Origin of the sequence: Acinetobacter sp. YH12105, from assembly GCF_013419095.1 — a bacterium.
Taxonomy (GTDB): Bacteria; Pseudomonadota; Gammaproteobacteria; order Pseudomonadales; family Moraxellaceae; genus Acinetobacter; species Acinetobacter pseudolwoffii.
The window spans coordinates 1-57671 of record NZ_VPAU01000014.1 but is presented as its reverse complement, the minus strand read 5'-3'; the positions used below and the strand labels follow the sequence as shown (position 1 = coordinate 57671).

The following is a 57671-nucleotide window of genomic DNA, read 5'->3' as shown; positions in this document are numbered from 1 at the left end:
TGATGGTTTCAAAAGTCTTGGTAATTTCACGCGCGAAGCCAACAGGACGGTCTGCTCCAAATATGCTCGCCATATCTTTAACGCATTCCAGAATCCGGTGCGGTGCTTCATAGAAAATCAGGGTCTGGGTTTCATCTTTGAGTTTTTCCAGATTCAGCAGGCGCTGACTTTGTCTGGATGGCAGAAAGCCTTCAAAACTGAAACGGTCACTTGGCAAGCCGACCGCACTTAAGGCCGCAATCGCAGCACAAGCACCGGGCACAGGAATAACACGGATATTATGCGCTTGAGCAGCCCGAACAAATTTAAAACCAGGATCGCTAATCAGGGGCGTGCCAGCATCACTGATCAGGGCCATATCTTCGCCGTTCAGTAGACGCTGGATCAGCTGCTCAATTTTGTTGCTTTCATTATGTTCATGACATGCAGTCAAAGGTGTTTGAATATTAAAGTGTTTAAGCAACTGTGCCGAAGTTCGTGTATCCTCAGCAGCAATCAGACTCACCGACTTCAACACCTGAATTGCACGATAACTAATATCATCTAAGTGCCCGATTGGAGTCGCAACAACAAATAACTGAGCACTCATAGGTTTCTCCATGTGGAATAAATTGAATAATAAAAAATGGAAGATTAACAATAAAATATTAGGCTTGTGTTTAGTCAGCTGCATCAGCAGCGTTCAAGCAGAAGTGTTGATCATTCTACCCGAATCCGGGCCTTTGGCGCGAGCTGCATCGAGTATCAAACAGGGTTTTCTCAGTGCCTATACCGCTTCAGGACACAAGATTCCGCTGAAATGGGTCAATGCCAATCAGAAAAATATCTCCCAGCTACTTAAACAGCATGTCAATAAAAAGACCAGAATGGTGGTGGGGCCATTGGCACGTAGCGACGTGGAACAACTGCTGAACAGCAGACCCAAAGTACGTACCCTCAGCCTGAATGAAGTGGCTGATGTCTCTCCCAATGTCTGGCAGTTCAGTCTATCCAAGAAAGATGATGCCGCTGCCTTAAAAGCACTTTTATTCAAAGACGGGATTCGGCAACTGCTGATTTTACGCCAGCCGGGCAGTGAAGCGGAGCATGAACTGTTGTTGATGTCCTTGCTGAGCCAGAGTGATCTGAAATTTAAAATCGTAGATAAACCACCACGATTTTTAATGCCCAAGCAGGGATTATTGTTTCTGGGCAATGCAGAATGGATGGCTGTCATGCCTGAATTAAATCGTTCACGGATGTATACCGTAGCCAATGCCATGAGCGAACAGCACAAGCTGCCACAAGGGATCAAGTTTTGTGATGTTCCAGTGCTTTACTTAGCGGATTGGCCGGATGTGCTGCAAGCTTATGCCAAGGAACCGGTTAATCTGTCTTATCAGCGCCTGATTGCTTTTGGCGGCGATGCCTGGCACATCACCCAGCAGTATTTATCTCAGCCGCGGCTGCAAACGATTGAATTTCAGGGCAGAACCGGCCGGATTCAGATCACTGAACACGGTGTCCAGCGTACTCCGCAATGTTTTCAGTACAGTGGCACAGGTGTAAAGCTGCTCTAACAGGGAAAGAGAATAATGCGACAGCAATTAGGTACATGGGCAGAACAGCAAGCCGCCCAACTGATGCAGCAGCAGGGATTTCAATTGCTTACAGCCAATTATCACAGCCGTTATGGTGAACTGGATCTGATTCTGGTACGTGAACAGGAGCTGATCTTTGTTGAAGTCAAAGCTCGTGCACACACCGGATATGCGCAAGCGATCGAGTCGGTGTCGAAAGCAAAACAGGGCAAGATGCTCAAGACGGCAATGTGCTTTATTCAGAAAAATCCACAATTTGCACACTATTACTATCGTTTTGACGTGATTTGTTTTGATTTTAAACAGCAATTTGCAAAAACCCTACAGCATGACTTTTCGCAATACCCTTATGATCTGGAATGGATTGAAAATGCTTTTACTTTTGATCAAGAGTTTATTAATCTGTGAATAAAATAAGGTCTAAAGATGCTTATATTTGCCTCAAGATCATTGTAAAGTTCAAGCAGAGTTGCCATGATCTGAGCTTAAAGACAGATTATTAGATTGAAAAAGACGTAATAAAATGAAGGAGTCTTGCTGAGTGGTTAAGCGTATTGCAATAACAATGCTGTGTGTCGCAAGTTTATCAGGTTGTGCCAGTTTTATTTCTAGCGGCACAGGTACGGCTCCTGTAGGAACTGAGAGTGGGGCGCGTACCTTGGGGCAGGTGTTTATTGATTCCTCGATTGTCCGTACTGCAAAAATTAATCTTTATAAACTAGATTCGCGCTTCAAACAGGCCCGGGTCAATATTGAAAGTTTTCATGGCAATGTCTTGCTGACCGGTCAGGTGCCCGATGCACATCTCAAGCAGCTGGCAGAAGACAATGTCAAATCCATGAGCGATGTCAAAGCGGTACATAATTTTATTACTGTAGGCAACCAGATCAGCTATAGCACCATCATGCAGGATACTGCGGTCACAGCTAATACCCGTGGCCTGATCATGAAAGCCACTGTGGTTGCGGACAGTAAAGTACATGTGCATACTGAAGATGGCGTGCTGTATGTGATGGGACGTTTGAACAGCGCAGAAATTGCTGACCTGAATCAGGTATTGCAGCAAGTGGGCAATGTCACCAAAATTGTGACCCTGATTGATAATGTTGAACAGTCTTCAAATCTGAGCAGTCAGAACTTTGCAGCACCTGCTTATGCACAGCCCGGTATCGAACAGACGCCGGTTGCGATAGATCCTGATACGGTTGAACCAACCGATGCTCCATAAGGTCGGTCATTTTAAAAACCAATTGTCGAATCAGATTCTGGAAGTCCAGCAACGCTATAAAGCATTTAGACTCTATGATTTTGGCAGTTATGCGTTGAATCGTTTAACGCCTAAACAGGGTTACACGATCGAAACTCAGCTGGCTTATGGTCTAAAATCACGGCAACGCTTTGATCTGTTCCGTAGCCAGCAGCCTTTGCCCCATCGCCCCCTGATTGTTTTTGTACATGGCGGCGCGTGGTTGCATGGGGATAAAAAGGATTATCAGTTCATTGGTGAGGCCTTTGCCAAAGAAGGCTATGATGTGGTGGTGATGAATTATCATCTGGCACCACAACATATTTTCCCAGCCTATATTCATGATCTGCATTTATTATTGAACCACTTGCAGCAGTCTGCCGGCCGGTTAGATATCTGTGCTGAAAACCTGGTTTTGATGGGACATTCGGCTGGGGCATTCAATGTCATGTCTGCACTGTATCATCCGCAATCTGCCAGCATTGACCACAGTCTAATCCGTGCGATTATTGGTCTGGCGGGGCCTTATCATTTTGATTATAAAAATGATCCGATTTGTGCTGATGCTTTTGATCAGATGGTGCCATATCAGCAGGTCATGCCTTATTATTTTGTTAAAAATAGCCCAACCCGACATTATCTGTTTATTGCCGAAAAGGACAACATCGTTGGCCATTTTAATAGTCAGGATCTAGATCGGGTATTGCGAGAAAAGGGCAATCATAGCCATTTGATTCATATTCCGAAACTTGGCCATATTACAATCGTAGGTTCATTATCTAGTTTGTTCAGTCGCTATTTCCAGACCAAAGCGCAGGTGCTTTGGGCACTCGAGGATGCATTTAGATCTCGAGACTGATAGCGGGATTTAACCCAGTAGTAAGGCATAAAAAAGAATCCAGGAGATTATCTCCCTTGGATTCTTTTTTTATTGGTTCAGCCAAACTTGAGCTCAATAAGAGCTAGAGCCAGGTCTTGGTATCGTCTGCGACAGCCGTACCTTGAGTCACATGCATAATCATGGCATGGGCAATACTGCCCTTGAACGGAATTTCAGGCAGCTGATCGAATTTAAAGAATCGCGCATCGCTAATTTCTTCTTGCTGTAATTCGATTTCACCCGCGGCATATTCAGCCTTGAAGGCAATCATCAGATTGCTTGGAAACGGCCAGGGCTGGCTAGCCAGATACTGAATATTCTTGAGCTCTAAACCGACTTCTTCCAGCGTTTCACGACGTACTGCCTCTTCCAGCGTTTCGCCAACTTCAACAAAACCGGCAATCAGGCCATACATCTGGCTTTTGGTATTACGCGCGTTTTTGGCCAGCAAAATTTCGTCTTCACCCCGGGTAATGACAGTAATGACACAAGGCTGAACCCGTGGATACTGACGATAATTGCAGGATGGACAGAGCATCGCATGTTCAAGCGGATGTGCTTCGGTGGCCGTACCGCAATGACTACAAAATTTGTGATTCCGGCGCCATTCTAAAAGCTGTACCGCACGGCTGGCCTGTTCGAATTGCTGGGTATTCCAGAACTGTAATAACTGGCGGATGGGTACCAGTTGCAAACCTGTAGGAATCGGCTCATCGGGAAGCAGGTCACGGGCAATCACTTGATCACCCGTGTGGAGTAACAAATCACTTGCGAGGGCTTCAACCTGTGGAAGCTGAAAATGTTGATCGACCAGCAGTTGCTGCTGCTGAAAAATATAAGCAAGTGATAATTTGGACATTAGGCAACTATTTTGAGTTTTTCACTACTGTCCAATGCTACCTTAAACATAGCCTGTAAAACAGGCTGTTTGTTCTTTAAGTTATCAATCATCATGTCAGCACTCGCCAGCGTATCCAGAGCACGATGAATCTCTTCCGGCGTTAATGCCATTGATAGATCAATACGGTTCTTGATGAATGCTGCAGTGGTGGTGAATGCAGTACGAACATGTTCTGCATTCAGGAACAGCATCGCCCCGCCAATTTCACAGAATTGTACTGGCACAGGTTCGAGTGCAGCCAAGTCCTGATCTTGCAGATAGTTGCTCAGAATCTGGCTGGAAAGCTCGATCAGGGCCTTGGTTTCAGTGAGTAAAGCAGCATGTGCTTCATCCAGGCGGTCCAGAGAAATATTCATGTTGTTGACACGCAGCTGCAAACGGCTCGAGGTGTGATGACGTTCCAGTACCCCAATCGAGTTCATGGCAGACAGAATCACATTCATCAACTGCTGGGCAAAACCCGGATCTTTCAGGATTTCAGTCTGGCTCAGTGAAGTAGCTTGACGGTTCAGGTCATGATAGGCTTCATTCAGGTTCAATACCTTGAAGATGTTGGCCAGATTATTGAGCTGTGCCTGCAATTCCTGAGTTTTTTCAGGACTCATGTTCTGATAGTTAAACTCGATGTCATTACGAATCTGCGCCATTTCTGTGGTCACCAGTTCGCTAATGGTATGCATGGTTTCAAAGTCTGGACCATACAGGTGGCGACTAAAGACCTGTAACTGCATATCGGTCAGCAGGTCTTCACCAATATTGAGCTGACTGCGGATATGTTGTGCAGTATCATCTTCCTGGCTAATACACAGACTCAGGACATTGGCCAGGTCTGCAAGTGAAGCCTTGAAGCTGTCCGGCGAGCCAAAATATTGTGCCATGTTGCGCTCGATACTCACCAGAGTGCGCAGACGTGGCTCATTAATCAGCAAGTGATCAATATTGCTGAATGCAACGAAAACCAGATTCCAGTACTGTTTGCTGGTGTGCGATTGAGCGAGCCCAGCCAGATAAGCCCCCACCAGTTTAATCGCCTGCAGATCCAGTTCACTTTCTTCCTGCTTGAGCAGCTTGTTCAGGGACAGCTTGTACAGGCGCTGAACATATTTGGATTTTTCCAGACCGGGTGCTTGTGGTAACTGAAAGTCAGGCGTGATCAGATCGAGCAGGGATTCAATATGCTGACCTTCACTGGTGAGCGGTTTACCCAGCGCAATTTCCAGACGGTTCAGGGTGTCGAGCAGGAACTGTGGAATTTTTACTTCACGCAGGCAGATAAATTCGATATAGCGTTTCAGCATGGTGGTGCCTTCACTCAGGGCAATGACGTCCTGCGTATTGACCTGTGCCGGGTTCCCCATAATCTTGCGCATCAGTTCTGCTGAATAATGAGCGACTTTTGCCAGGCTGGACATGTCGATGAGTGCCAGAACTTGGGCACATTGTTCGAACTGATTTAATGCATCATCAATGCCAAAAGGTAAAGTCTGATCTTCTACCAAGGTGCTTACTGCTGATTCGACTAACTTGATCGAGTTATCAACCTCATTTTTTATTATCAGTAAGGCTGTTGGATCAAAATGTATAGAGGTTTGGTAAGACATGGATCTGCACCTTTCCTGAAGTATTATCTATATATGAGCCCCGCTTAAAGCTGCGGAACCTCTTTGTATTTACTATAACTGAAGAACTGTAGTTTTTAACCTAAAGCATGCTCGGAAATGTAGATTTTATTTCGAGAAAAGGCAAGCAGTTCCATGTTTTTCTTCGAATTGTTTGATCCATTTCTCATGTTCCTGCAATTCTTGTTCTGAGGGGAGAATCACCGGCAGTTCAATTTCAACTCTGGCCATGCCTGAACGGTTGTTCTGATCGTCAGAATGAGACAAAGCATCGATATCAAAAGACACCTGTCCACCGGTCATCGCCAGATAAACATCAGACAGGATTTCCGCATCGAGCAAGGCACCGTGGAACGTACGGTCACGCTTTGGAATCTCGTAGCGGCGTACTAAGGCATCCAGCGAGTTTTTCTGCCCCGGATGCTTGGACTTGGCCATTGCCAGGGTATCGGTTACTTCACAAACTTCGGACAGGGCTTTAAAACCTGCCCGTTTGAATTCCATATCCAGGAAGTTCATATCAAAGCTGGCGTTATGCGCGATAATTTCTGCACCGTGCAAATAGTCAAACAATACTTGAGAGATTTCCTCAAATAACGGTTTGTCTTGCAGGAACTCATCGGTAATGCCGTGGACATTGACCGAGTCGCCGACCGGTGTTTTCGGATTGATATAGATATGAATCGAGCTGCCGGTCAGTTTGCGGTTGATCATTTCCAGCGCGCCAACTTCGATAATCCGGTCACCATCCTGATAATAAAAACCGGTGGTTTCGGTATCCAGAATCAATTGTCGCGGGCCATGCAATTGTAAGGTTGCGGGGGTAATCACAATCTGGGGATGTAGTTGCGAGCTATTGGCAACGGTTGCATCCACCTCTTGAAGCGCTGGATCACTTTGCTCGGGGTCGGCAACTTCATTCAATTCAATGATTTCTTCTTCCTGCATATCGTTCAGCTCTTCTTCGCTCTCGGCCAGATCCAGACCAAAAGGATCATCTAGCAGCCAGTCGGGTTCAGATTTTTTTTTATCTTCAGATATTGAAGGGCTTTGCTTGGATTTTTTCAGGGTTTCATCGGCGCCCTGATTGGCCAGCTGATCAGCCATTTCATTGCCGGCATGCCCGGCGTGACCCTTGATCCAGTGCCATTCAATCTCTCGTCCCTGACAGACTGCATCCAGTTTTTGCCACAGGTCAGGGTTTTTGACGTCTTTCCAGTTTTTCTTTTTCCAGCCGTGAATCCATTCGGTAATGCCTTGTTTGACATAATTGGAATCGGTATAGATCACCAGCTTATCCTGTTTGTCACAGAATAGAATGCCTTCGATGGCAGCTGTCAATTCCATGCGGTTATTGGTGGTATGGTCTTCACCGCCACAGATTTTGTGTTCTTGCTGGCCATTAATAATGTACGCACCCCAACCGCCTAAACCCGGGTTGCCGCGACAAGCGCCATCAACATAAAGTGTGATAGTGTGTGACATAAATTAAAATCCGATCAAAAGAGAACACGCTGGAAGGCTTATTGTATAGCGCAAATGCAGTCGATCAATCTCTATGTCCCGGATTTTTTAATTTCTTGTAACATTTAACGTGAAATCACGGTAAATTATTGCCTTGTGTCTGCAACATGCTTCACTACAATGGCAGATCTAAAAAATAAATTTATATACGAGTTGTTTGGATTTCTTTATGTATAAACCAACCGCAATCTTGTGGCAGCCGACATTACCAACATTTTTAAAATTTTCTGTACTGGGAACTGCACTTGCTTCTCTGGGATTGACGGGCTGTTCATCTACGCAAAGTACATCCCAAACAGCAGCAAGCAAGCAAGTTGGATCGCAATATCTGGATGCAAGCGGTCTGGATGGACTGGAAGATCTGCTTTCTGCAACCGATATGCGTGCAGTCGAAGGCGACCGTTTACTGGTTCTGAAACATGGTGATGTCTGGAAGCGCATGACTGTGGGCTTTAAGATGGATTTAAGTGTGTGGAATCCGCGGATTGATGCGCAGCGCGGCTGGTTTATTTCACGTCAGCCTTATCTGGACCGTTTAAGTGCGCGTGCCTCACGTTATTTATATTACACGGTAAAAGAAGCAGAACGCCGTGGTATGCCGACCGAGCTGGCGCTATTACCGATTATTGAAAGTTCCTATGACCCGGCAGCGACCAGTAGTGCAGCAGCGGCAGGTTTATGGCAGTTTATTCCAAGCACAGGCCGTATTTATGGTTTAAAACAGACCCCTTTATACGACGGTCGTCGTGATGTGGTGGAATCGACTCGTGCAGCCTATGAGTTTTTAGGCAGTTTATATAACCAGTTTGGTTCTTGGGAGCTGGCGCTGGCGTCTTATAATGCCGGCCCGGGACGTATTCAGCAGGCGATTAACCGCAATAAAGCAGCAGGTCTGCCGACCGACTATTGGTCACTCAAATTGCCACAAGAAACCATGAGCTATGTGCCACGTTTCCTGGCAGTTGCACAAATTATTAAAACTCCAGGTCAGTATGGGGTGAGCCTGCCACCAATTGCCAACCGTCCGCATTTCCGTGAAGTGCCTGTAGGCGTGGCCAATTTAAATGAAATTGCAGCCATCACCGGTTTGAGCCGTGCGGAGCTGTATCAATTGAACCCGGGGCATCGTGGTGATCATATTGACCCTACCAGTCCGCGTCGTATTTTGATTCCTGCTGACCTCAGTCCTTCAGTCGATGAAAAGCTGAAAAAACTATCTGGTTCCGGCGGATTATCTGCGAGTAGTGCCAGCAACCTGCCGAAAAGCACCACCACAGTGGTGCCGACCAAAGCTGCGCCTCCCGTATTAAATGCGAAAGCGACTACGCCGGCAAAACAGACTCCACCCGTTCTTGCCAGTACTCGACCTGCAACGACTGCACCTGTGGTGACAACGGCAAATACAGTGGCACAGACCACGAAAAAGATTTCAACGCCTAGAGGCTCATCTGCCTTGGCCAGTTTTGCTGCCCAAAGTGATTTGCCGATTCCAAGTGCGCCACGTATTCCGGTCGCAGTGACACCGGCAGCGCCAGCGAAACAGATTCAGGTCGAACCACCGATTTCTGCAGCCGAGCGTCAGCAAGTTCAGCAGGTCGTCACCGCGCAGGAAACTAACAAAACTGTGGATGAAGTTCTGCAGCCTGTTGCAACACCGGCAGAACAGGCTCAGGTAGTTGAAGAGCTGAAAGCATTGGCGCCGGCAGGCACAGAAATTGTCGATCCTTATGATGGTAAAATCAAGCTGACGGCTATTCAAACCAGCCTGTCTGTGGCTGAGCAGCAAGGCAAGGAACTTACCAAAGGCTTCTCTTATCCGAAAGAAGTTGCTGACAATACCACAGCGACTTCGGTTGAAGCCCAGTTGAACCAGGGTAAAAATTATGTCAAGACTGATTCTGAAGTGGTGGTGGTCGCGCCTAAGGGCAAGCGTAGTACCTATAAGGTTTTACCGGGGGATAATCTGGCACTGATTGCAGCAAAAAATGGGGTGAACTGGCGTGATGTAGCGAAATGGAACCAGATCGATCCAAACTCTACGCTATATGTAGGCACCACGATTTATTTGTATGATGCCAAGCCGGTGCAGGAACAAACCAAAGCCAAAGAAAAGCCGGAATCTTATGTGGTTCAGGCCAATGATTCTCTAACCAGTGTGGCAAGCCAGTTTGGTTTAAGTCTCAAACAGCTGGCTGATTTTAATGGTTTAAGTACCAACAGTGGTTTATTTGTCGGTCAGAAGCTGTCGCTGAAAGAAACGGCTGCATCTAAAGCCAAAGTAGAAGATGCTAAAAAAGCTGAAGCTGCCAAAGTTCAAACCAAATCCTATACAGTCAAGCGCGGTGAATATCTGAAACTGATTGCCGATCGTTATGGACTGTCAAATGCTGAACTGGCGTCATTCACCTCAGGTTTAACTGCGGGTAGCAGTTTGATGGTGGGACAGAAAATCAATGTGCCACTTCAGGAAGTTGAAGCACTGACCGCATCGACCCAAAAGACTGAACAGACATTTGAAAATGTTAAAGTTGATCAGACAGCAACTGAAAATTATCAGGTCAAACGCGGTGAAACCCTGTATAGCATTGCCAGTCAAAGCAAGCTCAGTGTGTCTGAGCTGGCAGCTTTAAATGGTTTTGCGGCCAATAGTGGTTTACGTATAGGCCAGACCATCAAGATTCCGGCCGGCAGTCAGGTGCCTGAAACTTATACAGTTCAATCGGGCGATACCTTGACCGGCATTGCAGCAAAATACAATCTGTCGATGGATCAGGTGGCGAGTCTGAATGCTATTTCTCGTCATGCCGGCCTGCGCGTCGGTCAGCGTTTAAAGCTGACGGGTGAGGCAGCTGAACCCGTGCGTGAGTCTGTGGCGGAAACGGTGTCGAAACATATGAAATCCGATTCGCATGTGGTGAAATCGGGTGAAACCTTAAGTTCTATTGCGCGTCAGTATCATCTTCAGGTCAAGTATCTGGCCGATTTAAATGGCCTGAATGCCAATGGCAACGTCCGTATTGGTCAGCGTTTAAAAATTGTGGGTGATGTTCCGACGGATAAAAAAGCAGAAGATGTGAAAGTGGCAGCTACGCCTGTGGCTTCTAGAGCAACTGAATCTTATACCGTCAAGTCAGGCGAATCCCTGAATGCGATTGCCAGCCGTTTAGGAATTACGGTCACCGAACTGGCCGAGTTAAATAATCTCAGTCCACGTGCCGGATTGCGTGTCAGTCAAACCATCCAGATTCCAAAACTGGTGACTGATTATAAAGTCAAACGCGGCGATACCTTGATCGGTCTGGCCTCACGTTACGGCATGAACAGCAATCAACTGGCGGAAATGAATGATCTCAAACCGAATACACAATTACGTATTGGTGATGTGATTAAAGTGCCAAACTAATTCATTCATCGTGAGATTTTTTAGTTTATTTGTTTTAAGCATGGTTGTCCCGCTGGTAATGAATACCAGTTGGGCAGCCCTGATCACCACGCCTTATATTGCGCTACATAGCCCACCGAAATATAGCCATCTGCAATCCTTACCTTATGCCAATCCGCAAGCCCCCAAAGGTGGTGCACTGATTCTGGCGGCCGATGGCAGCTTTGATAATTTAAATAGCATGAATGGCAAAGGCAATGTCACTGAAGGGATCAACTATATTTTTGACAGTTTGCTGTCGAAATCACTGGATGAGCCCGGGGTGTATTATCCCTTGCTGGCGGAAAAAGTCAGTTTTGACCCCAAGAAAACCGCCTTTATCATTTTCCATTTAAATCCGAAAGCGCGCTTTAGCAATGGTCAGCCCTTAACTGCGGAAGATGTCAAATATAGCTTTGAGCTTTATCAGACCCAGTCCAATTTTGGCTTGCAAATGTATCTGGCAGATATACATCAGCTGGAAGTGCTGTCACCTTTAAAAATCAAAATGCATTTTAAATCCGGGCATAATCCGGAAATGGCCATGATTGTCGCGCAGATGCCCATTTATTCTAAACGGCAATGGCAAGGGCGTGATTTTAAAGACCTGACGCTGAAACCGATTCTGGGTTCAGGGCCCTATGTGATTGAACGCATAGATCCCGGCCGCAGTATTTCGTATCAGCGCAATCCTCAATACTGGGGAAAAGATCTATTGGTGAATCGCGGTCGTTATAATTTTGACCGGATCCAGTATCGTTATTATCGTAGTCCGGAAATCAAGTTCGAAGCCTTTAAATCGGGCCAATTTACTTTGCATGAGGAAAAACAGGTCAATCGCTGGATCAGGGATTATCAATTTCCTGCGGTTCGGCAAGGACAAGTCAAACGTTATCGTTTTCGGCATCAAAATCCGGTCCCGACCCAGAGTCTGGTCTTTAATACCCGGCGTCAGCCCTTTGCCGATATTCGCTTCCGTCAGGCCTTAAGTTTCGCTTACGATTTTGAATGGCTGAATAAAGCCATGTTCTATGGTGAATATCAACGTCTGAACAGCTTTTTTTCCAATAGCGAGCTGGCTTCTCGTGGGCGGCCGAGTGCCCAAGAGCTGCAAATTTTAAAGCCTCATTTGCAGAAGCTTCATCCGGTTCAGCGTCAGGCTGTACTTCAGGACTGGCAATATCCTCAATCCGATGCATCAGGGTTTAACCGGCAGAATTTATTAAAAGCCCGTCAATTGCTGTTAAAGGCTGGTTATCGTTATCAACAGGGGCAGTTGGTCAATGCTTCCGGTCAAGCGGTCAAGATTGAATTTTTACTGCATCAGATGGAACAGCAGCGTCATCTGATGCCTTATTTGCGTCATTTAAAACGTTTGGGGATTCAGGCGAATATTCGTATGGTCGAAACCGCACAGTATTATGAACGGCTAAGAAATTACCAGTTTGATATGATTGTCGACAGCATGCCACAGTCCCTGACACCGGGGCAGGAACAAAAACAGTTCTGGAGCAGTCAGGCTGCCAAGCAGGTCGGTAACTATAATTATGCCGGTATTCAGAATCCTGCTATTGATGCGGTGATTAAGCAAGTAATTCAGGCGCAGAACCGGGAGCAGGTGATTGAGAGTACCCGAGCTTTAGACCGGTTGCTGCGGGCAGGTTATTATCATATTCCGACTTATGGTACGGGTGAATACTGGTATGCTTACTGGAACATGTATCAGCAGCCCAAGCTTAAACCTAAGCTCTCCGCGGGCATTGACTACTGGTGGGTCGATGCAGCAAAGGCTCAACATGTGGCCAATTATTTCAAACAGCATTAAGCTCCAAGCCTATCAGGGAGTGCCATGAGCACTTATATACTCAAGCGTCTGTTGCTGATGATTCCAACCTTGCTGATCATTTTGCTGATTAACTTTATGGTGATCCAGCTGGCACCGGGTGGGCCGGTGGAACAAGCGATTTATCAGGCACAACAGGTCAATGGCTTGACACATACCGGATTACAGTATCAGGGGCAGCAAGGCCTCACCCCTGAGATGATCGAGCAGATCAATATTCAATACGGTTTTGATCAGCCTGCCCATATCCGCTTTTGGGACATGCTAAGGCGCTATGCCCAGTTTGATCTGGGCACTAGTTTTTTTAAAGACAAGGCTGTGACTGAGCTGATCTGGGAAAAACTACCGGTATCGCTGTCTTTAGGTCTGTGGAGTACCTTAATCATCTATCTGGTGTCTATCCCTTTAGGCATCGGCAAAGCCAAAAAACATGGCAGTGTTTTTGATCAGATCACCTCTTTAATGCTGGCGGTGAGCTATGCCATTCCAGCCTTTATTTTTGCGATTTTACTGATTGTATTTTTTGCCGGTGGATCTTTTCTGCAATGGTTTCCCTTACAGGGACTCAGCTCTGAAAATTTTGCCGAACTCTCATTTTTCGGGAAAATTCAGGATTATTTCTGGCATATGGCATTGCCATTGTTGGCCATGGTGCTGGGTGGATTTGCCAGTTTGACTTATCTGGTGAAATTTTCTTTTGTGGAAGAGCTGAGTAAGCAATATGTTCTGGCTGCGCGGGCCAAAGGTTTAAATGAAAATGCAGTGCTATATCGGCATGTGTTTCGAAATGCGATGTTAGTGTTGATCGCAGGTTTGCCAGAAGTATTAATTGGGGTGTTTTTCGTCGGCAACCTGTTTATTGAGATTATATTTAATCTCGATGGTTTAGGTGTTTTGGGTTTTGAGGCGATCATCCAGCGCGACTATCCGGTGATTTTCGGTACTCTGTTTATCTTTACTTTGCTTGGTCTGATATTGCGATTATTAAGCGATTTGCTGTATCAACTGATCGACCCACGGATTCATTTCAGTTCACGTCGGGGATCCTCCTAATGTCGTCCTTGATACAATTAGGCTGGCAACGCTTTAAGCAGCACAAGCTGGGATTTGGCTGTTTTATTATGTTTGGCCTTATTTTTATCATGTCCTTGGGCGCAGAACTGATTGCCAATGATAAGCCCTTGCTGGTGAAATATGATCATGCAGTGTATTTGCCTATCTTAAAATCTTATCCGGAAACCGTTTTTGGTGGGGTATTTGAAACCGAAGCCGAGTATAAAGATCCTGCCGTTCAACAGTTGATTGCAGAAAAAGGCTGGGCGATCTGGCCAATTATTCCATTTTCATATCAAAGCCCGAATCTGGAACTGGCTGTTCCGGTGCCTTCGCCACCAAGTGCACAAAACTGGCTCGGAACAGATGATCAGGGTCGTGATGTGTTGGCGCGGATTCTGTATGGCTTGAGGGTTTCACTCTTATTTGGTTTTGCACTGACTTTATTGTCGGCGGCGATTGGAGTTTTGCTGGGGGCTGTGCAGGGCTATTATGGCGGCTGGATCGACCTGATCGGGCAACGCCTGCTTGAAGTCTGGAGCAGTTTGCCGATGCTATTTATGGTCATGGTGCTGGTCAGTCTGTTTAGTCCCAATATTTACTGGCTATTTCTGATCATGCTGTTGTTTGGCTGGACCACTCTGGTGGGCATGGTACGGGCTGAATTTCTGCGTGCACGCAATCTGGAATACGTCTGGGCGGCACGAAGTATGGGTGCAGTAGATGGGCGAATCATGTTCAGGCATATATTGCCGAATGTCATCGGTTCAAGTCTGTCACAACTTCCCTTTATGCTGACTGCCAATATTACCGCACTGACGGCTCTGGATTTTTTAGGCTATGGGCTACCACCGGAAACAGCCTCTTTAGGAGAGCTGTTGCTGCAAGCCAAAAATAATTTAAATGCGCCGTGGCTGGCTTTATCAGCTTTCTTTAGTCTGGCCATTGTGCTGAGTTTGCTGATGTATATTGGCGAAGCAGTGCGTGATGCTTTTGATCCAAGACAATAAATCACGAAACTTTTTAATCATCGTAAAAATAAGCAGATGAAAATTGTGTAAATTTGACAAGTTGAATTGTCAATTATCCTGACTTGCGTTATAAACGAGTACAAAATAAAAGTAATATCAGGACAGATCATGACCCAATTGGCCGATTCCATTCAAATTCGTCATACCAATTTCAAAAACCGTATTATTAAAGGCGCTATGAGTGAGGCGCTGGCCAATGATGCCGGCCAGCCCAATCAGGCACATTTCAAGTTGTATGAAGCCTGGGCCAAAGGTGGACTGGGCTGTGCCATTACTGGCAATGTCATGGTGGACTTTCGTGCCAAAAATGAGCCGGGCGTGGTGGTGGTAGAAACCGAGCGTGATCTGGAGCAGCTTAAAGTCTGGGCGGAAGTGGGCAAGCAGCAGGGTATGGTACAACTGGTGCAGTTATCACATCCGGGTCGTCAGTGTCCCAAAGGCTTAAATAAAGAAACAGTTGCGCCGTCGGCCGTACCTTTTAGTCCGGCATTGGCCGTCAGCTTCGGCACACCACGTGCGCTGACTGAAACTGAAATTCTGGAGATTATCCAGCGTTTTGCCACTTCAGCGCAAATTTGTGAAAAGGCCGGTTTTGAAGGCGTCCAGTTGCATGGTGCGCATGGTTATCTGATTAGCCAGTTTCTGTCACCGCTGACCAATAAGCGTCAGGATCAATGGGGTGGCAGTATTGAAAACCGTACCCGTTTTCTGCTGGAAACCTATCAGGCTGTCCGTGCTGCAAGCTCAGAAAATTTCATTATTTCAGTCAAATTGAATTCTGCTGACTTTCAGCGCGGTGGTATAAGTGAAGAAGATGTGATCTATGTCTTTAAGGCGATGGATGCAGCCGGGATTGATATCATTGAAGTATCCGGCGGTAGTTATGAAGCGCCTGCCATGGCTGGTGTAAAAGAAGACAAACGCAAAGCTTCAACCATTGCCCGTGAAGCCTATTTCCTCGATTTTGCCGAAAAGATCCGTCAGGAAGTCAATTGCCATATCATGGTGACTGGTGGCTTTAGAACCGTCGACGGCATGAATGCTGCACTCGACAGTGGTGCATGTGATTTTGTTGGCATCGCCCGACCTTTTGCGGTAGAGCCGGATCTGGGTGATCGTTTGATTGCAGGGCAAGATGTACGTTATGCGGTTGAGAAAATTAAAACCGGTATTCCGCTGGTTGACAAAATGGCGATTATGGAAATTATCTGGTATGCCGCGCAGTTTAAGGAAATTGCCAAAGGTAAACAGCCGAATCCAAAACTGTCACCGTTAAAAGTCTTTTTGAACTACCTTAAAGGCAATGTTAAAGCCGTAATTAAAGGGCAGTTGAATTCGCGTAAATCGGCTTAAATTTATCATCTAAGTATAAAAAACCGGGCAATTAGAATGCCCGGTTTTTTATTCATCACATAGTTAAGAATAATGCATCGCCTGGGTCTGGAAAGGAAATAATAACTGTCCCAGTTGAAGGGTTGCCCATAAACCCACTTCAGTATGATGCATATGCGGTGAAGTATAGGGAATCAGCAAGTCAATTTTCTGTTCCGCACCTTCACAGCGCATAAAGCGATTTTTTAACTGATTTAAACGCTGTTGATCCATACGGCTTAAAGCAGGTTCAACTTTCGCCTGAGACGGCGCTGCGCTACGTGAAGACAGCCGAGTTGCTAAAGTTGCCCCCTGAATCCAGTCTTTAATGATCTGTTTTTCAGTCGCATTAAACACACCAAACATTTTACCTTCAGGATGATCAATCATTTTCCAGAAACGGCTCTGTTCAACAGGAGCATCTTTAATAATCCAGCCTTTCTCAATCAGCACGTTCAGGAACTTGAAAATTTGTACCGGATCTGATAACCAGTCATTGATAGTCTTGCCACTAAACTGACATTTCTGATTATGAATATATTGGCCAATCAGTGCTTTATTCTGGAATACTTTTAAGGCCATGCGCTCAATATCTAGCTCTCTTACAATCTGGGAAGAACTTTTACCGATGTCATTGAGCAGATAGCCTTGCTTGATCAAATCAAGATAGGTCTCTGGATCTTCCGCATTCTCATAATGCTGGATAAAGGCTTGCAGGGATTTTTGTGCATGGCCATTGTGGGCATTATCAATCGTAATATGCACATTGAAATAATGGGGATCAATCCCGAGTTCAGCCAATTCGTAATTGGTAATGAGCAGATGCAGCGGCAACTGTTCATAGCCGAGATTAAAACCAATCACCAGAGGCAAGTATTTGGCCGGCGCATAAGCCAGTGCTAACTGTACCGCGGCCTGCTCATAATAACTGGCATCCAGTTGTTCGGCATAACTGTTCAGCTCATAGTGACTTAACAGGTGCTGATACATGGTGACATGATTGGCACGTGGATGTCCCAGACCCAGTTCTTCCAGATAGATATAGATCAAATCTTTCAGCTCGGGTTGATTGCAGTTATGTACGGTGGAATATAACCAGGAACCATCGACCAGTTTAACCGGTGCAACCTTGGATAGAAATTCGAAAGCATGTGAAACCGTTGGGAAATACTCCCGGGCCTGATGCTGTTTACGCCGTCCCAGATAAGCCTGAAACTTGGCACAAATTTGATGATGTTGTTCTAGAAGATGCTGTTCAACCTGTGCAGGCTGATCTAACCATCCGAGAGTATTAATCTTTAAATTTTTAATCAGATCACTCAAATAAGATTCGGCTTGTTCGGTTTTGGCATACATCGAAATTTCAGTATCTTGAAAAAAGTCGACCCAATCCTTAAAGCTTTTAAATTGATAATTATGATTATTATTTGGCGATAAAGGCAAACTTAACTCTGTGCTGACGAACATAATCTGATCCTTGCAGATATCTCTTCAGTTACCTTAACGTGCGACTTGACGTCTAGATGTTGAATTTTTGTTCTAATTTATTGGTGTATTGCTTTAAATGAAAATGAACGGATATTTATATGAATAGAAATGTTAAAAGAATGCAAATTGTAAAATATGAATTACATGGCAGCCTATGTAACGAAGAGCATATTTTAATGAGTGGTAAAAAATTATATTTAAATATTCAGAATGCAAAAAATCCCAAGTCGCAATGCCCGGGCTTTTTTGTTGAGATGTTGCCATCTCGAATATGGCGTCCCTACGGGGATTCGAACCCCGGTTACCGCCGTGAAAGGGCGATGTCCTAGGCCTCTAGACGATAGGGACAGTACAGAAGATAAATTTTAAAACCTTTACTTTTAGCTTGAAGTAATGGCGTCCCTACGGGGATTCGAACCCCGGTTACCGCCGTGAAAGGGCGATGTCCTAGGCCTCTAGACGATAGGGACTTAATAAAATGTACTTCTGAAAATTGGCGTCCCTACGGGGATTCGAACCCCGGTTACCGCCGTGAAAGGGCGATGTCCTAGGCCTCTAGACGATAGGGACGTTTCAGAGGTGGGCGTATAATAGGGTGAAAATAGGGGGGTGTCAAACGCATTTCTATAAAAATTTTTATTTTCTGAATTGAGTGCATAAATTTAAAACAATATTGTTGAAATAATGGAAAATGACTTAAATTAAGCTGAATTTTTAAGCAATTCCAGCATGGCAGCTAACACTTGGGGATGCTGTAAATAGCCCGCAATATCATGTGGACGTTGTACAAAGGTACGAATTTCCTGATTGATAATGGCAGGCTGAAAATTAAATGAAGCTGCTGAGAGTGGAAATGCGGTGAGAAAATCATCATGTGAATAGAAATTTATCCAATCGCCTGAAATTGCAGCAGGTCTTATCATTGGTTGCGGAAGATGCGCCTGAATGACACGAAATGCCAGTGGTGATCCGAGGGTAATAAAACGCTGGATATTCAGTTCTGGATGTTGAAGCAAATTATTATAGGCGATCACGCTGCCCAGCGAATGTGCCACCAGAATCTGTGGTTTGCTGCTATGCAGTTGATGATGAATGCGCCGATGAACTTCCTGCATAAAAGTCGGATTGGCCAAATAAAGATAGGTTTCCAGCAGGAACTTATGCAAAAAACTGGCGTGTAAACTGGGGAAATAATTAATGAGTACCGCAAAATCCCGCAAGGCAATATCTTTGCTTAATGCTGTAATAAAATTCAGCTTTTGATCAAAGTTGAGTGTCTTATCTGGATTTAACTGGGGCACATCACAAACTTGATATTTGCACTGATTGGTTGGTGGTACGGCTTGCCGCTGTGCCGGATGTAGAAAAGGGAAATGCGGCCATTGCTGCGGCATTAAGGTGCTGGCATTGAGTAGATTATGCAAATGATGTCGAGAGAGTAAATCACCATAAAAAGGGATACGGATATGCCGTTTTAAATAGCTAAAACGGGCTTGCTGTTGCGGGTTATTTCTGAGGCCTCTTTTGAGAAGATGCAGCCAATGTTGGCGTAATGAAGGCGCCGTATACTGTTGCTTGTTCATGCCGTGAATAAATACAATTTTCATCGACGCACCATTGAAGCTGCCCAATATACAATTAGTATAGACAAAAAAGAGCGACCGAAGTCGCTCTTTTAAAGCTGATGCTTAAGACTTGTTATGGTAGAACGTATAATAACTGGCATAGCAGGCTGCAATAAACAGCAGACAGCCAAAGAAGCTGATGCGCATTGATGGATCAAAGACCATACTGACACAGGTAATAAAACAGAACACGAAGCCTAAAATCGGCACAATCGGAAACAATGGTGCTGCAAAGCCCAGTTCTTTGACCGTGCGACCCTGTTTATACCACTGCCGGCGGAAGTTGAACTGACTTAAACAAATACTCATCCAGACCACCACCATGGTAAACGCCGCAATGCCCAGTAGGTTGGTAAAGATGGTTTCTGGCGCAAACTGTTCAGACAGCAGGCCTGGCAATGCACCGAGCATGGTCACCATGACTGCAATATACGGTACACCGCGAGCATTGAGTCTTGAGAATACGGCAGGTAACTGTTTGCTGTAGGACAATGACCACATCATACGAGAAGCGGCAAATAAGCCCGAGTTGGCAGCAGAAAGTAACGCAGTGATAATCACAAAGCGGATGATGTCTTCAGCATAAGGAATACCGATGTGCTGGAATACTGTTACGAATGGACTGCTACTGACACCTTCAGCTGCCAAGCCAGCTTCCTGATGCGGGAGTAAGGCCGTCACCACGATAATCGTCCCCACAAAGAAAATTAATAAGCGGAAAATTGCAGTATTAATGGCTTTAGGGACATTTTTCGCAGGATCTTCAGTTTCACCCGCCGCAACACCAATCAGCTCTGTACCCGAAAAGGCAAAGTTCACGATCAGCATGGTCGCAAAAATCGGGAATAGACCTTCAGGGAACCAGCCCTGGGCCGTCAGGTTGGTAAATAGAGGCGCAGCTTCGTAGCCCTGATAGCCCAAAACACCAAAGATGGCCAGTAAGCCCAAAACAATAAAGGCAACAACAGTGACTACTTTCACCAGTGCCAACCAGAATTCGGATTCGGCAAACCATTTGGTCGAAATCATATTTAAGCTAAATACAAAGACACCAAAAATAATGGTCCATAACCACATGGAAATATCCGGGAACCATTCCTGCATCAGCAAGGCGGCTGCAGTAAATTCGGTTCCCAGAGTGACAGACCAGGTCAGCCAGTATAACCAAGTGATGGTATAGCCTGTACCCGGTCCAATATAACGTTTGGCATAAGCACCAAATGAACCAGATTCTGGCATATGAACAGCAAGTTCGCCCAGACAGAGCATAACCATGTAAGCGATAATGCCGCCCAGGAGATAAGCAATAATGGCACCTACAGGCCCCGTTTGTGCAATGACTTCACCCGACCCTAAAAATAGGCCTGTTCCGATTGCGCCACCAAGCGAAATCATGACCAGATGTCGAGTACTCATAGCGCGTTTTAAAGGCGCAGAATTGCCCTGATGCGTAGCATCATTCGGAGATGAGTGCATAGGAGTTGAAAAAAATCAGAAGAATGAAGCGAGTTATTGTAGTGAAAAACTATAAATCTGCAATGTATTAATAATAATTTTGAATAAGGCTTGATCGTATGCGATCAATAGATGGCGTCCCTACGGGGATTCGAACCCCGGTTACCGCCGTGAAAGGGCGATGTCCTAGGCCTCTAGACGATAGGGACGTTGCGAGGTGATGCGTATATTAAGGACTCAATTGGTTTTTGTCAAAAGGCTTTTATATAAAAAAGCGCTAAAAGTTCAAACATTAAACAGGAGTAATGCATTAATTTTATTGAGGGCTTAAATAAATCGAATGATTGGGCTTATTTGCTCGTCATTTAGGCGGAAAATGAAACTCCCGCGGCTGGCAGGAGTTTAAAACAGCCAGATTTTAATGATCGGGTGTTTGGTATTCTGTCGGGTTATGCACAGGAGCAGTCTGCTCGGCAGGTGTTTCTACTTTCTCTTCACGGTTCACGATATAAAGATAAAGCAGTGAAGGAGCTAAAATCAGTAAAACCAGTAAGATCTTTTTTAACATGGCACATAGACAAAGTACGAAATTGCATTAATTATAGCCTAAGCAAATTAAAAAGAGCACCGGAGTGCTCTTTATAAAACTTAGAATTTGAAAGTGACATCGGCGATAAACTGGCGGCCGATTTCAGAGTACAGTTTGCTTCCATTCACATATAAATTATTGCGGTTAGTAATATTATTTACCGTTAAGCCAAAAATCGCTGAATAATCTTTTGAAACTTTCCAATCATAGGTGGTGCGCACATCCCATGTAAAACGAGGTTTTACATCTTGTAGCGTATAAGTATCGATTTTAACGCCATCATGCACCACTTTGTCAGCAGAGCTCGCTTCTAGCACTTGCTCATAGGTGTCTTTATAGCTAAAGAAGTTGGAAATTTTTAAAGGAAGAGAATCAAAGCCAATATTCCACATGACACGTGCAGTAATCGGTTGGTTATAGTTTGATGCAGGGCGGTCACCATAAGGCATAATTTTGCCATCAAAGGAAATCAGCTTCTGAAGATCTTCTTCGGTAAAGTTTTCCGTATAATCTGGTGCGCTACGGTACACATCCGAGTAATTGACTGCTAAGCCTAAATCATGTTGAGTGCCTTTAAATTTAAGTGGCTCAATCGTATTAAGTTCTAGCGTTACGGTATCATTTTCGCCATAACCGCTGTTATCAAACTCATAAGAATAAGTAAAATAGTCGTTTGGAATATCAGTTCTATTACGGGTGATTTCATCATCATACTGACGATTCACCCATTTTAAGCTGAGATTGGTGTTTTTAAATTGGCTATTAAACCCAAGGACAAATTCATCTGCAAATGGGGTTTTAAGATCCTTGCGGCGTGTATCATTGGCTGAAACTTTTACTTCTTCAACCCATTCAGAATTTTGATCAGCACGGCTGATGTCAAAATCTAATGAGGTCAGATGTTGACGCAAGTCCGTCATATATGTTGGGGCATTATAGTAGCGGTTCCAACCTGAAGTCAGGGTTAATAATTTATTGGAAAAAGGCTGATAACTAATGCTGCTACGTGGTGCAAAGTTAAGATTATTATTTGATTCATCATAATCAGCACGCACACCTAAACGGGCATTGAGGTTGTTCCAGCGAATATTATCTTCTAGATACAAGGCTGCTTGATGATATTGACCAGCAAAGCTGCCTGCTTTGTATATATTGCCCTTTTTAAAGTATTGACCATCAAAGACCGTAGGGACTTTATTGTTCAGGAATACAGCTGTGGTATTTTCATCGCAGAGAGGATCATTGATTTGACATTGTTGACCTTTAAGATCAAACAAGTTTTGGGTTTTCCCTGATGTTACGCCATAGAAAGTTGAAAAATCTTTGGTACGTTCCCATTGCACATCATCATAATGATAGGCAAAACCGGCGCTGATTTGATGGTCGGTGTCTGCAAATTTAAAGTTATTAAATAGCGCATCTAACCCATAACTCACAGAAGATTGTTTTAAATCAATATCTGCAGAGGTTGCACCTTCCCATACTTTTTCAGTATTTGCCCAGTCTTTGCTCCCTGCTGCATACATCCAGTTCACACCGCGATCAGATGATGATTCACGTGCATTGTCAATTTGCTGGTAATTGAGCTGGTGTATTAATTGTCCCCAATCTTGTTTTTGTTGCATCTCTGCGAAAATCAAAGCTGATTGATTATTGGTGCTGCTGTGAGAGTTACGACGTTTGTCTGCGTAAGTATTGTCTTCCAAATCACCTAAAGCGAAACCGAATTTCATACTGGTGTCTGCATTTGGATCGACATACAAGGTTCCACCGACATTGGTATTACGTTTTTCTTGATCAATTTGTTTTGGTGCAGGTAAGCCACTTTCAACAGGAATTGTTGATTTACGTTGTGAAGCATAGAGATCTAAGCCATAAACCTTTGAAAGTTTAGCAAAAATATTGGCACTAACACCTTGGCGAACATACTCTTTTTGGTTTGACTGGGTTGATGCACCTTCAAAGAGTCCTTTGTCTGCATCAGTTTTTAAGTGGTAGCGGTTCCAGTCACTTTCTGTATAGTCATAAGTGATGCTACCATGGACTTTGCCAATTTCAGATTTAGGCGCACAGGTTTCTGCCTGAACCACACCACCGGTGAAGCCACCGTGTTTTGCACTAATGTTGCTGTCTAATACTTCTAAATTACACAATAAATCGGTGTTGATTGCCACACCTTGTGAACCGCCAGACACTGCACCGTAGTTGGTTGTTCCTGAACCAGCAGGGTCGAGGTTATTGCTGTTGCTGACGCCATTAATCACAAATTTATTATTAAATGATTGTGCACCATGAATCGAAATTTCAGCCGGTTTTAAATCAGCTTGTGAGTTGGCTGCCATATGTTCATTGCTAAACTGCACATTCGGATTCACCTTTAAAAAATCAGTTATATTCTTTGAGCTATTCGGTATTTTTGCTAAATCTTCTTTGCTATAAACCGTTTTCCCAACTTCATTCGCTTGCTGAGCTTTGACAATAATCGTGTTGAACTTAAGCGTTGCCTCATTGGGGGCAGATTCTTGATAACTGGATTCTTCTGCGAAACTAGAGGTTGATAAAGCTGCCAATATAGCAAGTGAAAGTGAAGAGTAGGCAAAACGCATGGGAAGGTTAAATCTTTGAAAGATAATGAAAGCGATTATCATTAACTTGATTGCCATAATCAATAGTAATGAGAATTATTTGCATTAATTGGGCTTTAAATGTGTAAGATTTAAGCAGCTTAAGTCGCTGAAAAATAAAAATATGAAAAGAGAGGAAAATAGATGGCGTCCCTACGGGGATTCGAACCCCGGTTACCGCCGTGAAAGGGCGATGTCCTAGGCCTCTAGACGATAGGGACGTTTAGAAGATGGCGGTATCTTATTGATCCGCCACCAGAGTGTCAAGCAGGTGAGGCGCGAGTTTGTTTAAAATATAGCAAAACAGTTCAGCCGTCTTCTGTGTGTCATATAACGCAGAGTGAGCTTCTTTGCCATCAAAATCGATCCCGGCCTGAATACAGGATTTCGCCAGTACGGTTTGACCAAACATCACCGCACTCAAGGTCACCGTATCAAACACAGAAAAACTATGGAACGGGTTCTGGTTTTTGGTGCCGGTACGGGCAATTGCTGCCTGAACAAAACCTAAATCGAAATGTGCATTGTGACCCACCAAAACCGCATGGGTACAGTTTTGCTGACGGCGCACGTCATTGACCGATTTGAAAATACGCTTTAATGCGGTTTTTTCATCTTCAGCCATGGCAATTCGCATCGGATTTGACGGATCAATGCCGATGAATTCCAGTGACCTACGATCGAGGTTGGCCCCTTCAAAAGGATTGATATGTGCATGGTAAGCTTGACCCGGCACAAACTGGCCATCCTCATTATAAACAATCGGAATGGCCGCAATTTCCAGCAATGCATCAGTCTGTGCATTAAAACCTGCCGTCTCGACATCGACAACTACAGGTAAGAATCCACGAAAACGTTGACCAATGATTGGGAGGGTTTCATTTGTCACACTTTTCTCCATTGAATGGTTTTACCCGCATAGAGCGGAATAATCTGTTCACCATCCAAATAGTCTAAACTTTCAGGGATTACTTGATCTTCTTTAACCAGTGTAATGGTGCTGGTATTACGTGGCAGGCCATAGAAGTCTGCACCAAAGTGGCTGGCAAAACCTTCCAGACGTTCAATTTTACCCACTTGATCAAATGCCTGAGCATACAGCTCAATGGCAGTCGGCGCACTATAACATCCTGCACAGCCACACGCATTTTCTTTTGCATTTTTTGAATGTGGTGCGCTGTCGGTGCCTAGGAAAAATTTAGGATTGCCACTAGTCGCCACTTCCAGCAAGGTTTGCTGATGGGTTTGACGTTTTAATATTGGCAAGCAGTAGAAATGCGGCTTGATGCCACCCACCAGCATGTCATTGCGGTTGAACAATAAATGTTGCGGGGTAATGGTTGCAGCGACATTACGGTCTTGCTCAAGCACAAAGTTTGCTGCTTCGCTGGTAGTAATGTGCTCTAACACCAGTTTCAGCTTAGGGAACTGTCTGAGCAAGGGTGCGAGGACTTCATCCAGAAAGCGCTTTTCACGGTCAAAAATATCGATATGGTTATGCGTCACTTCACCGTGCAGCAATAAAGGCACCTGATGTTCTTCAAGCTGCTCAATTACGCCATACACTTTACTCATGTCGCTGACACCACTATCAGAATTGGTGGTTGCACCCGCAGGATAGAGCTTGATGGCATTGACATGCGCAGATTCTTTGATCTTTTTAACTTCACTTGCCGGGGTGTTGTCTGTGAAATACAGCACCATACGCGGGTCGAAATTTATCCCTTCAGGTACGTGCGCCATGATGCGTTCACGATAGGCATTGGCCTCTTCAACGGTTTTAACGGGTGGTACCAGATTCGGCATACAGATTGCGCGAGAAAACTGTCTGGCTAAATCGGGAACAGTACGTTGAAGTGCTAAACCATCACGCAGGTGAACGTGCCAATCATCTGGCTGGAGAATCGTAATCGTATTCAAGGCAAATTCAGTCGAACAAATAAAACAAATGATAATCCATCTATAGCAAAAATGGTAATGAGAAAGGGCTACAAAATAAGGGATATCTATAAATTAATTTGAAAAAGTATGTTATTTTAAAATTACTAAAAAAATTACATAAATACTTGCAATGGAATACAAGTACAGTTTAGCGAAATTACAAGATGACAAGGAAAACATAGAAGAATTAATTACACGCCAAAGTCAGCGTGTAGGCCCGGTCTTCCCTCAACATCTGGAACAGGAATTCTGGACAAAAAATCTGGAACGTGCCCGCAAACATGTCGAAAAATATGTTTGGGGTGGGGTATTGGCTTATTTTATTTTTCTGGTGGTGATGATCCCCACAGATTACTGGATTATCAGTAAAGAATATTTCGTGCATGATTTTGTGCTGTCTATGTTCGGGCTACTGAATGGCGGTATGTCATTAATTCTCTTTTATATGTTTTCCTGTTTACCCAAGATCAAGCGCTTTTTTCCGCAAGCTTCAATGCTGCTGGTATTCTGGATGCTGGTGTCGATTTCCTGTATCACGATGTTGGTTAAAACCCCAGCGTTACAACACCAGTCGATGGCAATCGTCACCATTATTTATATTCTGGGTTATATCCTGACCGGTATTAAGCCTGTACAGATGCTGGTCACCGGACTGGTCGCTGCAGCAACGACCATTATTGTATTATTAATCATGGCCATAGACTTTAATCCGCTGGTTTTTGGGCGAATTCTGATTGGGAGTTGCTTACTGGGTTATGTAATTAGTCATATGATTTTCGCGCGTGAGCGTGTGATTTTTTTATATAGTATCCGGGCCAGAATCAGTGAGCAGATCCAGCGTATTCATACCACTGAATTATTACATTTAAGCCAGTATGATGAACTGACCAAGATTTCCAATCGGAGAACCTTCGATGAAACGCTTGAAGTGTATTTTGAACGGGCCCGTCGTGAAGACACTGCCTTGGCGATTCTGTTTATCGATGTGGACTTTTTTAAAAACTATAATGATTTTTATGGGCATCAGAAAGGCGATGATGTTATTTCAACCATTGCCAGAACTATCAAGAATGCGATCCGTCATATGGACTTTGTGGCGCGTTATGGCGGGGAAGAGTTTGTTGTGTTATTGCCAGAAACAGATGCACATGGTGCTTATGCCGTAGCTTCAAATATTTTCAAGGCGATTGACCGTCTGGAAATTCCCCATGAAAAATCTTTGGTTGCGAAACATATTACCATCAGTTTAGGCATTACCGTCTATCGTGGTGAAACATATACTGATAAAGATATATTATTGGGAATTGCAGATCAGGCGTTGTATCGTGCCAAGCAGCTTGGGCGCAATCAGATTTATTATCAATCACTTCGTTCCGTCAACTCAGATACCGCCAATGGCTCGATGCTTTAAACATCAAGAACAACTATCCATAAAAAAACCGCTCATCAAGAGCGGTTTTTTAACAAAAACAAAACTTAGTTTTTGTCTTTCAGTTGTGGCACTGCAGATGCTGTACCCACTGCAAGCAAACCAGTTTCTGTATAGATGCCAAGTTTTGCGCGGGTATCGGTAATGTCCAGATTACGCATGGTCAACTGACCAATACGATCCATTGGAGAGAACATAGAATCACCTTTCTCCATGGTCAAGCGCTCAGCTTCATAGGTCAGGTTAGGCGACTCAGTGTTCATGATGGTGTAATCATTACCACGACGCAGTTCTAAAGTCACAGTACCGGTCACGGCTTTAGCCACCCAACGCTGTGAAGTTTCACGCAACATCAGCGCTTGAGAATCGAACCAACGGCCTTGGTACAACAAACGGCCTAAACGTAAACCGTTGATGCGGTATTGTTCGATGGTATCTTCGTTATGAATACCGGTCACAAGACGCTCGTAAGCAATATGAAGCAGCGCCATACCCGGAGCTTCATAAATACCGCGAGATTTTGCTTCGATAATACGGTTTTCGATTTGATCCGACATACCTAGACCATGACGGCCACCGATACGGTTTGCTTCAAGAATGAATTCAACTGGATCTTCGATACGTTGACCGTTGATCGCAACAGGGAAACCTTCTTCAAAAGTAATCGATACTTCTTCAGCTTTAACTTCTACGTCATCTTTCCAGAAGGCAACGCCCATGATTGGATCCACGATTTTGATGCCCGCATTCAGGTATTCAAGATCTTTGGCTTCATGGGTCGCACCCAACATGTTTGAATCTGTTGAGTAGGCTTTTTCTTTTGACATTTTATAGTCAAAACCGTTGTCGATCAGGAACTGCGACATTTCTGCACGGCCGCCAAGCTCATCGATAAAGGTTTGGTCTAGCCAAGGCTTGTAAATTTTAAGCGCAGGGTTGGTCAACAAACCATAACGGTAAAAACGTTCAATGTCGTTACCTTTGTAAGTAGAACCGTCACCCCAAATATTGACGTCATCTTCTTTCATGGCAGTGACAAGCATGGTACCTGTAACAGCACGACCAAGAGGAGTCGTATTAAAGTAAGGAACACCGCCAGTTGAAATGTGGAACGCGCCACATTGAATTGCAGCAATACCTTCTAATGCAAGCTGTAAACGGCAGTCGATTAAGCGTGCTTTTACTGCGCCATAAGCTTCAGCTTTTTTTGGAATCGCATCGTAATCGTCTTCGTCTGGCTGACCCAAGTTCGCTGTGTAAGCATAAGGTTCAGCGCCTTTTTGTTTCATCCACAAAAGAGCAGCAGAAGTATCTAGACCACCAGAGAAGGCAATACCAACTTTTTTACCTACTGGGACATTCTGCAAGATAGTTGCATTATCAGACATTGTTCATCCTAATGATATGAAATAGGCACGCCAGAATTGGTGGCCTGAAAAAATACATATTGTCTCAATTGTATCATTAATTTATTTAGGTTTGCTTTAGAAAAGAAAAACTCGTTTTAAAATCTATATTCAATAGGCTTAAATAATCATAAATTGCACGATTTTGAGCAGAATCCTGCTAAAAAATTAAAAATTCGCTATATTCAGCCGAATAAAGTTAAAAACTCAGATAAAACAGGAATAAATGCATGGCGACTCATATCCCACCCTTACCTAATTTAAATCCTAAAACCAAGAATGAAACGCTGGCACTGTTGCATGGGATTTATGCCGGTCTGATTGGTTTTAGTACACTGGTATTTTTATATCTGGAATATCAGCAAGCCAGTATTTCTACGCTGAGTTTAGGTATGGTGCTGCTGCTTTTAGGCGGCCTGGTATTTTTTAATATACAGGCCAGCATCAAAGTCAAACAGGGCAATGGTTCAGGACGGACTTTATCCAGAATTATGGCCATCCTGATGCTCCTGAGTTTTCCGATTGGTACAGTATTGGGCGTGATTGCATTATGGAAATCTAGCGCGCGACAATGGCAGGATTAATCCGCCAAATAGAAAGTGATCCTCTTCTAAAGATTGATATTTGTGCCTGAAAATGCTGAACTCCGGGTCATAAAAAGCCACTGAAAATCAGTTAAAGTAAGGGAATGACTTGCTCAGCCAAATATAATCAGGGATTTGTTATGACTACGACGCGCTATGCCAACATTTTAAAGCCACTGCATTTGGGTTTTACCACCATTAAGAACCGGGTGGTGATGGGGTCGATGCATACTGGCCTAGAAGATCGTTTTTATAATTATCCCAAACTGGCTGCGTATTTTGGTGAGCGTGCAAAGGGTGGCGCAGGTCTGCTGATTACGGGTGGAATATCGCCCAACCGTCAGGGCTGGTTGTTACCGGCGGGCGGTACCATGAATACTTTGGGGGACATTGCGCCGCATCGTTTGGTGACGCATGCAGTGCATAAGCATGGTGCCAAAATTCTGTTGCAGATTCTGCATGCCGGACGTTATGGCTATCAGCCTTTTGTGGTCTCGGCCAGCCCGATCAAGTCGCCGATTTCTCCCTTTAAACCACGTGAAATGTCAGATAAACAGATTCTGAATACCATTCAGGATTATGTCAGAACGGCCAGTATTGCCAAAAAAGCCGGCTATGATGGCGTAGAAATCATGGGTTCTGAAGGCTATTTGCTGAATCAGTTTTTAAGCCGGCATGTCAATCAGCGTGCTGACCGTTGGGGTGGCCTGATCGAAAACCGGATGCGTTTTGCCGTAGAAATTGTCAAAGCGATTCGTGAGGAAATTGGCGAAAAATTTATTATCTGTTTCCGTTTGTCGCTTCTGGATCTGGTACATGATGGCAATACCATGCAAGATGTGATTACCGTGGCTAAAGCTTTGGAAAAGGCGGGGATTACTTTACTCAATACCGGTATTGGCTGGCATGAAGCACGTATTCCCACCATTGTGACTTCTGTACCGCGTGCAGCTTTTGTCGATTATACCGCTGAAGTGAAAAAGCACGTGGCGGTGCCGGTCATTGCATCGAACCGGATCAATATGCCAGATACTGCTGAAGAAATTCTGGCTTCCGGCCAGGCAGACATGGTGCAGATGGCACGTCCATTCTTGGCAGATGCCTTCTGGGTCAATAAAACCGCGACCAATCGTGTTGATGAAATCAATACCTGTATTGCCTGTAATCAGGCCTGTCTGGATCATACCTTTAAAAACCAGCGCGCAACCTGTCTGGTCAATCCACGTGCCGGCTATGAAACCGAACTGGTCTATGTCAAAACCAAAAAAGCCAAAAGTATTGCAGTGGTCGGTGGTGGTGTTGCAGGGCTGTCTGCGGCCACAGTCGCAGCCAGTCGCGGGCATGATGTGACGCTGTTTGAGGCCAGTCATGAAGTGGGTGGACAGTTTAATCTGGCTAAAGTCATTCCGGGGAAAGAAGAGTTTCACGAAACGATTCGTTATTTTAAAGTCCAATTGGAAAAAACCGGCGTTGATGTGCGATTAAATACCCAAGTGAACCGTGAACAGCTGGAGCGTGAAGGTTTTGATGAAGTCATTGTCGCGACTGGTGTCGTGCCGCGAGCGCTTAAGATCGAAGGCAGTCAGGCACCGCAAGTCTTGTCTTATGCAGAAGTACTACGCGGTGCGCCAGTCGGAGATCGTGTTGCAGTCATTGGTGCAGGCGGTATTGGTTTTGATGTGTCCGAGTTTTTGTTAAAGCCGCCGCATCAGGTACAGCCGCAACCTGTGAATGAATGGAAACGTGAATGGGGTGTAGACCCGAATCCAAATTATGTCAGTGAAGGCGGCATGCAAGGTGCAGAAATTGAAGCACCTATTCGTGAAATTTATTTATTACAACGTAAAAAGACACCGCTTGGCGCTGGCCTAGGCAAGACTTCAGGCTGGGTACATCGTGCCCAATTAAAAAAACACGCGGTGCGCATGTTGCGCGGTGTGCAATATAAATCTGTTACCGATGAAGGCTTATGGATTGAGGTGGATGGCCACGCTCAATTATTGCGTGTGGATAGTATTGTGGTGTGTGCAGGACAGGAGTCGGTAAAAGATTTGATGCCACTTGCCGGGGAAAATACCTTGGCACAATATCATATTATTGGTGGGGCTAAACTGGCTGCCGAGCTGGATGCCAAGCGTGCCATTCGTGAAGGAGCCGAATTGGCCGCCAAATTGTAGGGATTTGATGAAACTATATGCAGTTAATCAGATTCACTGTAACTTTCACTTGTCAGTTACATAAAAGCGCCGTATTATTGCGCCCATGGAAGCGTGGCAGAGCGGTTTAATGCACCGGTCTTGAAAACCGACGAGGGTGTGAGTCCTCCGTGAGTTCGAATCTCACCGCTTCCGCCAAATTTTAAAAACCCCAATCGAAAGATTGGGGTTTTTTTATTGCTGATGAATTTTACAGAATGATTTAAAATAAACGGATCTTAAAGAGGTTCGATATTTAAAAAGTCGATAATTTATAAACAGATATTCTTCAATCGCATACTTCAATCTTAATCAGAGCCAGAGCAATTCTTTCCACATGCTGGTAAGCAGGTTGCTCTAATTCTTCACCAAAAATATCCGGATCAATTTCCTCATAAGACCAGTGAATATTTTGATGCTGCTGCATCAGGTCTTGCAGATACTGTAAAAATCGATTGCCATTTCGTGTGATGGTAGCGCCGGTATATAAAAATAAACGGCCGCCTGAATTTAGCCTTTGCAGGCCTTGTTTTATAATTTTAAAAGATAATTCATTGCCATCGAGCTCATTACCTCCGTGTCGATATTGCCGTTGCTCAGGATCAATTAAATAAGGTGGATTGGCAAAAATCAGGTCAAACTGACCTTCAAGATTGGAAAATAAATTGCTCTGTACAGGAGAGATTGAAGCAAAACCCGAAAAATCAATGTTGAGCTGACTATAGAGCAAAGCTTTGGGGTTTAGATCTGCTACAAAGATTTCCTCATGATCCGGAAAGTATTTGGCGATACTGATGGTAGCAGCAGAGGTGCCACAGCATATTTCAGTAGCCCGTTTGAAAGGGCGAGGTTCGGTGGCTAGATATTGCTTGAGATGATAGACAAAGCGATAAGTATCGGGACCAAAAAAAACAGCATCCTGTTGTGTGGTCGGAAAGGAAGAGTGAATAAAGAGTTCACCTTCCAGTGAGGCGACCCTGACCAGACTGGTGTATTGCTCATCCTGAACCTGTAGAAGTTGCTGTTTTGCCAGCAAGGAAAAAAGCACCGGATCAAGATCGGTTTTGCTAAATTCCAGATTCCAGCCAAATATATCCTGCAGGGTTATTTCCTGATTTTTCTCGTTTCTTTTACGATCCAAAATCCGTTGATGCGACAACGGAGTAATAGCTGTGAACTGATAGTTTTGTTGTTTTAAAAACGCTAGTAAAAAATGCAGAGCATGTTGCTGGTGACTCTGAATTTCTAAAATCTGGTTCATAAGCGTTGCTCTTTGGTTTACGTAAAATCAATACAAAGCTGGATAGACGTTGAATCCCATATAAGACCATGACCAGATCAGCCATTCGCGATGCGTTCATTCAATAGAAATGAATCAGCTTCATCTTCGCCTGAAATGCCAGAATTTTAAGTAAAAAACTGATGTGAATTGGTGTGATTTTTATAGCTGTTTTTAAAAAATTATCTTCTGATAAAGCTTCTGTCTGCTTTTATTCTCGATTCATAAAAAATGGCTATTCATCAAAGTGATTAATAGCCATGATGGGTGAGAGCCTTAAAACTTAGTGAGGCACTTCTGGTAAATCAAACCAGATCACTTGCGCATCATCGATGGCTTGAATCTCTGAGTCATCCAGAAAAGCAATTGCACCACCCGCCTCAACTCTATGTTCTGCAATCTGCACAGTGCCAGAAACTACATGAATATAATTGATCTGCTGGGTGGCCTGCACTTGCAAACTTTGACCTTGCTGAATTACCGCAGTTTTGACTTCAGCATTCTGACGAATATGCATCGGCGCATTGCCATTCGGTCCACAAATTAAATGCCAATGGTTAGGCTGCTCATGCGGATCCAGACGAATTTGCTGATAATTCGGTTTGGCATCCTGTTCATTGGGAATAATCCAGATTTGCAGTAAATGTACCCGCTCATTGCCCTGATTCATTTCACTATGACGAATACCTGTTCCGGCACTCATGAGCTGCCATTCACCGGCAGCAATGCCGCCATGATTGCCCATGCTGTCCTGATGAGTAATGGTGCCTTTCAGTACGCAGGTCAGGATTTCCATATTGTCATGGGGATGGGTTCCAAAACCCTGATGCCCAGCGATTAAATCGTCATTAATAACACGTAAGGCACTGATCCCCATATACTTGGGATCATACCAGTTACCAAATGAGAAGCTGTGCTTAGACTCCAGCCAGCCCATTTTTACATGACCACGATTTTCGCTAGGATGTAGAAAAGCCTTCATGATTTCATCTCGATCTTATTTTCAACTTGAGATCATCATACTGTTGTTTTAAGCTCAAAAAAATCTCAAATGGGCGACATATCATTGCATTTTTGCAACGATATGTCAGCTTAAAATCAAGTCATAAAAAAGCCCACTGAAAAGCGGGCCATTTTATTCAAAGCATTTTATGGATCATTATTCCAGGAAACGAACAGTTACGCCAGATTTGACTTTACGGCCAAGATCATTGGCATCCCAGTTGGTCAGACGGATACAACCGTGTGAATAGGATTTAGAAATCATGGACGGATTCGGTGTACCGTGAATACCAAATGATTTTTTGTTGAGGCCAATCCAGACATTACCGACCGGGCCGTTTGGACCTGGTGGTAGAGACAGTGGTTTGGTGTTTTTACCTTGAACAAAGTTACTTGGCGAGTAGCTATACCAAGGATTTGGTGCAACGCCGGTGATTTTATAAGTACCCGTTGGTGAAGGCGTACTGGTATTGCCGATACTTGCAGGGAATGAGCCGATCATTTGATTTTTACTGTTAAATAAGTACAGTTGTTTGGCACCTTTATGTGCAACAATCAAGTGAATCCCTTCTGGTAGCTCATTACGAACATTGGTCACCAGAATCTTTTGGCCGACTTTGTTAAAATTAGCACCTGGATTCAACTTCTTCAGGAAGTTTTCATCCATATGGAACTTTTCACTGAGCATTTCAGATGCGCTGGTGTAGTACAAACCTTTCATTTTAGCCTGTAGCGCATAATCTGAAGGAATCGATTTGGCAAATGGCCCTGCCAGATCTTTTTCAGTGATGGTGTATTCTACAAAGGTCGGCTTGGAACCCTGACGTGCCACCAGTTTGTCCCAGGTTTCCTGCGTCAGTACGCCATTTGGCTTGATGCCATTCATTTGCTGGAAAGAGGCAATTGCTTTCAGTGTGTTCTTGCCGCTGGTACCATCAATCGCACCCGGTGAAGCGTGGGCATTGTTGAGCATGACATGTGCACGTGCGTAGACCGGAAATTGACCTGCACCAATATTTTCATACCACTGGGCATTGTTTAAGCCGTCTAAAGTCCACGAAGCTTTGGTCGCAGCAGAGTTCGTCGGGGCCTTGGTATTTGGCGCTGCACCAATGTCGGCAGATTGGTCTTCGGTATCTTGTAGCTCATTCAGTGCTTCAGAGGCCTGATTTAAGTCTTGTTGTTCTTGCGCCGTAATTTTGGCTTCAGCCGGTGCTTGGGCGGCTGAAGCTTCAGTCGCGAGTGGATCAATTGGATCCTGGACTGAAACATCGGTAACAACTTGCGGGTTCAATGGTTGTTCAGCAGTAGACGCAGCAAAAACAGTACCTGCGAAAATGCAACCTAAACTCACAGCGAGCATTGTGCGAACGAACATGTAAATCAACCTTAAAATTATTTCTTTAAAAATGTGAAAAAACACTATAAGTATTACAGAAAAAATGTGGAGATGCAGTAGTTGTTTTGTGTAAAACATCACATTTGGCCACTTAAGCTGATCGGTTTTTAAAGTCAGCAGAAGTTATTAAAAATACAACCTTTTTGTTATGATATGGCGAATATCAAAGATAGATAGGAAAGTAAATGACGACCTTAAAAAATGATCGTTTTCTGCGCGCCTTGTTGCGTGAACCTGTAGATGCCACTCCGGTATGGATGATGCGTCAGGCGGGCCGTTATTTACCAGAATATCGCGCAACGCGTGCTCAGGCGGGAGATTTCCTTTCTCTTTGCAAAAATACTGAACTGGCCTGTGAAGTGACCTTACAGCCTTTACGCCGTTATGATCTGGACGCCGCGATTTTGTTCTCTGACATTTTGACAGTGCCTGATGCTTTAGGTTTAGGATTGTATTTTGAAGTGGGTGAAGGGCCTAAATTTCATAAAACCGTCCGTACCGAGCAGGATGTCGCAAATCTGCCAGCCTTTAATGCAAAATCGGATCTGGATTATGTGATGAATGCAGTGTCGACCATTCGTTCGGCCTTGGGTGGCCAGGTTCCTCTGATCGGTTTCTCTGGCAGTCCGTGGACCTTGGCGACTTATATGGTAGAAGGCGGTTCAAGCAAGGATTTCCGTTTCACCAAAAATATGATGTATGCACAGCCTGAAGTACTGCATGCTTTGCTGGAACGTCTAGCCGACGCCGTGATTGATTATCTGAATGCGCAGATTGATGCAGGTGCACAAGCGGTACAGATTTTTGATAGTTGGGGCGGCGCACTGGCGCATCGTGAATATATCGAATTCTCGCTCAACTATATGAAGAAGATTGTTGCTGGCTTGCACCGTGAAAAAGATGGCCGCAAGATTCCAGTAATTCTGTTTACCAAAGGTGGCGGTCAGTGGTTGGAACCGATGATCGCTACAGGCGCAGATGCCTTTGGTCTGGACTGGACCACACCACTGGATGTAGCACGTCAAACCGTTGCGGGTCGTGCTGCGCTTCAGGGTAACCTCGACCCTGCGACCTTATATGGTTCATCGGAAACTATTATTAAGGCGACCAAAGCCATGCTGGATGATGCTTATGCCAATGGTGAAAAAACCGGTTATGTAGCAAACCTCGGCCACGGCATTACCCAGTGGGTCGATCCAGCCAATCCAAAAGCCTTTATTGATACCGTACATGAGTATAGTGCTAAATATCTTTAGGATTTAAACCTTGATCGATCTATTCAAATCAGGGTTTGAATTTACCTATAAGGCAGCTTCGGCTGCCTTATTTGGGATTCTACTCCTGCTGGCGTTTGCACTCACTGCTGCCATGGGCAGTGATCTGTTTTACGGTTTTTACCGTTATGACTATCTGTTATTTTTTGCCCTGCTCATTCAGGTGCTGCTGCTTTATACCAAACTGGAATCCTGGGCCGAAGCCAAAGTGATTGCGCTGTTTCATCTCATGGCCATGGTGATGGAAATCTTTCTGACCCATCCTGCGATTGCCTCCTGGTATTATCCACAACCGGCAATCTTTAAAATTATGACCGTGCCTTTATTTGCCGGTTTTATGTATTCTGCGGTCGGCAGTTTTTTTGCGCGTTCCTTGCGTTTATATCAGGTCTCATTTGAAAAGTTGCCAGGCTTTCGCCATATGTTGCTGCTGGCGGTGTTGTCTTATATCAACTTTATGAGCAAGTTTTTTATTCCTGACTATCGCATGCTTTTATTTGTCTGGAGCGTGCTGATGTTCTGGAAAACTAAAATTCGTTTTCAGTTGAATCAGCACGCTTTTCAGTTGCCAATGTTACCGATCTTGCTGCTGCTGGCCTTTATCATCTGGATTGCCGAGAACATCAGTACCTTTTATCAGATCTGGCTCTATCCAAGTCAGATTGAACAATGGCATATGGTGGGCTGGGGCAAACTCGGGTCCTGGTATTTGTTGTTATTGCTGAGTCTGGTCTTGGTACTGAAGATTTTAGGGCAGCGCAATTTACATGGCGACTGGACGCTGAAAGAGTAATGGAATTATTCAGGTTATGTTTATGTAAAGCATGCATTTTTTCGATTGCGCCAAACCTGACTTATCGCTACTCTGCTGAGTGTGTAAGTCAAATTACATAATGAGAGTAATAACAAAGATTGCATGAGAATAACTGGAGAATAAGTATGTTGAAAAAAATTATGCTGGCGGCAGTATTAGCGACTGGTTCAAGTATGGCAATGGCTGACCGAGATGTCGGCTGTGGTATCGGAAGTCAGGTGTGGGCCGGTCAGACTGGTATTATTCCTAAACTTTTAGCAGGTACCACCAACGTTCTTTTCACGAATCAATGGCTCGGGATCACGTTTGGTACTTTAGGTTGTAGCCAGGGTGGCACAGTCACCGCTCAAGTGGTGACTTTTACCAATGAAAATGCTGAAGCACTGGCGCGTGATATGGCAGTGGGTGAAGGTGAAAGCCTGAATGTTCTGGCTGAACTTCTGAATATAAAATCTGAAGACAAAGGCCATTTTTTTAACATTTCCAAGCAGAATTTTTCTGAAATCTATTCCGAACAAAACCAGAATACCCTTCAAGTTCTAAGCTCATTACAAACAGTGATGGCCAAAGATGAAGTATTGAAATCTTATATCTGATCCGCACTTTGAAAACCCTGCTGCTCTGGCAGGGTTTTTCTTATGACTCAAAGAAATTGACGAGAATAAGTTAACTGAATGAAATATGCGTTCTTCATGTTGGGTCTGGCCTTCAGTCCCTTAAGTTTTGCAAACGAAATTAATCCGGATATCCAGCATTATCTCGATCAGGCCAAAAGCAAACGTCTGGATCAGAGCACCACCTGGCAGCGTCTGATGTATGCCAATTCTAAAGGCCACAGCGAGGTCGATTATTCAGGCTATTTTCTGGCAGAGCAGGGAAAGACTGATCTCAAAAAAGAAATACAGCATAATATTCAGGCCTTATTTGGCAGTGCAGAACCGAATCAGTCCATCCGTTGTAAGTTTCCGGCCCGAAGCAGCTGGTTAATGCAGCAGCTGGATATTTCCGAACAGCAATTGCCTGAAGTGAGTTGTCCGGATTTTGATCAGTGGATTGCTGAGGTCAAGCCCTATCAGGCCACGCTGATTTATGCCACAGATTTTATGGGCAATCCCAGTTCGATGTTCGGGCATACCTTGTTACGTCTAGATCCCAAAGATCAACAGCAGCTCAACCTGATTTCCTATGCCGTCAACTATGCCGCAACCGTCGATGGCAATGACAACTGGTCATTTGCCTGGAAAGGACTGACCGGACAATATCCGGGTGAATATTCCCTGATGCCATATTATCGCAAGGTCAAAGAATATGGTGACTTTGAAAGCCGGGATTTATGGGAATATGAATTAAATTTAACTCCACAAGAGACCCGGTTTCTGGTGCAGCATCTTTGGGAAATGCAAAAGGTGAGTTTCCCTTATTATTTTATCAATGATAATTGTGCTTATCGCTTGCTGGGGTTATTTGATCTGGTGCGTCCTGAGTTAAATTTACAAAAACAGTTTAATTCGACTGCCATTCCGATCGAAACCTTGAAAGTGGTAGAACAGCAGGGCTTGATCAAACAGAAAGTTTATCGTCCTGCCCTGGAAACACAGTTGCTGGCTCAATCTAGACAGCATGGCAAAGCTTTGGCAAAAAAGGCTCATCAGCTGGCTTATGCAGAAACAGGTACCATGCCTTCAATGTTGCAAACTTATCCGGCAGAGGATCAGGCCAAAGTGCTGGAAATGGCCTATGATCATCTATATCTGGATTTTCTCAGACAGAAAGTAGATGAGTCCTTTGCCCAGCCACGTTTTCGCAAGTTATTGGGCTTAAGAAGTCAGCTGGCTATCGAGAAACAGCGTCAAGCACCTGAGCGACCGAAAACAGATCCAGTACAAAGTCATCATGCACGAAATATCAGTTTTGAGGCCGGACAGGTTCAGGGCGAATCCTTTGTTCAGCTTGGGCATCGGCAGGCTTATCATGATTTAATCGATCCACAGGGTGGTTTGCGTACCGGCACACAACTGCTGTTTCTGGATGGGGCATTACAATATCGTAATAGTGAACTCAAACTGGAACATCTGGATTTACTGGCCGTCAATTCCTATAACCCGATTAATCCATTTAATACGCCCTTATCTTGGGGTTTTAATCTGGGCTGGACACAGGAAGCCTTAGACCGTCATGGCCAGTTTAGCGAAGAGCAACAGCATGGCGTCGCCGGTTTTAAGACCCAAGCGGGCTATAGCTGGGCAAATGCGAGCCGCGAACATTTGTGCTATGCACAAATGCAAACTCACGTTCAGGCGGGCAAGGCGCTCGATCAGGGTTGGCGCGTAGGAGCAGGGCCAACTTTGGGCTGCCAGAATATCTGGACTGATCAGATCAACAGTCTGGTGCAAGTGGAACTGCCTTATTGGGAAGATTCGCATCGCTGGCATCTGAAGCTAAATACCCAATTGCAATATGCCTTTACTGCACAGAATGCGGTTCGATTGTCTTGGGAATATCAGCAACAACAGGCGAAAGACTGGGATCAATGGAGTTTGGGCCTGATCCGTTATTTTTAAACGGCTTATATATTTTAAGGGCTAGTTTACGAAACTTTTCCTGTGAATCATCGATCAGTATAATTGGAATAATCTTGTCGATATTTTAGTTAATGCACCCGAATTTTGTTATATTTGTCACATAATGTTAGTGCAAATTGCAGTGTTTTGGGGAATGGGGCGTATGAATAATGAATGCATGGCAATGCTGGCCGAACAATGGAGGCAGATCTGTCAGAATTATTCAGCAGATGATCTATTGCATGCATTTCATTTTGTTCAGGAACATTCTGTTATTCTGGTCGAAGAATTCTATAAGAATATGCTCTTAGAAAAAGAATCGGCCCAGTTCCTGACCGACCAGATGGTTCAGCAGCGTTTGCGTAATACCCTGATTCAATGGCTGTCAGAAAGTTTTAGCGTACCGATCAACAAGAGTTATGTGCAAGCCGTACAAAAGCAGGCGATGGTTGGACATGTACATGCCCGGGTCGGTATACCTTCTTGGTTAATCATGCGTGGTGTTCGCGAAATTGAACGCAAGGTTTTTGAACTGTTGCAAGCATCTTCTCAAAACAGCATGTTGACCGCCTGCAGTTATATTGTGCAAATCATGGGCTTTGCCACAGAAATCATGTGCCGTTCTTATGAAGCCAAAACAGCCATGAATCAGGAAATCAAACACAGTTACCGTGTTTTTTCAGCCATGCAGGATGTAGCGGTACAAAAAGACAAACAGCGCAGCTCATTGCTGGACTGGGAAAATGAACTGATGTTTAAGGTCTTTTCGAGCCCTGACAGTTTAAAGCATCCGATGTTGTCCAAATCCGAGTTCGGTTTATGGTTTATCCATAAAGCCTCTTATGCTTTTACCGGTTCGGACCAGGTCGATTTAATCATTGAGCGGATTTATCAGATTGATGCAATTAATCAGACCATCATGGATTGTACGGATAAAAATAATGTCTTGGGGCTGATTCAACAAATCCGTGACTTAAACCGTGAAATTCAACTGCTGGTCGATCAGTTATTTCAGGTTGCGGAATATATTGAATCAGGCAATGATTCATTGACCCAGTTGTTAAATCGCCGTTATTTAAATACGGTGATTTCCCGTGAAATCACTTTTTCCCGTAAAAATCATACACCTTTGTCTTTACTTGCGATGGATGCCGATTTCTTTAAAAGTATCAATGATAAATTTGGACATGCCGCAGGTGATCTGGCACTTAAATTTATTGCCGAAGCGCTGCAAAAATACAGTCAGGGCAGTGATTATGCCTTCCGGGTCGGTGGGGAAGAATTCTTATTGTTGCTGGTCGATACAGATAAACAACGTGCCTTAAGTATTGCCGAAAGTATTCGTAAATATGTTGAAAATGGCATGATTAAAACCGCGCAAGGACAACAGTTTAAAATCACGATCAGTATTGGATGTACGCTCTATGACGGGCATCCGGATTATCAGCGATTTTTGGATGCTGCGGATGCCGCACTGTATATGGCGAAAAATACCGGTCGTAACCGGGTCTATATGGCACAGTCGCCCTCAAATCCGGTAGGGCAGCAATGATCCAGCTAGCTTAAAAGTTTTATTCCTCTGCCGTATGTTGCTGGATAAATTCCTGAAATTTTCGCTTTTGCTGAATATAGTCTGGATGGTTTTTCGCATCATTCCATTTTTGTTTAAAAATGTTGGCGGCCGCTGCTTTGACCGGATCTCCGTGGCTGCGTGGCAATTCTGAACGGCCATGTGCGCCGCTTAAGCCTTTCTTATCTTCCGGAACCGGCCCATCATATTTTTTACCACCTTTATGGTTGGCGTAACGGCGGGCACGGGTATAACCCATCTGTAAAAACTTGCGTGCCATGTCCGCACCGATAAAATCATCTTGTTTTAAATAAGCTAGGAATAGCTGATAAATTTTGTCACTGCTGGCTTGGGCTTTTTCTTCATCCGCAAAGCGCCAGTGCGGCAGAATTTCAGATTTATAAGGCTCCACCAATAATACGCCTTGTTCTCCTCGGCCAATTCGGTACAACTCGGGCCGTTTGCGAAAATTAATCTTTTCGAAGTCCAGAGAATAATCAAAACTATTCGACACCACCCGTGACTGACGTTTTGGCGGCGGATTTTTGGCTGCTGGACTCATATCTTTGCCTTATATTTAGAAGGGTCGGTATCACTCAATAAAGAACACACTAAAAAATATAAAATAATTCTACTGATCTACTCACCCGAGACCAGGATCAAGAAAAGCCCCAGTCATGGGGCTTGGATTTTACTTTGACTTTTTCGAACTGGTCTTCGAGGTTTTGGCTTTATCAGACTTGCTCTTGGACGAAGTGCTTGACTGCTTTTTGGCCGGTGCTGATTTTTTTGAAGAAGATTTTTTCGTCTTGCTGTCTTCATCTTTGCTCTTATTGCTGCTTTTCGCTTTAGCCGGTTTTTTCGCTGAAGATGTTTTCAGGTCTTTGGCTTTATCGCTGCCTTTAGAACTCGCACTTTTCTTCGCCTTTACTTTTTCATCTTTACTGGCATTCTCTTTTTTAGAAGATGCTGCTTTAGATTTAGCACTTTCAGCTTTTTTGCTGACTTTGCGATCGCTGTCCTTGTCACTGCTTTTGTTCGACTTCTTCAGTTTTTCATCTTGCGTCTTTTTAGCAGTTTTTGCAGATTTCTTGCTGTCTTTGTCCTGATTGTTTTTGCTATTCGCCATGGTCATTTTCCTTGTCATTAAAAATCAAGCAGAAAGATATAAAGCTGTTTGCTGTATATCAACGTCAATTTACTTTAAGCGAGGACTAACTGGATTAAAACTTTATCATGTATCTAAATGTAGGCTTGTTGCAAAGATAAGCAGCAATTGTTTAGCTGCAAGTATAACGAATGCAAATTTGGTCAACAGCAGCTGTGATATCGATATTCTCTGATCAGAGCAGTTTATAAGAAATTAAAAAAACCCCGAATGATCGAGGCTTTAAATAATTGGCTTTTAAGGCTTAGTAGCTTTCTGGCACTGCACTTAAAAACTCACGGCGGGTTTCTTTATCAGTTTTAAAATCACCAATAAAAGAGACTGTACGTGTGGTCGATTCCTGTTTGCCCACACCACGCATCATCATGCACATATGTGCAGAATCAATCATCACGGCGACACCACGTGCTTTGGTGATTTCCGCCACTGCTTCTGCAATTTGCTGGGTCAAGTTTTCCTGGATTTGCAAACGACGCGCAAACATTTCAGTAATACGGGCAAATTTGGACAGGCCCAAGACATGACCTTCCGGTAAATAGGCGATATGGACACGGCCATAAAATGGTAATAAATGATGTTCACATAAGGAATAGAATTCGATGTTTTTGACCAGCACCATTTCACGGTTGTCGGAAGGAAAGACCGCTTTGTTGGTAACTTCTTTAAGTGTCTGACTATAACCCGAGGTTAAATATGAAAATGCTTTGGCAGCACGCACAGGCGTATCTTTGAGACCAGGGCGATTGAGATCTTCGCCAACGGCAGTAAGAATGTTTGCGTAGGATTGCTGCATAGTCATATGACGTATTCACTTAAACTGAGAATGAACAAGGACGGCATTGTAGCAGAAAACTTTTACAATGCCTTGTTTTGAGGCGAAAACCGGTTACTGTTTAAACTTTGGATTCTTTTCTGCACGTTTTAGCAGAACCAGAACTGCACCAGTACCGCCTTGTTTTTCAGGCGCACTGATAAAAGCCAAAACATCGCGATGCTGACGCAGCCAACCATTCACATAGGTTTTTAAAATCGCTTCCGGGCCTTTACCGTGTACGATCTTAATCACGTTCTGGTTTTCATCTTTGGCGATCTGGATAATTTGTAGCACCGCCTGACGCGCTTCTTCCACGGTACAGCCATGCAGATCCACAGCTTCAAACCAGCGTAAATTGCCGGCTTTTAAGTCTTCAAACACTTTATGCTGCAAGGTGGCAATGCGATAGCTCAAGTTGGCCTGACTCCCGACAGGATTGAGCATGGCCTGCGTGTCCGATAATGCCATGGCATCTGTTTCCATCGGGCCAGTCGCCGCTGCACGCTTTGCCAGAACTTGTGCATCCGGTTTTTTCTTGCGTGGTTTGTCCAATTGAACGGTATTTCCCGATTCAATTTTTTGCACGCCCTGCATTTGCTTGCGGAATAATTCCAGTTCTTCTAAAGCTTCTTGCTCGACAGTCTTTTCAACGGGTGCAGCAACAACCGCAGGGGTATGTGGCTGTGTAATTTGCTTCTTAAAAGATTTCAGCAGGTTGTACTGATCTTTAGATAATGAAGAATCGTGTTTACTCATAATGTAAAAACAAGGGAGATGCGGAATTTAACAGAATTATAGTCTGAAAATAGATAAAGGAGAAATGAATTGCTTGCATGGCATGTCTCGGTATTTGTGAATTCACATGATGCTATTTCTTTTCTTATCAATCCTGAAAATAAAAAAGCCCAATCCTGAGATTGGGCTTGGTCTAAGTATTAAACTAGTCAATAGTTAAACCGATTCAGGCTCACCAAACAGGTTACGGAATGCATGATCAGGTCGAGGCTGTTTCATAAAACTTTCACCGACCAGAAAGGCATGAATATCATGCTGTTGCATCATCGCCACATCGGCAGGAGTAGCAATACCACTTTCAGTGACTAACAGGCGAGAGGGATCGAGTAAGTTCTTTAAACGAATCGAGGTATCTAAATCGACATCGAAGGTTTTTAAATTACGGTTATTCACACCCAGCAAGCAGCGATCTGAAAGTTTCAGCGCACGTTCCAGTTCAGCTTCATCATGTACTTCAACTAAAACATCTAAATTATGCTCAAAAGCAGTCTTCGACATTTCTTCCAGTTGCTGATCTGACAGACATGCCACAATCAGTAAAATACAATCTGCATCTAAGGCACGTGCTTCAATGACTCCATAAGGATCGATCAGGAAATCTTTGCGCAGCGCCGGCAGGTCACAATGCGAACGGGCAATCTGAATATTTTCATCTGCACCCTGAAAAAAGTCCACATCGGTCAGGACAGATAAACATGCGGCACCAGCATCTTGATACTGTGCTGCAATTTCCGCAGGATTAAAATTCTCACGAATAATCCCCTTAGATGGCGAGGCTTTCTTGATTTCAGCAATTACACCCGGACGTTTTGACATTAAAGACTGGGCAAAACCACGCACAGCTGATGCACCTTGAGCGAGCTCTTCCAGATCTTTATAACTTTTCTGCTTTAAACGTAGAGCAAATTCTTCCGTTTTACGGTCAACAATCTTGCCTAAAATTGTATTTGCGATATCCACCATGATCAAAATTCCTGACCGAATTAAGCTTCGTATTGTTTAATGGTTTTGGTAAATTCAGACAGCACACTCATTTTTTCCAGAGCCTGGCCGCCATAAATAATGTCATGTGCCAATGCAACACCATGTTTATAACTGCTGGTCAAACCGGAAACATAAATACCTGCACCGGCATTCAGGGCAATCATATTGGCCGCTTTATCACCGATCTCTGATTTTTTCTTGCCCAATGCATCCTTGATTAATGCCAGACTCTGTGCAGAATCTTCTACAATTAAACCAGTCAAGGTTTGAGATTCGATATTAACCAATTCAGGGGTAATTTCCCATTCAGTCACTTCGCCATTTTTTAGCTCAGCCACATACGTTGCAGAGGCAAGACTGATCTCATCCAGCCCGTCGCGAGAATGCACCACCATCACATGTTCAGCACCGAGCTGTTTCATCACTTCTGCAATCGGACGGCACAGTTCATTGGAAAACACGCCAATGACTAAGCGATTGACGCCGGCCGGATTGGTCAGCGGGCCAAGTAAATTGAAAATGCTGCGAATCCCCAATTCTTTACGCGGGCCGATTGCATATTTCATGGCTGTATGATGATTCGGTGCGAACAGAAACCCGACCCCCACATCACGAATACAACGCTCGGTTTGCTGCATATTCAGGTCAAGATTAATCCCAGCCTGTTCCAGTAAATCTGACGAGCCTGATTTGGTTGAAACGCCACGGTTGCCATGTTTAGCAATGGTTGCGCCTGCTGCTGCAATCACAAATGCAGACGCGGTAGAGACGTTAAACAGGTTTTGACCATCACCGCCTGTACCGACAATATCGACTAAATAGGGAATATCGCTGACATCAATTTTGGTAGCCAGTTCACGCATGACCCGTGCGGCTGCGGTAATTTCATCAATGCTTTCACCTTTAAGGCGTAAACCCATCAGCAGGGCACCAATCTGGGCATCAGTGGTTTCACCTGACATGATGGCACGCATCACGTCTTGCATTTGATCCTGAGTCAGGTGAATGTTTTTGGTAATATTGTTTAAAGCTTGTTGAATATTCATAAGATGTTCTTAGGCATAAATTTCGAGAAAGTTTTTAAAGATTTGATGGCCATGCTGGCTCAGGATCGATTCAGGATGGAACTGCACGCCTTCGACCGGCAATGTCTTATGTTTTACCCCCATAATTTCTTCCATAGAGCCATCGGCTTCATTGGTCCAGCAGGTCACTTCCAGACATTCAGGCAAGGTGGCTTGATCAATCACCAGGGAATGATAGCGCGTTGCAGGAAATGGCGACGGAAGATTGCTGAAAATCCCGGTATCGCTGTGGTACATATCCGACAGACGGCCGTGCATGACACGTTTGGCACGTATGATGTCACCGCCAAATGCCTGACCAATACTCTGATGGCCGAGACAAACGCCCAATAACGGAATTTTTCCAGCAAAATGCTGAATCGCAGGAATCGAAATGCCTGCTTCACTCGGCGAGCATGGGCCGGGGCCAATCACTAAATACTTGGGTTGCCATCGCTCTATATCTTCCAATGTCACGGCATCATTACGGACTACTTTTACTTCTTGATTCAATTCGCCAAAATATTGAACGATGTTGTAAGTAAAGGAGTCATAGTTGTCGACCATTAAAAGCATGAGCTTAACCTATTGAAATTAATGCACTTAACTGTGCTAAAGTTGTCCAGATCGTACTTTATTTGCGCTTATTGCAAGCACGGGTGTACCACGACTAAATCATTGATTTCATTGTGTGAAAATAAAGCACTATTCATCATAGCAAAAAATAGCCGTATTCGGCGCAACAATTTTGCTCAATTTATTTGCTTTAAAAGCATCTGTATCAACTGAAATAAAATTTTAATCATGATTTAAAGTAATAGACTTACTTAAAGAAACTTTAGGCTGTGTATTTTTTAGGGAAAAATTGATAAGTTAAAAATAATCAGCAATATTGATCTAAAGTTTGTTGAAAAAAGCATCACTTGAATAATAGAAATTTATATAGACTATGGTGTAGAAAGTATATTTAAAGAAAATGCCTCAAAATATTCACTGAGCAACTGCATGTTGCAGATCTCTGTTTGTCTCAGACCATAAGAAAACAGTCAATTTTTTAGCAACATATGGGTGTTTTTTAAACAAATACACGAAAAAGTAGCAAATTTTATATAAAAAACTATGTTTTTAATACACTTCTATAGGTGATTGCACTATTTAGGTGCGCTAAAAAATAAAGCAGAAATAAAATAAATGAAGAATGCCTGAATATAGTGCATTTAGTTTCTCAACTAGTATAATAGTCGCAAAGTATTTTTGTCACTTCATGATTTCTTATATAGATTTCAAGATTTTATCTATACTTTGAATAGTTGGTACGGTAATTGCTTAATGACTACCAACTACTAACACGCACGTAACGAGTGCAACAAAAATTCATCGGAGCAAAATGAGCATGGCGAACAAAGTCCTTCAACTCATCCAAGAAAGTGGCGCGAAATGGGTCGATTTCCGTTTTACGGATACTAAAGGTAAAGAGCAACATGTGACTTACCCAGCAGATACAATCGACGAAGATACTTTTGAAGACGGTAAAATGTTCGACGGTTCTTCAATTGCTGGTTGGAAGGGCATCGAAGCATCTGACATGATTTTACGCCCAGATGCAGAAACCGGTTTCATCGACCCGTTCTTTGCCGAGCCTACAGTTGTTGTGACTTGTGATGTGATTGAGCCTTCTACAGGTCAGGGTTATGACCGTGACCCACGTTCGATTGCTCGCCGTGCTGAAGAATACCTAAAATCGACAGGTATTGGTGATACAGCATTCTTTGGCCCAGAACCAGAATTCTTCGTATTTGACGAAGTGAAATGGGAAATCGATATGTCTGGCGCGCGCCATACATTGATCGCTGAAGAAGCGGCCTGGTCAACCAACAATGACTACGAAGGTGGTAACTCTGGTCACCGTCCACGCGTAAAAGGTGGTTACTTCCCGGTTCCTCCAGTTGATTCTTCACATGATATGCGTGCAGATATGTGTGCCAAAATTGAAGACATCATGGGCCCAGGTCGTGTAGAAGTACATCACCATGAAGTTGCATCTTGCCAGTTGGAAATTGGTGTAAGCTTCAACACCATGGTTCGTAAAGCGGACGAAGTTCAACAGTTTAAATATGCGGTTTGGAACGTTGCGCATCAATATGCGAAAACAGCAACCTTTATGCCTAAACCAATGGTTGGCGATAACGGTTCTGGTATGCACGTTCACATGTCGATCTCTAAAGATGGCAAGAACTTGTTTGCTGGTGATGAATATGCAGGCCTTTCAGAAATGGCATTGTACTTCATTGGCGGTATTATCAAACATGCGCGTTCATTGAATGCATTAACCAACCCTTCTACAAACTCGTACAAGCGTCTGGTTCCGCATTTCGAAGCACCGATTATGCTGGCTTACTCAGCGCGTAACCGTTCTGCATCTATCCGTATTCCTTACGTGTCAAGCCCGAAAGGCAAGCGTATTGAAGCTCGCTTCCCAGATCCAATGATGAACCCGTACCTCGGTTTCGCGGCATTGTTGATGGCAGGTATCGACGGTATCCAAAACAAGATTCATCCAGGTGAAGCGGCTGACAAAAACCTGTACGATCTTCCTCCTGAAGAAGAAGCGAAAATCCCGACTGTGGCGCATAGTCTGGATATGGCGCTTGAAGCACTTGAAGCAGATCATGATTACCTGCTGAAAGGTGGCGTGTTCACGAAAGACATGCTTGATGCCTATATCGAACTTAAAACTGAAGAAGTGCGTCGTTTAAACACGACCACTCACCCAGTTGAATTCGAGATGTACTACAGCCTGTAATTCTTTCAAGAATTTCACTGTAAAAAACCCGCGCATGTCGCGGGTTTTTTCTATACTGGGTTAATATAAAGCAAAGAATGTTGAATTAGATTGTTATGACTAAACCACGTAAAAAACATACCGGATTTTTTCCTTGGAATGATCCTAAAGACCATGCGCAAGGTTTTAAGTTAAATTTTTCTGAAGTTACGTATTTGGAAGTAGGGCGTACCATTGAAGGTTATAAACAAGCACAGTTTGTTGAACTGAAAAATCCTGAACTGGCACTTACATTTGACTATCCAAAAGAGTTTTATTTAAGCGCTGAAGGCTTAATTTTAATTAAAACACCCCAAGGCAAATTTGAAGTGATTGCTAAAGCAGATAACTGTTAAACATGACGTATTTTTCTAAAAATCAGCATGCCTTGATGCCCACTATGTCTGCTGAGCTAAAACCATGGCTGTATGCATCAGGTTCTCTGACACAGCAATTGACCGGCTTGGCGCAGGGACAATTTCATGTTGAGCCTATTCAAGAGCATTTTCAGCGTTTAAGCTTCGCCAATGCCAAATGGATGCAGATGTCACATCAGCATACTTCCTGGGTGCGGGAAAGCTATCTCTATGGTTCAGAACAGTCGCCCTGGGTGAAAGCAAAGAGTATTTTTCCAATTTTAAGCCTGCAAAAAAAAGCCCGAATCTTTCAGCATATTGGGACTAAGCCAATTGGCTGGTTCCTGTTTCAACGGACGAATCCACTCTGCCAGCGTCGGGTCATTCTTTTAGAAGAGGGTTGGACGCGTCAGAGCTGCTATACTTGGCACGGCTGTAAATTTATCGTACAAGAAACATTTTTACCGGCATTTGAACACTTTATACAAAATTCAAGGGCTTGACTTTATATGGCAACTGCACAAGCAATAACCTGGCGTGAGCGTCTTGGCGCCTATTATTATCTTTGTCGTTTTGATAAACCGATTGGTACTGAACTGGTCTTTTGGCCAACCTTGTGGGCGTTATGGATCGCGGCTCAGGGGATGCCACGCATTGAAATTTTAATTCCCATGATTTTGGGTGTGATTTTTATGCGGGCGGCGGGTTGTGCCATCAATGATTTTGCTGACCGTAAAGTCGATGCGCATGTGGAGCGTACTAAAAACCGACCACTAGCGACCGGAGTCATCAGCGCCAAAGAAGCGGTGATGGTATTTCTGGTTTTGGTGGCTGCCAGCGCCTGTCTGCTATTTTTCTTGCCGATCGAAACTTTTTACTGGTCATTTGGGGCTTTGCTGTTAGCGTTTATTTATCCTTTTATGAAACGTTATACCCATTTGCCTCAGGTATTTTTGGGTGCAGCATTTTCCTGGGCCATACCCATGGCCTATACCGCTGTTGGGCAAACACCTGATCTGACTTGCTGGTTATTGTATTTTGGTAATCTGGCCTGGACTGTGGCCTACGATACTCAATATGCGATTGCAGACCGTGAATATGATTTAAAGATAGGGGTGAAGTCGACTGCAATCTTGTTTGGCCAGCATGATATTTCAATTATTAGCACCCTGCAGGCGAGCAGTATTTTATTGATAGGTGCTGCACTTTGGCTGGAAAATTTATTGATTCCATTTGGCTTGTTAGCACTTTTGCTGGTTGCTGCTGATTTTATTTACCAATGGTTTAAAACTCGCGATAAAAATCCACAGCTATGTTTTTGGGCATTCCGTCATAACCGTTGGATTGGCCTCATTATTTTTGTGGGAATATTGTTTGCTCTAAGATAATTACCGTATGTCGGATAACAACAAAAGCATCCTATAAAGGATGCTTTTTTTATGATTAATTTTGAGTGATCTCGATTAAGAGATAGGGAATAACAATAAAAGGATAGAAATATGCAGAACAGTTATAAGAAATTGATGTTAGGTGTGCTGTGTTCCTCGGTACTATTTTTATCTGCGTGTAACGATGATGATAATGATTTCTTTGTCCCGCAGCCTCAGGTTTTTCTCGGTGAACAAACGTATACCCAAGATGTTATGTCTCAAGCATCAAGTATTCGGGTTATGCGCTATAACATGCCAAATGTACAGAATAGGACTGCAGAAGCTACTGCCTTGGTAATTTATCCGCGAACACAACAACCACGAGATGGTTGGCGTGTTGTTGTCTGGGAGCACGGTACAGTAGGGAGCGGTGATAGTTGTGCGCCAAGTCGAAATACTTTTAACCCACGCTTTAAAGCCATGGCTGAGAGTCTGCTTGCCAAAGGCTATGTGATTGTTGCTCCTGATTATGAAGGATTGGGTACACAGGGCATTCATCCTTATTTACATTTAGAGAGTGCGGCACAATCTGCAATTTATGCAGTGAAAGGATTTAAGCAACAGCAAGGGAATAGATTTAATGGAGCTTGGGTTTCTGTGGGTCAATCACAAGGGGGGCATGCTTCGCTTGCAACGGCAGAATTTGCAGGAAATGATCCAAACTATAAGGCAGCGGTTGCTGCGGCACCAGCCTCCAGCCTAGGTTATATTATTGGTACAGTTGCCCCACAAGCTTTAAATCGATTAGTTTTGGGCGAGGGTGCTGGTGTTGTTCCGGCAGGAACTGCCAAAGCTGTGTATTCAGAATTACTTGCTTATGCAGCATATGTGGCAGTTGGAATTAAAGCTTATGAGCCAAATTTTGTATATCAGAATATTTTTGAATCCAGTGCAAAACTGGTTGCTGAGCGTGCAGAAGGAACCACTGGTGAAAATGGCTTGTGTCTAGGCGATTTAATGACAGAGTTTAGTGCAGATATCGATCAATGGTTGCGGCAGAATCCTGGAAGAACAGTAGCTGAATATCCGGGGTTGATAGATGCTTTTGATCAAAACAGATCTGTGAAAGAATTTTTGGTGGAGAACCAACCCGCGACTAAAAAAATCAGTGTACCAGTCATGATTATTCAGGGTAAGGAAGATATGGCAGTACCTTATGATGTTACAGATGTTTTGCAAAAGAATTTGGCAGCTTTGGGTACAGACGTGACTTTCCTAGGGGTTGAGGGCGCAGGACATACTCAAGCAATTGTAGAAAAGAATGCTGAACTGGTTGCATTTATTGAAGAGCATATGCCAGCTAAGTAAAGAATAGAGTTATTAAGATCTACAAAGGAGCTTCGGCTCCTTTTTTACAGTAAAACTTTTCAAAGACTTGAGCTATGACTTTATTTTGTTATATTGAGCAGTGCAATTAAGTGAAGAAATTAAAGTAGGTTTGTTATGTCTGAGCAGCCGCAGCCCCGCAGTGTTAAAAAGCTGGTAATTTTAGGTGCGCTGGTATTATGTATACCGATATTTTTGGTGAGTATGGCTTTTCTTGCGGTAAATAGTGATGCTAAAAATCAGGAAAAATATAAACAGCAGCAGGCAGAAATGATTGCGCGCATCGAAGCGCGAGAAGCTGCGGAAAAGCTCAAAGCAGAGCAAGATACAAATTCAACCCAAGCTGCATCCGAAAGCGCAGTAACCTTACCTTAAATTATCTCAAATCTCTTTGCAGTTGTCTGATGCTTGGAATCTGAGTGTATCGAATCACGGTATAGCCTGCTGCAATCAGCATAGCATCCCGTTCAGCATCTTCCTGCTCTTTGCCAATGTGGCTGGGATCATCCAGTTCAATAATGGCCAGTACATTATAGTCACGATCAAGCACCACAAAATCTGTAACTTTACGATTGAACTGATTACGCATGTTCATCTGGTCATGCGTAATCAAGGCGCTAAAGGCAACCTGAGCCAGAATATGATGATGAGGAAAGGCTTCTTTTAGGCGTGTAAACATCCTGCTTTCAAAAGCAGTAATCACACGCTTCGGATAGAATTTTTTTTGACGGGTGAACAGATGTGGGAAGAGCAGGCAAACTAACGCAAAAGTTGCCAGGCAGCCAATCACAAAAAATATAAACTGACTCAAATTAAACACAGATCACAAATAGGGACGAATAAAAAAACCCACTTCGCAATGAGTGGGTTTTTTCAGAATCTTGGCTCTCCCACCTGGGCTCGAACCAGGGACCTGCGGATTAACAGTCCGTCGCTCTACCGACTGAGCTATGGGAGAATAGATTGGCTCTCCAACCTGGGCTCGAACCAGGGACCTGCGGATTAACAGTCCGTCGCTCTACCGACTGAGCTATTGGAGAATCTGACAGCGATTATAGAGAGATTTGAAAAGGGGTCAAGGCACTTTTAGAAAAAAGCCGAAGAAATTGAATCAAGTGTTTTAAAAATAGTCGAAAAGGCTTGGAGTTCAAACTGTTATGTTTATGTAAACAGTCTGAGCAGTCAGATTGTTATCAGCCTTAATTTTTGTAAGTGATCTGGATCAGAGAATATAAGGTAGCTGATTGTACATACAGATATCACTACCGATCTCAATTTAAAAAAAGCAGATATAAAAAAACCCACTTCGCAATGAGTGGGTTTTTTAGAATCTTGGCTCTTCCACCTGGGTTCGAACCAGGGACCTGCGGATTAACAGTCCGTCGCTCTACCGACTGAGCTATGGAAGAATAGATGGCTCTCCAACCTGGGCTCGAACCAGGGACCTGCGGATTAACAGTCCGTCGCTCTACCGACTGAGCTATTGGAGAATCTGATCGGCATTTTAGGCAGGAAACCCAAGGTCGTCAATCAATTAATGTAAAGAAATGAATTGTTTGCTTTATAAATATTCATTTGGGGCTTAAAAATAAAAAAATCACCCGAAATGGGTGATTTTTTAGCAAAGAAATAAAGAATTATTTCTCAACACCTGCAGGCTGACCTGCATATTTCGCATTTGCATAATCCCAGTTTACTAGGCTTTCCAGGAAAGTAGAGATGTATTTAGGACGTGCATTACGGAAGTCGATGTAATAAGCATGTTCCCAAACGTCAATCGTCAATACTGCAACTTTACCGTGCGCCATTGGCGTATCAGCATTTGAAGTTTTCATGATTGACAGTTGACCGTTTACTTGGTCAGCCACTAACCAAGCCCAACCTGAACCGAACTGAGTGGTTGCAGCAGCAGCAAATTCTTCAGCAAATTTTTCGTAAGAACCGAAAGCTTCATCAATTTTTGCAGCCAAAGTACCCGTTGCTTTACCGCCACCGTTTTTAGCCATACAGTTCCAGTAGAACGTGTGGTTCCAAACTTGGGCAGCGTTATTGAAAACACCTGCTTTAGACGCATCACCAGCAGTTGCTGTAATGATTTCTTCTAGAGTTTTGCCTTCAAGCTCAGTACCAGCGATCAGGTTGTTCAGGTTAACCACATAAGTATTGTGGTGTTTGTCGTGATGGTATTCTAAAGTTTCTTTGCTGATGTGTGGAGCAAGATCTTCGTAGCCATAAGGTAATGCTGGTAAAGTAATGGTTGTCATGTTCTCAATTCCTTGCATTTAGCTGGGTTTTAACAATAAGTGGCTTTATTGTAATAGATAATCGGACCAAATGGGCATTGCGTATAAATAACAATACACAATAAATCCTGAAAATATATAAATAAAGCTCGTGGAAAATGCTGTCAGCGAGAATTAAATCGGATTGTTTAATTCGTAATAAGCATACTCAATATTAAACTGTTCTGAAATCGCTTTGGCCAGGTGCTGTACACCATATTTTTCAGTGGCATGATGGCCACAGGCATAATAATGTACATTCAGTTCCTGAGCTTCATAGAAGGTGCGTTCGCTCACTTCACCAGAAATATAAGCATCACACTCTTGTAGCGCTGCTTTATGAATATAATCCTGCGCACCACCGGTACAGAAACCGACTTTATGGATTTGAGTTTTGTCCGCAGGAAGATGAATTGCATCAAAGCCAAGTTTTTCTGAAATATGGTTTTTAAAATATTCAGGACGCATCGGTTGTTTTAAATAGCCAATATTGCCAATCGGATGGCGTTCACTCGGATCCAACTGTTCAATATTTTCCAGTTCTAATAAATCTGCAATCGCCGCATTATTGCCTAAAGTTGGATGACTGTCTAAAGGCAGATGATAGCCAACCAGAGAGATATCATTTTGAATTAAGGCTCTAATCCGTTTACCGCGCATACCAGTGATCGGATAGGCTTCACCTTTCCAGAAATAGCCATGATGAACCAGCAGTAAATCTGCGCCTTGCTCAATTGCCGCTTCGATCGCACTTTGCGAAGCACTCACGGCACACAGGATTTTATTGACCTCAGATTTACCTTCAATCTGCAAGCCATTCGGTGCATAGTCCTTAAATTCACGTGCTGCCAAAGTCTGTTCACACCACTGAATAATATCGTTTAAATTCGCCATAAAATTCCTGTTCGTTTAAAAATTTGCTAATATTTATCTTTATATTTAATTGTAACTAAAGCTGCACAAAACTCTGTGGAATTTTTTGTGTTTAGTTATGTATTTCGCATTACAATAGAACACAAATTACTTAGTCATCAACGAATTAAAATATTTTAGAGGATAACAACGTGCGCCGCACCTTTACATGGTTACCCTGGGTGTTACTGATTTTGGTCATTATCGGTTTTTTGGGGTGGCAACAACTACAAAAACCAAAAGCACCGGTTGCACCAGATGGTGTCAAGATGCCTGCTGAAAAAGTAGAGCCGTTGATTGATACGTCGCGCTCAGGAGGCGTGGTCTCCTATAGTGCTGCGGTAAGAGTGGCAGCGCCGGCTGTAGTCAATATCTTTACCACTCAAAAAGTCAAACAGCAGGCTCATCCTTTGCTGACCGATCCGGTCTTTCGTGAGTTTTTTGGCGATCAGTTGCCTGACCAGTATGGACAAAGTCCGAATGAGAACAGTTTAGGTTCCGGGGTGATTGTACGTCCTGATGGTTATATCCTGACCAATAATCATGTGATTGCACAGGCAGACCAGATTGTGGTGGCATTGCAGGATGGACGACGTGCTGAAGCAAAAGTTGTGGGAATGGATCCAGATACCGATCTGGCAGTGATTAAAATTGAACTGGATCAATTACCCGTGTTGCCTTTTAAATTGAGTGGCAATGAAGTCGGTGACGTCGTTTTGGCCATTGGTAACCCATTTGGTGTGGGTCAAACCGTAACGCAAGGGATTATTTCAGCAACAGGGCGTTCAGATCTGGGCATTAATACCTATGAAGACTTTGTGCAAACCGACGCTGCAATTAACCCGGGAAATTCAGGCGGAGCCTTGATCGATGTCGCAGGTAACCTGATTGGGGTGAATACGGCAATTTTCTCGCAAACTGGTGGTTCACTGGGGATTGGTTTCGCCATTCCAGCCAAAATCTGCCAGCAGGTGATGAATGCTATTCTGAAAGATGGCCGTGTCGTTCGTGGCTGGTTAGGAATCAGTTTATTACCGACAGAACGTGATGATGTACTGCAACCTAAAGAGAAAGGGGTGACTGTCGCAGAAGTGCTGGCAGATGGACCGGCAGCGAAAGCGGGCATCCAGCGTGGCGACAAAATTATGAAAGTGAATGAGGAAGAGATTAGTTCGGCTTCGCATTTGATTAATTTTGTTGCCCTGCAAAAGCCGAATAGTACCATTCAGATTGAAGTAGAGCGTGCTGGAAAAACCATGATGCTGGATGTAGTAGTGACTGAGCGTAAAGCACAAAACAGTTCTTCCCAATATATTCCACTGCCCGGTCAGTAAGTTTCTATTTAAAAAATCCCTCTGCAGAGGGATTTTTTTTGCTTGTTATTTTTTAGTTACCTGATACAAAAATGAAATACGGCTTTTGGTTTAAATCATTTAACTTGATGAAATTACATCAAAAGAGAAAATAAAAAATGACTTTTATGACGGCGGATCAGGCCAAGGTTTTATCAGATGTGGCCAATTTAAATATTGAGGTCTATAAGCCGCGTCTAGCCAAGTTAATTGAAGAAAATGCGAAACAGGGCAATACCGCAGTCATTACTGTATTTCCCAAACATTTGCCTTTGGAAGATATTCGGGCTTTATCAGCCGAGTTGACTGAACTGGGCTATAACGTACGTTTTGAAGTGCTGGAGTTTTATTATAGCTTTAATGTGTACTGGCTCTAGTGTGAATCTTCATTGAACTAAGGCTTATTTTGAGCCACTATTTTACTGGATCGGTCTGATTTGATCTTATGAGTGATCGGGCTGTATGTGATCAAAGGCGCGAGTTTTTATAAGTAGGTGCTCAACTCTAAAAAATCCATCAGTTTTATTTTAGAATCATTAGGGTCTGTTGACATTTCAAGTATAGAATTTACCCGATAAAGGTAGCCAAATAAATATACAAGCTAATGCAACTGCCCCCTCATAGCTACACTTTAGCTTATCATATCGTGTTGCTATTCCTCTG

The 57671-nt window shown here is 43.8% G+C and carries 50 protein-coding genes, 10 tRNA genes and 1 pseudogene (1 of these 61 running past the window's edge); 26 read left to right on the top strand and 35 right to left on the bottom strand.

Translation table 11 applies throughout. The features are described 5' to 3' along the window. Positions 1–589, bottom strand: partial view of a 16S rRNA (cytidine(1402)-2'-O)-methyltransferase gene (gene rsmI, locus FTU44_RS10955; protein WP_180050702.1) — the 5' portion only. 254 nt of this gene lie to the left of the window's left edge; 589 of the gene's 843 nt are visible here — the first part of the coding sequence; it begins with the start codon at positions 587–589; its stop codon lies off the left edge, out of view. Between the two features lie 10 nt (positions 590–599). Between rsmI and FTU44_RS10950 the strand changes: the two genes are divergently transcribed. From FTU44_RS10950 to FTU44_RS10935, 4 genes are all read left to right on the top strand, one after another. Continuing rightward, entirely contained in the window at positions 600–1559 is a 960-nt protein-coding gene (locus tag FTU44_RS10950; RefSeq protein ID WP_180050700.1) for a penicillin-binding protein activator, read from the top strand. Between the two features lie 15 nt (positions 1560–1574). Next, positions 1575–1988 (top strand): YraN family protein, encoded by a 414-nt coding sequence (locus tag FTU44_RS10945; RefSeq protein WP_005096365.1) that lies wholly within the window; start codon positions 1575–1577, stop codon positions 1986–1988. A gap of 133 nt (positions 1989–2121) precedes the next feature. Next, a complete protein-coding gene (locus tag FTU44_RS10940; RefSeq protein WP_005096366.1) occupies positions 2122–2808 on the top strand; it encodes a BON domain-containing protein in 687 nt (228 codons plus the stop codon). Beyond that, positions 2798–3685, top strand: a complete 888-nt coding sequence (locus FTU44_RS10935; RefSeq protein WP_180050698.1) for an alpha/beta hydrolase — start codon at positions 2798–2800, stop codon at positions 3683–3685. The genes FTU44_RS10940 and FTU44_RS10935 overlap by 11 nt, the downstream gene beginning before the upstream one ends. 103 nt (positions 3686–3788) lie before the next feature. Here the strand turns inward: FTU44_RS10935 and nudC are convergent, their stop codons facing one another. The 3 genes from nudC to dnaQ all read right to left on the bottom strand — a co-directional run bounded on the left by nudC (position 3789) and on the right by dnaQ (position 7711). Continuing rightward, positions 3789–4565, bottom strand: a complete 777-nt coding sequence (gene nudC / locus FTU44_RS10930; RefSeq protein ID WP_100357231.1) for an NAD(+) diphosphatase — start codon at positions 4563–4565, stop codon at positions 3789–3791. After that, on the bottom strand, positions 4565–6208 hold the full coding sequence (locus FTU44_RS10925) for a hypothetical protein (RefSeq protein WP_005096371.1): 1644 nt from the start codon (positions 6206–6208) through the stop codon (positions 4565–4567). Before FTU44_RS10925 ends, nudC begins: the two co-directional genes overlap by 1 nt. 126 nt (positions 6209–6334) lie before the next feature. Further along, the gene (gene dnaQ / locus FTU44_RS10920; protein WP_180050696.1) at positions 6335–7711 is read right to left on the bottom strand and encodes a DNA polymerase III subunit epsilon; all 1377 of its coding nucleotides are present in this window, start codon (positions 7709–7711) and stop codon (positions 6335–6337) included. 208 nt (positions 7712–7919) lie between these two features. Between dnaQ and FTU44_RS10915 the strand changes: the two genes are divergently transcribed. From FTU44_RS10915 to FTU44_RS10895, 5 genes are all read left to right on the top strand, one after another. Further along, positions 7920–11153 (top strand): LysM peptidoglycan-binding domain-containing protein, encoded by a 3234-nt coding sequence (locus FTU44_RS10915; RefSeq protein ID WP_180050694.1) that lies wholly within the window; start codon positions 7920–7922, stop codon positions 11151–11153. Positions 11154–11193: 40 nt separating this feature from the next. Next, positions 11194–12996 (top strand): extracellular solute-binding protein, encoded by a 1803-nt coding sequence (locus FTU44_RS10910; protein ID WP_180050691.1) that lies wholly within the window; start codon positions 11194–11196, stop codon positions 12994–12996. 24 nt (positions 12997–13020) lie between these two features. Next, the gene (locus FTU44_RS10905; protein WP_180050688.1) at positions 13021–14067 is read left to right on the top strand and encodes an ABC transporter permease subunit; all 1047 of its coding nucleotides are present in this window, start codon (positions 13021–13023) and stop codon (positions 14065–14067) included. After that, the gene (locus FTU44_RS10900) at positions 14067–15077 is read left to right on the top strand and encodes an ABC transporter permease (protein WP_180050686.1); all 1011 of its coding nucleotides are present in this window, start codon (positions 14067–14069) and stop codon (positions 15075–15077) included. Before FTU44_RS10905 ends, FTU44_RS10900 begins: the two co-directional genes overlap by 1 nt. Positions 15078–15206: 129 nt before the next feature. Then, entirely contained in the window at positions 15207–16451 is a 1245-nt protein-coding gene (locus tag FTU44_RS10895; RefSeq protein ID WP_005171838.1) for an NADH:flavin oxidoreductase/NADH oxidase family protein, read from the top strand. A gap of 63 nt (positions 16452–16514) precedes the next feature. On the opposite strand, the gene FTU44_RS10890 is transcribed toward FTU44_RS10895, so the two are convergent. From FTU44_RS10890 to pyrC, 12 genes are all read right to left on the bottom strand, one after another. Beyond that, positions 16515–17936: an iron-containing redox enzyme family protein gene (locus FTU44_RS10890; RefSeq protein ID WP_180050683.1), complete on the bottom strand. Its 1422-nt coding sequence runs from the start codon at positions 17934–17936 to the stop codon at positions 16515–16517. Positions 17937–18229: 293 nt separating this feature from the next. After that, positions 18230–18305: transfer RNA gene (locus tag FTU44_RS10885), tRNA-Glu, on the bottom strand. Positions 18306–18351: 46 nt separating this feature from the next. After that, positions 18352–18427: transfer RNA gene (locus FTU44_RS10880), tRNA-Glu, on the bottom strand. Positions 18428–18451: 24 nt separating this feature from the next. Next, a tRNA-Glu gene (locus FTU44_RS10875) sits at positions 18452–18527 on the bottom strand. Positions 18528–18658: 131 nt separating this feature from the next. After that, positions 18659–19564 carry an alpha/beta hydrolase gene (locus tag FTU44_RS10870; RefSeq protein WP_180050681.1) on the bottom strand — a complete coding sequence of 302 codons (906 nt, stop codon included), beginning with the start codon at positions 19562–19564 and terminating at the stop codon, positions 18659–18661. Between the two features lie 81 nt (positions 19565–19645). Beyond that, positions 19646–21058, bottom strand: coding sequence for an amino acid permease (locus FTU44_RS10865; protein ID WP_005096383.1), 1413 nt, complete (start codon positions 21056–21058; stop codon positions 19646–19648). A 112-nt stretch (positions 21059–21170) separates the two neighbouring features. Continuing rightward, positions 21171–21246 (bottom strand) — tRNA-Glu (locus FTU44_RS10860). A 209-nt stretch (positions 21247–21455) separates the two neighbouring features. Further along, positions 21456–21605: a hypothetical protein gene (locus tag FTU44_RS10855; RefSeq protein ID WP_005096385.1), complete on the bottom strand. Its 150-nt coding sequence runs from the start codon at positions 21603–21605 to the stop codon at positions 21456–21458. An 80-nt stretch (positions 21606–21685) separates the two neighbouring features. Beyond that, positions 21686–24232, bottom strand: a complete 2547-nt coding sequence (locus FTU44_RS10850) for a TonB-dependent siderophore receptor (protein ID WP_180050678.1) — start codon at positions 24230–24232, stop codon at positions 21686–21688. A gap of 163 nt (positions 24233–24395) precedes the next feature. Continuing rightward, positions 24396–24471 (bottom strand) — tRNA-Glu (locus FTU44_RS10845). Between the two features lie 20 nt (positions 24472–24491). After that, positions 24492–25151, bottom strand: a complete 660-nt coding sequence (gene rnt / locus FTU44_RS10840; protein ID WP_034608604.1) for a ribonuclease T — start codon at positions 25149–25151, stop codon at positions 24492–24494. Then, complete coding sequence (gene pyrC / locus FTU44_RS10835) at positions 25136–26170, bottom strand: dihydroorotase (RefSeq protein WP_100534379.1); 1035 nt, start codon at positions 26168–26170, stop codon at positions 25136–25138. Before pyrC ends, rnt begins: the two co-directional genes overlap by 16 nt. 151 nt (positions 26171–26321) lie before the next feature. Between pyrC and FTU44_RS10830 the strand changes: the two genes are divergently transcribed. Continuing rightward, positions 26322–27602 carry a diguanylate cyclase gene (locus tag FTU44_RS10830; RefSeq protein WP_180050675.1) on the top strand — a complete coding sequence of 427 codons (1281 nt, stop codon included), beginning with the start codon at positions 26322–26324 and terminating at the stop codon, positions 27600–27602. A 65-nt stretch (positions 27603–27667) separates the two neighbouring features. On the opposite strand, the gene argG is transcribed toward FTU44_RS10830, so the two are convergent. After that, positions 27668–29008 carry an argininosuccinate synthase gene (argG, locus tag FTU44_RS10825; protein WP_100328771.1) on the bottom strand — a complete coding sequence of 447 codons (1341 nt, stop codon included), beginning with the start codon at positions 29006–29008 and terminating at the stop codon, positions 27668–27670. Positions 29009–29256: 248 nt separating this feature from the next. On the opposite strand from argG, the gene FTU44_RS10820 reads away from it, so the two are divergent. The 3 genes from FTU44_RS10820 (at position 29257) to FTU44_RS10810 (ending at position 31964) form a co-directional block, all read left to right on the top strand. Further along, on the top strand, positions 29257–29610 hold the full coding sequence (locus FTU44_RS10820) for a hypothetical protein (RefSeq protein ID WP_100534377.1): 354 nt from the start codon (positions 29257–29259) through the stop codon (positions 29608–29610). A 140-nt stretch (positions 29611–29750) separates the two neighbouring features. Further along, positions 29751–31787 carry an NADPH-dependent 2,4-dienoyl-CoA reductase gene (locus FTU44_RS10815; RefSeq protein ID WP_180050673.1) on the top strand — a complete coding sequence of 679 codons (2037 nt, stop codon included), beginning with the start codon at positions 29751–29753 and terminating at the stop codon, positions 31785–31787. Positions 31788–31874: 87 nt separating this feature from the next. Next, positions 31875–31964 (top strand) — tRNA-Ser (locus FTU44_RS10810). Between the two features lie 130 nt (positions 31965–32094). Here the strand turns inward: FTU44_RS10810 and FTU44_RS10805 are convergent. From FTU44_RS10805 to FTU44_RS10795, 3 genes are all read right to left on the bottom strand, one after another. After that, positions 32095–33066 carry a class I SAM-dependent methyltransferase gene (locus FTU44_RS10805; protein WP_180050671.1) on the bottom strand — a complete coding sequence of 324 codons (972 nt, stop codon included), beginning with the start codon at positions 33064–33066 and terminating at the stop codon, positions 32095–32097. Positions 33067–33367: 301 nt separating this feature from the next. After that, positions 33368–34066, bottom strand: a complete 699-nt coding sequence (locus FTU44_RS10800; RefSeq protein WP_005171818.1) for a pirin-like bicupin family protein — start codon at positions 34064–34066, stop codon at positions 33368–33370. Between the two features lie 177 nt (positions 34067–34243). After that, positions 34244–35464 (bottom strand): L,D-transpeptidase family protein, encoded by a 1221-nt coding sequence (locus FTU44_RS10795; RefSeq protein WP_005171817.1) that lies wholly within the window; start codon positions 35462–35464, stop codon positions 34244–34246. A gap of 206 nt (positions 35465–35670) precedes the next feature. Between FTU44_RS10795 and hemE the strand changes: the two genes are divergently transcribed. The 5 genes from hemE (at position 35671) to FTU44_RS10770 (ending at position 41686) form a co-directional block, all read left to right on the top strand. Further along, on the top strand, positions 35671–36741 hold the full coding sequence (gene hemE, locus FTU44_RS10790; protein ID WP_074383035.1) for a uroporphyrinogen decarboxylase: 1071 nt from the start codon (positions 35671–35673) through the stop codon (positions 36739–36741). 10 nt (positions 36742–36751) lie between these two features. Then, positions 36752–37552: a DUF817 family protein gene (locus FTU44_RS10785; protein WP_005096399.1), complete on the top strand. Its 801-nt coding sequence runs from the start codon at positions 36752–36754 to the stop codon at positions 37550–37552. Between the two features lie 146 nt (positions 37553–37698). Beyond that, on the top strand, positions 37699–38169 hold the full coding sequence (locus tag FTU44_RS10780) for a DUF3015 family protein (RefSeq protein ID WP_005096400.1): 471 nt from the start codon (positions 37699–37701) through the stop codon (positions 38167–38169). A gap of 78 nt (positions 38170–38247) precedes the next feature. Beyond that, positions 38248–40134, top strand: a complete 1887-nt coding sequence (locus FTU44_RS10775) for a DUF4105 domain-containing protein (protein WP_180050668.1) — start codon at positions 38248–38250, stop codon at positions 40132–40134. Between the two features lie 163 nt (positions 40135–40297). After that, a complete protein-coding gene (locus tag FTU44_RS10770; RefSeq protein WP_180050666.1) occupies positions 40298–41686 on the top strand; it encodes a diguanylate cyclase in 1389 nt (462 codons plus the stop codon). Between the two features lie 19 nt (positions 41687–41705). On the opposite strand, the gene FTU44_RS10765 is transcribed toward FTU44_RS10770, so the two are convergent. The 7 genes from FTU44_RS10765 to FTU44_RS10735 all read right to left on the bottom strand — a co-directional run bounded on the left by FTU44_RS10765 (position 41706) and on the right by FTU44_RS10735 (position 47105). Further along, positions 41706–42266, bottom strand: coding sequence for a DUF4385 domain-containing protein (locus tag FTU44_RS10765; protein ID WP_180050663.1), 561 nt, complete (start codon positions 42264–42266; stop codon positions 41706–41708). 129 nt (positions 42267–42395) lie between these two features. After that, positions 42396–42833 (bottom strand): hypothetical protein, encoded by a 438-nt coding sequence (locus FTU44_RS10760; protein WP_005096405.1) that lies wholly within the window; start codon positions 42831–42833, stop codon positions 42396–42398. Positions 42834–43116: 283 nt separating this feature from the next. After that, positions 43117–43665: a GTP cyclohydrolase I FolE gene (gene folE / locus FTU44_RS10755; RefSeq protein WP_180050722.1), complete on the bottom strand. Its 549-nt coding sequence runs from the start codon at positions 43663–43665 to the stop codon at positions 43117–43119. A 93-nt stretch (positions 43666–43758) separates the two neighbouring features. Continuing rightward, positions 43759–44442, bottom strand: coding sequence for a Smr/MutS family protein (locus FTU44_RS10750; RefSeq protein WP_180050660.1), 684 nt, complete (start codon positions 44440–44442; stop codon positions 43759–43761). 195 nt (positions 44443–44637) lie between these two features. Next, positions 44638–45444, bottom strand: a complete 807-nt coding sequence (trpC, locus tag FTU44_RS10745; protein ID WP_005096409.1) for an indole-3-glycerol phosphate synthase TrpC — start codon at positions 45442–45444, stop codon at positions 44638–44640. 20 nt (positions 45445–45464) lie between these two features. Then, positions 45465–46511 carry an anthranilate phosphoribosyltransferase gene (trpD, locus tag FTU44_RS10740; RefSeq protein ID WP_005096410.1) on the bottom strand — a complete coding sequence of 349 codons (1047 nt, stop codon included), beginning with the start codon at positions 46509–46511 and terminating at the stop codon, positions 45465–45467. A 9-nt stretch (positions 46512–46520) separates the two neighbouring features. Continuing rightward, a complete protein-coding gene (locus FTU44_RS10735) occupies positions 46521–47105 on the bottom strand; it encodes an aminodeoxychorismate/anthranilate synthase component II (protein ID WP_005096412.1) in 585 nt (194 codons plus the stop codon). A gap of 811 nt (positions 47106–47916) precedes the next feature. On the opposite strand from FTU44_RS10735, the gene glnA reads away from it, so the two are divergent. From glnA to FTU44_RS10705, 6 genes are all read left to right on the top strand, one after another. Continuing rightward, positions 47917–49332 carry a type I glutamate--ammonia ligase gene (gene glnA / locus FTU44_RS10730; protein ID WP_171063330.1) on the top strand — a complete coding sequence of 472 codons (1416 nt, stop codon included), beginning with the start codon at positions 47917–47919 and terminating at the stop codon, positions 49330–49332. Between the two features lie 95 nt (positions 49333–49427). Beyond that, on the top strand, positions 49428–49706 hold the full coding sequence (locus tag FTU44_RS10725; RefSeq protein WP_074383029.1) for a hypothetical protein: 279 nt from the start codon (positions 49428–49430) through the stop codon (positions 49704–49706). Between the two features lie 35 nt (positions 49707–49741). Continuing rightward, the gene (locus FTU44_RS10720) at positions 49742–50209 is read left to right on the top strand and encodes a chorismate lyase (RefSeq protein ID WP_034609065.1); all 468 of its coding nucleotides are present in this window, start codon (positions 49742–49744) and stop codon (positions 50207–50209) included. Positions 50210–50215: 6 nt separating this feature from the next. Next, positions 50216–51094: a 4-hydroxybenzoate octaprenyltransferase gene (gene ubiA / locus FTU44_RS10715; protein ID WP_100357214.1), complete on the top strand. Its 879-nt coding sequence runs from the start codon at positions 50216–50218 to the stop codon at positions 51092–51094. A 111-nt stretch (positions 51095–51205) separates the two neighbouring features. Then, complete coding sequence (locus FTU44_RS10710) at positions 51206–52444, top strand: S9 family peptidase (RefSeq protein WP_159515954.1); 1239 nt, start codon at positions 51206–51208, stop codon at positions 52442–52444. Positions 52445–52579: 135 nt separating this feature from the next. After that, positions 52580–52837 carry a hypothetical protein gene (locus tag FTU44_RS10705; protein WP_005096421.1) on the top strand — a complete coding sequence of 86 codons (258 nt, stop codon included), beginning with the start codon at positions 52580–52582 and terminating at the stop codon, positions 52835–52837. Between the two features lies 1 nt (position 52838). Here the strand turns inward: FTU44_RS10705 and FTU44_RS10700 are convergent, their stop codons facing one another. From FTU44_RS10700 to FTU44_RS10670, 7 genes are all read right to left on the bottom strand, one after another. Further along, positions 52839–53282: a DUF2726 domain-containing protein gene (locus FTU44_RS10700; RefSeq protein WP_005096422.1), complete on the bottom strand. Its 444-nt coding sequence runs from the start codon at positions 53280–53282 to the stop codon at positions 52839–52841. Positions 53283–53344: 62 nt separating this feature from the next. Continuing rightward, positions 53345–53420: transfer RNA gene (locus FTU44_RS10695), tRNA-Asn, on the bottom strand. Between the two features lie 6 nt (positions 53421–53426). Then, positions 53427–53502 (bottom strand) — tRNA-Asn (locus tag FTU44_RS10690). A 293-nt stretch (positions 53503–53795) separates the two neighbouring features. After that, positions 53796–53871 (bottom strand) — tRNA-Asn (locus FTU44_RS10685). Positions 53872–53876: 5 nt separating this feature from the next. Next, a tRNA-Asn gene (locus tag FTU44_RS10680) sits at positions 53877–53952 on the bottom strand. Positions 53953–54099: 147 nt separating this feature from the next. Then, positions 54100–54726, bottom strand: coding sequence for a superoxide dismutase (locus FTU44_RS10675; protein ID WP_159138016.1), 627 nt, complete (start codon positions 54724–54726; stop codon positions 54100–54102). A 153-nt stretch (positions 54727–54879) separates the two neighbouring features. Continuing rightward, on the bottom strand, positions 54880–55638 hold the full coding sequence (locus tag FTU44_RS10670; protein ID WP_180050658.1) for a Nif3-like dinuclear metal center hexameric protein: 759 nt from the start codon (positions 55636–55638) through the stop codon (positions 54880–54882). 170 nt (positions 55639–55808) lie between these two features. Here FTU44_RS10670 and FTU44_RS10665 point away from each other — a divergent pair, with 170 nt between their 5' ends. Continuing rightward, positions 55809–56990, top strand: coding sequence for a trypsin-like peptidase domain-containing protein (locus FTU44_RS10665; protein ID WP_005096426.1), 1182 nt, complete (start codon positions 55809–55811; stop codon positions 56988–56990). Between the two features lie 137 nt (positions 56991–57127). Continuing rightward, positions 57128–57385, top strand: a complete 258-nt coding sequence (locus FTU44_RS10660; RefSeq protein ID WP_005096427.1) for a hypothetical protein — start codon at positions 57128–57130, stop codon at positions 57383–57385. Between the two features lie 177 nt (positions 57386–57562). On the opposite strand, the pseudogene FTU44_RS10655 reads toward FTU44_RS10660, so the two are convergent. Then, positions 57563–57671: pseudogene (locus FTU44_RS10655) on the bottom strand (IS5/IS1182 family transposase); the annotation flags it as partial.

What these genes read in the sequence shown, in the direction of transcription:
- FTU44_RS10950 (WP_180050700.1), top strand. Translation starts at nt 600, where the DNA reads ATGTGGAATAAATTGAATAATAAAAAATGGAAGATTAACAATAAAATA.
- FTU44_RS10945 (WP_005096365.1), top strand. Translation starts at nt 1,575, where the DNA reads ATGCGACAGCAATTAGGTACATGGGCAGAACAGCAAGCCGCCCAACTG.
- FTU44_RS10935 (WP_180050698.1), top strand. Translation starts at nt 2,798, where the DNA reads ATGCTCCATAAGGTCGGTCATTTTAAAAACCAATTGTCGAATCAGATT.
- nudC (WP_100357231.1), bottom strand. Translation starts at nt 4,565, where the DNA reads ATGTCCAAATTATCACTTGCTTATATTTTTCAGCAGCAGCAACTGCTG.
- FTU44_RS10925 (WP_005096371.1), bottom strand. Translation starts at nt 6,208, where the DNA reads ATGTCTTACCAAACCTCTATACATTTTGATCCAACAGCCTTACTGATA.
- dnaQ (WP_180050696.1), bottom strand. Translation starts at nt 7,711, where the DNA reads ATGTCACACACTATCACACTTTATGTTGATGGCGCTTGTCGCGGCAAC.
- FTU44_RS10915 (WP_180050694.1), top strand. Translation starts at nt 7,920, where the DNA reads ATGTATAAACCAACCGCAATCTTGTGGCAGCCGACATTACCAACATTT.
- FTU44_RS10910 (WP_180050691.1), top strand. Translation starts at nt 11,194, where the DNA reads ATGGTTGTCCCGCTGGTAATGAATACCAGTTGGGCAGCCCTGATCACC.
- FTU44_RS10905 (WP_180050688.1), top strand. Translation starts at nt 13,021, where the DNA reads ATGAGCACTTATATACTCAAGCGTCTGTTGCTGATGATTCCAACCTTG.
- FTU44_RS10900 (WP_180050686.1), top strand. Translation starts at nt 14,067, where the DNA reads ATGTCGTCCTTGATACAATTAGGCTGGCAACGCTTTAAGCAGCACAAG.
- FTU44_RS10895 (WP_005171838.1), top strand. Translation starts at nt 15,207, where the DNA reads ATGACCCAATTGGCCGATTCCATTCAAATTCGTCATACCAATTTCAAA.
- FTU44_RS10890 (WP_180050683.1), bottom strand. Translation starts at nt 17,936, where the DNA reads ATGTTCGTCAGCACAGAGTTAAGTTTGCCTTTATCGCCAAATAATAAT.
- FTU44_RS10870 (WP_180050681.1), bottom strand. Translation starts at nt 19,564, where the DNA reads ATGAAAATTGTATTTATTCACGGCATGAACAAGCAACAGTATACGGCG.
- FTU44_RS10865 (WP_005096383.1), bottom strand. Translation starts at nt 21,058, where the DNA reads ATGCACTCATCTCCGAATGATGCTACGCATCAGGGCAATTCTGCGCCT.
- FTU44_RS10855 (WP_005096385.1), bottom strand. Translation starts at nt 21,605, where the DNA reads ATGTTAAAAAAGATCTTACTGGTTTTACTGATTTTAGCTCCTTCACTG.
- FTU44_RS10850 (WP_180050678.1), bottom strand. Translation starts at nt 24,232, where the DNA reads ATGCGTTTTGCCTACTCTTCACTTTCACTTGCTATATTGGCAGCTTTA.
- rnt (WP_034608604.1), bottom strand. Translation starts at nt 25,151, where the DNA reads ATGGAGAAAAGTGTGACAAATGAAACCCTCCCAATCATTGGTCAACGT.
- FTU44_RS10830 (WP_180050675.1), top strand. Translation starts at nt 26,322, where the DNA reads ATGGAATACAAGTACAGTTTAGCGAAATTACAAGATGACAAGGAAAAC.
- argG (WP_100328771.1), bottom strand. Translation starts at nt 29,008, where the DNA reads ATGTCTGATAATGCAACTATCTTGCAGAATGTCCCAGTAGGTAAAAAA.
- FTU44_RS10820 (WP_100534377.1), top strand. Translation starts at nt 29,257, where the DNA reads ATGGCGACTCATATCCCACCCTTACCTAATTTAAATCCTAAAACCAAG.
- FTU44_RS10815 (WP_180050673.1), top strand. Translation starts at nt 29,751, where the DNA reads ATGACTACGACGCGCTATGCCAACATTTTAAAGCCACTGCATTTGGGT.
- FTU44_RS10805 (WP_180050671.1), bottom strand. Translation starts at nt 33,066, where the DNA reads ATGAACCAGATTTTAGAAATTCAGAGTCACCAGCAACATGCTCTGCAT.
- FTU44_RS10800 (WP_005171818.1), bottom strand. Translation starts at nt 34,066, where the DNA reads ATGAAGGCTTTTCTACATCCTAGCGAAAATCGTGGTCATGTAAAAATG.
- FTU44_RS10795 (WP_005171817.1), bottom strand. Translation starts at nt 35,464, where the DNA reads ATGTTCGTTCGCACAATGCTCGCTGTGAGTTTAGGTTGCATTTTCGCA.
- hemE (WP_074383035.1), top strand. Translation starts at nt 35,671, where the DNA reads ATGACGACCTTAAAAAATGATCGTTTTCTGCGCGCCTTGTTGCGTGAA.
- FTU44_RS10780 (WP_005096400.1), top strand. Translation starts at nt 37,699, where the DNA reads ATGTTGAAAAAAATTATGCTGGCGGCAGTATTAGCGACTGGTTCAAGT.
- FTU44_RS10775 (WP_180050668.1), top strand. Translation starts at nt 38,248, where the DNA reads ATGAAATATGCGTTCTTCATGTTGGGTCTGGCCTTCAGTCCCTTAAGT.
- FTU44_RS10770 (WP_180050666.1), top strand. Translation starts at nt 40,298, where the DNA reads ATGAATAATGAATGCATGGCAATGCTGGCCGAACAATGGAGGCAGATC.
- FTU44_RS10765 (WP_180050663.1), bottom strand. Translation starts at nt 42,266, where the DNA reads ATGAGTCCAGCAGCCAAAAATCCGCCGCCAAAACGTCAGTCACGGGTG.
- FTU44_RS10760 (WP_005096405.1), bottom strand. Translation starts at nt 42,833, where the DNA reads ATGGCGAATAGCAAAAACAATCAGGACAAAGACAGCAAGAAATCTGCA.
- folE (WP_180050722.1), bottom strand. Translation starts at nt 43,665, where the DNA reads ATGCAGCAATCCTACGCAAACATTCTTACTGCCGTTGGCGAAGATCTC.
- FTU44_RS10750 (WP_180050660.1), bottom strand. Translation starts at nt 44,442, where the DNA reads ATGAGTAAACACGATTCTTCATTATCTAAAGATCAGTACAACCTGCTG.
- trpC (WP_005096409.1), bottom strand. Translation starts at nt 45,444, where the DNA reads ATGGTGGATATCGCAAATACAATTTTAGGCAAGATTGTTGACCGTAAA.
- trpD (WP_005096410.1), bottom strand. Translation starts at nt 46,511, where the DNA reads ATGAATATTCAACAAGCTTTAAACAATATTACCAAAAACATTCACCTG.
- FTU44_RS10735 (WP_005096412.1), bottom strand. Translation starts at nt 47,105, where the DNA reads ATGCTTTTAATGGTCGACAACTATGACTCCTTTACTTACAACATCGTT.
- glnA (WP_171063330.1), top strand. Translation starts at nt 47,917, where the DNA reads ATGAGCATGGCGAACAAAGTCCTTCAACTCATCCAAGAAAGTGGCGCG.
- FTU44_RS10725 (WP_074383029.1), top strand. Translation starts at nt 49,428, where the DNA reads ATGACTAAACCACGTAAAAAACATACCGGATTTTTTCCTTGGAATGAT.
- FTU44_RS10720 (WP_034609065.1), top strand. Translation starts at nt 49,742, where the DNA reads ATGCCCACTATGTCTGCTGAGCTAAAACCATGGCTGTATGCATCAGGT.
- ubiA (WP_100357214.1), top strand. Translation starts at nt 50,216, where the DNA reads ATGGCAACTGCACAAGCAATAACCTGGCGTGAGCGTCTTGGCGCCTAT.
- FTU44_RS10710 (WP_159515954.1), top strand. Translation starts at nt 51,206, where the DNA reads ATGCAGAACAGTTATAAGAAATTGATGTTAGGTGTGCTGTGTTCCTCG.
- FTU44_RS10705 (WP_005096421.1), top strand. Translation starts at nt 52,580, where the DNA reads ATGTCTGAGCAGCCGCAGCCCCGCAGTGTTAAAAAGCTGGTAATTTTA.
- FTU44_RS10675 (WP_159138016.1), bottom strand. Translation starts at nt 54,726, where the DNA reads ATGACAACCATTACTTTACCAGCATTACCTTATGGCTACGAAGATCTT.
- FTU44_RS10670 (WP_180050658.1), bottom strand. Translation starts at nt 55,638, where the DNA reads ATGGCGAATTTAAACGATATTATTCAGTGGTGTGAACAGACTTTGGCA.
- FTU44_RS10660 (WP_005096427.1), top strand. Translation starts at nt 57,128, where the DNA reads ATGACTTTTATGACGGCGGATCAGGCCAAGGTTTTATCAGATGTGGCC.